Genomic DNA, 57671 nt, shown 5'->3' with positions numbered 1-57671 from the left:
GGAACTGGGGCAGAGCCTGGCAACGCGCCCCGAGCTGGAGGACATTGAGGCCTCGGCGCGTTTCTTCGAAGACGAAGACGGCCTGCACATCCACTCCTTTTTCTTTTTTGAAGATGCTGAAGATCACGCCGGCAACTCCACCGTGGCGTTTACCATCCGCGAAGATCGCCTTTACACACTGCGCGAGCGTGAGCTGCCGGCGTTCCGCCTGTACCGCATGCGCGCGCGCAATCAGCAACTGACCGACGGCAACGCCTACGAGCTGCTGCTCGATCTGTTCGAAACCAAAATCGAGCAGCTGGCGGATGAGATCGAGAACATCTATAGCGCGCTGGAAAAACTCAGCCGCGTGATCATGGAAGGGCAGCAGGGCGAAGAGTACGACGACGCGCTGTCGCGCCTGGCGGAGCTGGAAGATATCGGCTGGAAAGTACGCCTGTGTCTGATGGATACCCAGCGTGCGCTGAACTTCCTGGTGCGAAAAGCGCGGCTGCCGGGCAATCAGCTGGAGCAGGCGCGCGAGATCCTGCGCGACATCGAATCGCTGCTGCCGCACAACGAATCGCTGTTCCAGAAGGTTAACTTCCTGATGCAGGCGGCGATGGGCTTTATTAACATCGAGCAGAACCGCATCATCAAAATCTTCTCGGTAGTGTCCGTGGTGTTCCTGCCGCCGACGCTGGTGGCCTCCAGCTACGGCATGAACTTTGAGTTTATGCCGGAGCTGAAGTGGAGCTTTGGTTATCCCGGTGCGATTGGCCTGATGATTCTCGCCGGGCTGGCGCCGTATCTCTATTTCAAACGGAAGAACTGGCTGTAATCGCCCAGCATTGTATCATCGCACAGAACCGTAGCGGCGCGATTCATCGCGCTTTGTCTAACGGCTGCTCAGCATATTGCGTCGTGGCATTCGCGTTATTAATACGCAAACCTGAGCGCAATAAATTGCGCCGCTACAACAGCGTGCGGTCTTTTGCTGGCGCCTTACCCCTGACGCGCCAGCGCTAATCTGCTAACCTGTTGCCTCAACTCACTTTCTGATTTCCTCCTTATGGCGCGTTTCTCTTTGCGGCAGCAGTGGGCGCTGCTGTTGACGGCTTCGCTGGTGCTGGGCTGCCTGCTCCAGCTATTGCACCTGCCGGCTGCACTGCTGCTCGGTCCGATGATTGTCGGTACCATTATGGGGCTGAGCGGCGCAACCGTGCGCATCGACAAACGGCTGTTCGTGCTGGCACAGGCGGTGCTGGGCTGCATGATCGGCCAGAGCCTGTCGCCTGCGATCCTCTCGCCGCTGCTCGATGACTGGCCGGTGGTGCTGGCGGTGCTGCTGCTGACGCTGGCGGCCAGCGGGCTGTCCGGTTTTCTGCTGGTGCGCTTTAGCTCGCTGCCGGGACCGACCGGCGCGTGGGGATCGTCGCCGGGCGGCGCGTCCGCAATGGTGGCGATGGCGGGCGATTTCGGCGCCGACGTGCGGCTGGTGGCGTTTATGCAATATCTGCGCGTACTGTTTGTTGCTACCGCCGCGGCCGTGGTGGCCCGCATCGGCCTCGGCAGCAGCGGTGCTGCCGCCCACATTGTCTGGCTGCCGCCGCTGCACAGTGGCTTCGTGCTAACGCTGCTGGTGATGGTGGCGGGTGCGTGGCTCGGGCAGAAACTGCGTATCCCGTCCGGCGCGCTGCTGCTGCCGGCACTGATGGGTGCCACGCTGCACGGAACGGGGGTCGCGACGCTGCAGGTGCCGGAGTGGCTGCTGGCACTGGCCTATGCGCTGATCGGCTGGAGCGTTGGCCTGCGCTTTACCCGGCCGATCTTTTTGCTGGCGCTGCGCACGCTGCCGCAAATGATCGCCTCGATTATCGGCCTGATGCTGTTGTGCGGGGGGCTGGCGTGGATGCTGACGCGCGTGCTGCACGTCGATCTGATGACCGCTTATCTGGCAACCAGCCCGGGCGGGCTGGATACGGTGGCGATTATTGCTGCTGGCAGCCGGGTCGATATTGCGTTTGTCATGGCGCTGCAGACGCTGCGTCTGTTTACCATTCTGCTTACCGGCCCGGCGATGGCCCGTTTTATCTCACGCTATGCGCACGCGCGTGCGGGCTGAAAACAGCAGCGCGTCCAGAATGAAGATCGCCAGCGCCAGCCAGATGAAGCCGAAGGTCACCATTTTATCCGGCGTCAGGCTCTCACCGTAAAACAGCACCGCCAGCAGGAACATCAGCGTCGGCCCGAGGTACTGAAAGAAACCGACCGTCGACAGGCGCAGGCGCGCGCAGGCGGCGGCAAACAGCATCAGCGGAATGGTGGTAATGATGCCGGCGGCGATCAGCTTGAGGTTCAGGCTGAGCGGATTGGCGCTGAGGTGGCTGGTGGCGCTGTCAGCAAAGCCAAACAGATAGATGGCCGCCAGCGGGAACAGCCACGCGGTTTCAATCAGCATACCGCTCTGTGCATCTACCTGAATCTTCTTGCGCACCAGTCCGTACAGCGCGAAGCTCAGCGCCAGGCCGAGGCCGATGACCGGCAGCGAACCGAACTGCCACAGCTGCACCAGCACGCCGGTGGCCGCCAGCAGCACCGCCAGCCACTGCAGACGGCGGAAGCGCTCACGCAGAAATAGCATGCCAAACACCACGTTAATCAGTGGGTTGATAAAGTAGCCGAGGCTGGCCTCCAGCATATGCTGATTATTCACCGCCCAGATAAACAGCAGCCAGTTGCCGCCGATGGTCAGTGCGGTCAGCGCCAGCAGCAGCACTTTTTTCGGCTGGGCCAGCACGCTGCGTACCTGACGCCAGCTGCGGCTCAGGGTAATCAGCCCCAGCATAAACAGGGCCGACCAAATCACACGGTGGGTCATAATTTCCGTCGGTGGCACTTCTTTGACCAGCTTGAAGTAGGCCGGCGCGATGCCCCAGATAAAGTAAGCGCCCAGCGCATAAAAAATGCCCTGACGCGTTTGTTGCGTATCCATCATCTATTCCAGAAAAGCGGCGAGTGTCGCAGGCCGCGTGAGATTACCCAATAAGATAGGTCGCAGTCGCAGTGGCGATGTAATCGCCCTGCTGATTGTGCAATTCGACGCGCGCTACCGCGACTTTATTCCCGGCGCGCAGCAGGCTGCTGGTGGCGACAAAGCGCTCGCCGCGGCCCGGGCGCAGGTAGTCGACGCGCATATCAATGGTGCCCATGCGCGACAGGCGCTGACGCAGCTCCTCTTCGCTGATGCTCTGCTGGCGCGACAGCGCATGGCTGACGCACACCAGCCCGGCGGCAACATCCAGCACTGAGGCAATCACGCCACCGTGCAGAATCTGCTGCGCGGCGTTACCCACCAGCATGGTTTTATTGGCAAAGCCGAGTTCGGCGTAATCGGCTTCAAGGCGATCCAGCTCAAGGCCCAGTGCCTGATTAAACGGCATGTGATAGACAAAAATTTCGCCAATCAGCCGGCGCGCTTCCTGCTGTGTCAGCATCGGGGATGACATTTTTCCTGCCTTAAGATGTTAAAGAATTGTGTATATTATGCCGCGTTCGCGCCGCTTTCCAGTTTCAGAAATCCGCGCTAATCAACCACCGGGTTTGCGTGTAGAATGGCGTGCTTTTTGAACCGTCGCCCGACGATAACTTTTGCAGCGCTCTGGAGAATTCTATGCGTAAGCAGTACGCCTTGCTGGCCGCGGCATTTATGGTTCCTGCGCTGGCGCAGGCCGATGAAGCCACCGTGAAAGAGGTTCATGACGCACCAGCAGTGAAGGGCAGTATTATCGCTAACCTGCTGGAAAAACACGATAACCCATTCGTGCTTTATCCCTATGAAAATAACTATCTGCTTTACACCTACACCAGCGACATGAATAAAGAGGCGATTTCCTCTTACAACTGGGCAGACAAAGCGAAAAAGGATGAAGTAAAATTCCAGCTCAGCCTGGCGTTTCCGCTGTGGCGCGGCATTTTGGGTGACAACTCGGTGCTGGCCGCGTCGTATACTCAGCGCTCCTGGTGGCAGCTGTCGAACCGGGGGGCTTCATCACCGTTTCGTGAAACCAACTATGAGCCGCAGATTTTTCTCGGCTGGGCCACCGACTATTCGCTGGGCGGCTGGACATTACGCGACGTCGAGCTGGGTCTGAATCATCAGTCAAATGGCCGCAGCGATCCCACGTCACGCAGCTGGAACCGCGCTTACGCCCGTCTGATGGCGGAGAATGGCAACTTCCTGGCGGAAATCAAACCCTGGTATCGTCTGCCGGAAAGTGCCAGCAACGACGATAACCCGGACATCACCAAATACATGGGCTACTACCGCGCGAAGCTGGGCTATATGCTCGGCGACAGCATTTTCAGCGTGGAAGGCAACTACAACTGGAATAGCGGCTACGGCGGTGCCACCTTCGCGTGGAGCTATCCGATTTCTGAACACGTGCGCTTTTACACGCAGCTGTTCAGCGGTTATGGTGAATCCCTTATTGACTATAACCATCGCCAGACGCGTCTTGGCGTCGGCGTAACGCTTAACGATCTGTTCTAACCAGTCAAAACAGGATTACCGTGGCAACATCGGCAGTGCTTAATCAGGAAATGCTGGCGCAGCAGGTATTACAGGATACCTTCGGCTATCAGCAGTTCCGTCCGGGTCAGCAAACCATCATCGAAACCGCGCTGTCAGGGCGCGACTGCCTGGTGGTGATGCCGACCGGCGGCGGCAAATCGCTGTGCTATCAAATCCCGGCGCTGGTGCGCGAAGGGCTGACGCTGGTGGTTTCGCCGCTGATTTCACTGATGAAAGATCAGGTTGATCAGCTGCTGGCGAACGGCGTGGCGGCGGCGTGCCTTAACTCGACGCAGACGCGTGAGCAGCAGCAGCAGGTGTTTGCGGACTGCCGCAGCGGCAAACTGCGGCTGCTGTACATCGCGCCGGAACGTCTGATGATGGATAACTTCCTCGACACCCTGCAGCACTGGAATCCGGTGATGCTGGCCGTCGATGAAGCGCACTGTATTTCGCAGTGGGGCCACGATTTTCGTCCGGAATATGGCGCGCTCGGTCAGCTGCGCCAGCGCATTCCGCAGCTGCCGGTGATGGCGCTGACCGCCACCGCCGATGAAGCCACGCGTAACGACATCGTGCATCTGCTGCAGATGCACGATCCGCTGATTCAGATCAGCAGTTTTGACCGTCCCAACATTCGCTACACGCTGGTGGAGAAGTTCAAGCCTACCGAGCAGCTGCTGCGCTATGTGCAGGATCAGCGCGGCAAAAGCGGCATCATCTACTGTAACAGCCGCGCCAAAGTGGAAGACACCGCTGCGCGTCTGCAGAGTCGCGGCATCAGCGTTGGCGCTTATCATGCCGGCATTGACAGCGAGCAGCGCGCACGCGTGCAGGAAGCCTTTCAGCGTGACGATTTGCAAATCGTGGTCGCGACCGTGGCGTTCGGCATGGGCATCAACAAGCCCAACGTGCGTTTTGTGGTGCACTTCGACATTCCGCGCAATATCGAATCCTACTATCAGGAGACCGGCCGCGCCGGGCGTGATGGCCTGCCGGCGGAAGCGATGATGCTGTACGACCCGGCTGACATGGCGTGGCTGCGTAAGTGTCTGGAAGAGAAAGCGCCCGGGCCGCTGCAGGATATTGAACGCCACAAACTCAACGCCATGGGCGCGTTTGCCGAGGCGCAAACCTGCCGTCGTCTGGTGCTGCTTAACTACTTTGGTGAAGGTCGCCAGCAGCCGTGCGGCAACTGCGATATCTGCCTCGATCCGCCGCGGCGCTATGACGGCCTGGTCGAAGCGCAAAAAGCGCTGTCGGGCATTTATCGTACCGGGCAGCGTTTTGGGATGAGCTATATTGTTGAAGTTTTGCGCGGCTCAACCAACCAGCGCATCCGCGATAACGGCCACGACAAACTGCCGGTTTACGGCCTCGGGCGCGAGCAGAGTCAGGAGCACTGGGTCAGCGTGCTGCGCCAGCTGATCCATCTGGGCATGGTGACGCAAAACATCGCCATGCACTCGGCGCTGCAGCTCACCGAGGCCGCGCGCCCGGTGCTGCGCGCTGAAGTGCCGCTGATGCTGGCGGTACCGCGCACCGTGACGGTGAAAAGCCGCAGCAGCGCGCCAAAAGTCTACGGCGGCAATTACGATCGCAAGCTATTCGCCAAGCTGCGTAAGCTGCGTAAAGCCATCGCCGACGAAGAGAATATTCCGCCTTACGTGGTGTTTAACGACGCCACGCTGATTGAAATGGCAGAACAAATGCCGGTCAGCGCTTCAGAGATGCTGAGCGTGAACGGGGTCGGTCATCGCAAACTGGAGCGCTTCGGTAAGCCGTTCCTGCTGATGATCAAAGAACATCTTGATGAAGAATAAGGGAAATAAACCATGCTGATGTTATTTGCCACCGTCGCGCTGGTGCATCTGGTTGCGCTGATGAGTCCGGGACCGGACTTCTTTTTTGTCTCACAGACCGCCGCCAGCCGCTCGCGCAAAGAAGCGATGATGGGCGTGCTCGGTATTACGCTGGGGATTGTGATTTGGGCCGGTGTCGCGCTGATGGGCCTGCATCTGATTCTGGAGAAAATGGCGTGGCTGCATGAAATCATCATGGTCGGTGGCGGGCTGTATCTGCTGTGGATGGGCTGGCAGCTGCTGCGCTCAGCGCGTCAGCGTCACAAGCAACCTCATACGGAAGCGCCGGTGGTTGAGCTGCCAAAGCGTGGCATGAGCTTCCTCAAAGGGTTTCTCACCAACCTGTCTAACCCGAAAGCCATCATCTACTTCGGCAGTGTGTTTTCACTGTTCGTGGGTAACGATGTGGGCGCGATTGAGCGCTGGGGCCTGTTCCTGCTGATCGTCGGTGAAACCTTTGCCTGGTTTACCCTGGTGGCGGCGATTTTTGCCCTGCCGTGGATGCGCGATAAGTATCAGCGGATGGCGAAGTGGGTGGACGGTATGGCGGGCGTGCTGTTTGCCGGGTTTGGTATTCACCTCATCATCTCCCGATAAGATCCCGAACCGTAGCGGCGCAATTATTTGCGCGTTTTAACTGGGCGCGATAAAGCGTGCCGCTACGATCAGTGCCAATCGTTACGCCATTTTACGTGCGCTGGCCAGCAGTGCGCCGACCGCCATAAACAAGCCACCAAACACCCGGTTCAGCAGCTTCATCTGCTTCGGACCTTTGATCCAGCCAGCGATGCGCGTCGCCAGCGTGGCGTAACCAATCATCACAATGATGTCGACCACGATGGTGGTCACGCCGAGCACCAGATACTGCATCAGCTGCGGCTGGTGCGGCACGATAAACTGCGGAAACAGCGCGGCGAGAAACACAATGCTCTTCGGATTGGTGAGATTCACCAGCAGCGCGCGCTGAAACAGACGACGACGCGGCATCGCTTTGGCCACCGCATTGAGATCGATTCCGCCCGCTGAGCGCCACTGCTGAATGCCAAGCCACACCAGATAGGCCGCGCCCGCCCATTTCAGTACCTCAAACGCCAGCACCGACTGCGAAAACAGCGCGCCCAGACCGGCGCCCACCAGCACAATATGCACGGCAAGACCCAGCTGTAATCCGGTAATTGAGGCTGCCGCACCGCGATAGCCGTGGCTGATGCCGGTGCTCATGGTGTTGATCGCGCCGGAACCGGGCGAGAGGCTGAGGATGGTCGTGGTTAACAGGTAGGTTAACCACCATTCAATGGTCATGGGTGACATTCCCTGAAGAGAGTGAAGTGTGACACAATACGCCAGAAAATCGCGCTGCGCTATTAAGTGCAGAGCCGCGTTTGACGTTTTTTCAGGGGGACGGATGCAGCAGCATAAACAGAGTTGGCTCGGACGTGAGCACGCTTTTTCAGCCTTTGCTACCGGTCCGCTGCTCGACTTCTGGCGTCAGCGTGAAGAGTGTGAATTCAGCGGCGTGGGCAATCTGACCATTCGCTATGTGCGCTTCACCTCACCGCAACACCGGCGTGTCATCCTGATTGTGCCCGGACGCATTGAAAGCTACATCAAATACCCCGAGCTGGCCTATGACCTGTTCCACTGCGGCTACGATGTGGTGATTATCGACCATCGCGGTCAGGGGCGTTCAGACCGGCTGCTGGCCGATTCGCATCGCGGTCACGTGGTGGAGTTCAGCGATTATGTCGACGATCTGGAAACGCTGTATCTGAAAGAGATGGTCAGCCATCACTATCAGCAGCGCTACGTGCTGGCGCACTCGATGGGCGGCGCAATTGTGGCGCTGTTTCTGGCGCGTCAGCCGCAGGCCTTCCACGCGGCGGTGTTTTGTGCGCCGATGTTTGGTATCGTGCTGCCGCTGCCGCCGTTTCTGGCGCACCGTATTCTCGACTGGGCGGAAAAGCTGCCCGCGCTGCGCGACGGCTACGCGCTGGGCACCGGACGCTGGCGCGCCAGCCCGTTTGGCATTAACCGGCTGACGCACAGTCGCGAACGTTATCGTCGCAATCTGCGTTTTTATGCCGACGATCCGGCGATTCGCGTCGGCGGCCCTACCTATCACTGGGTGCGGGAAGGGATTCAGGCCGGACGCCATATCCTTAATCAGGTGGCGCAGATTACGACACCGATTCTGCTGTTGCAGGCCAGTGAAGACGACGTGGTGGATAACCGCGCGCAGGATCTATTCTGTGAAGCCATGGCGGCAGCGGGACATGCGGTGGAAGGCTCCACGCCTTACATCATTCAGGGCGCGCGTCACGAGATCCTGTTTGAAACAGACGCCATGCGCGCCGAAGCGCTCAATGCGGTGGTCGACTTTTATCAGCGCCACCGTGACTAATATATTCTTAGACATCAATACCAGAGGCCTACATGTACCACATCGTTGCATCCGACCTGGATGGCACGCTGCTTTCTCCGCAACATCGTCTGACGCCGTTTGCCCGCACCACGCTACAGGAACTGGTGGCGCGCGATGTGCATTTTATTTTTGCCACCGGACGCCACTACATCGACGTCGGTCAGATGCGCGATAAGCTCGGCATTCCGGCGTATATGATCACCTCAAACGGCGCGCGCGTGCACAACGCCGACGGCGAACTGGTGTTCAGCCACAATCTGGACAGCGATATCGCCAGCGAGCTGTATGGCCTGAAGTATCACGATGAGAAAATCCTGACGCACGTTTACCGCGACGATGAGTGGCACATCAGCCGCCATAATCCGCAGGAAGCGGAGTTTTTCCAGGAATCGGTGTTCACCTATCAGGTGTATCAGCCCGGCATGCTGGCCACCGATGGCATCAGCAAAGTGTTCTTCACCTGCGACGATCCGGAGCATCTGGTTCCGCTGGAACAGGCGATTGAAGCGCGCTGGGGTGACCGGGTTAACGTCAGTTTCTCGCTGCCCACCTGTCTGGAAGTGATGGCTGGCGGCGTCTCGAAAGGGCACGCGCTGGAAGCGGTGGCGAAACAGCTTGGCTATTCGCTGAAAGAGTGCATCGCGTTTGGCGACGGCATGAATGATGTCGAGATGCTGAGTATGGCGGGCAAAGGCTGCATCATGCGTAACGCCCATCAGCGCCTGAAAGATACCCTGCCGACGCTGGAAGTGATTGGCAGCAACGCCGACGACGCGGTGCCGCAGACGCTGCGTAAATTATTCCTCGCCTGAATAAAACGGGCCGGTATGCACCGGCCCGCTCAGATTATGCCTGCTGCTGCTTGTGGCGATGCTCGCTGACCATGGTCAGCAGCAGTAACACCACCGCCAGCACCGATCCGACAATCATCACTAAGAAACCGCCGTCCCAGCCGAAGAAATCCACGGTGTAACCGACAATCGCACTGGCTGCCACCGATCCGCCGAGATAGCCGAACAGACCGGTAAAGCCTGCCGCAGTGCCGGCCGCTTTTTTCGGTGCCAGCTCCAGCGCGTGCAGACCAATCAGCATCACCGGACCGTAGATCAGGAAGCCAATGACGATCATGCAGATCATATCTATGCCCGGATTGCCCGGCGGGTTCAGCCAGTAAATGATGGTGGCGATGGTCACCAGCGTCATGAAAAATACCCCGGTGGCGCCGCGATTGCCGCGGAATACCTTGTCCGACATCCAGCCGCACAGCAGCGTGCCCGGAATCCCGGCGTATTCGTACAGGAAATAGGCCCACGAGGATTTATCCAGCGTGAAGTGCTTCACCTCTTTCAGATAGGTTGGTGACCAGTCGAGGATGCCGTAGCGCAGCAGATAAACGAACACGTTGGCCAGCGCGATGTACCACAGCAGCTTATTCGGCAGCACGTACTGCATGAAAATCTGCTTCGCCGTCAGCTCCTGTTCGTGGTTCTCGCTATAATCCGGCGGATAGTCATTCTTCCATGCCTCAATCGGCGGCAGACCGCACGACTGCGGCGTATCGCGCATCAGCGCAAAAGCGATGATGGCGACGAGGATGGCACCAAACGCCGGCATATAGAGCGCGGCTTTCCAGTCGTTAAACCACGCCATGCCGAGCAGGAACAGCAGCGGAGGAATGCCGCCACCCACGTTGTGCGCGCAGTTCCATACCGACACAATGCCGCCGCGCTCTTTCTGCGACCACCAGTGCACCATGGTGCGTCCGCACGGTGGCCAGCCCATGCCCTGGAACCAGCCACACAGAAACAGCAGCACGAACATCACCATGATGCTCGAGGTTGCCCACGGCACGAAGCCCATCACCAGCATCACGGCGGCGGCGAGAATCAGGCCGGCGGGCAAAAATACCCGCGGGTTGGAGCGATCTGAGACCGATCCCATGATGAATTTGGAAAAACCGTAGGCGATGGAGATGCCGGAGAGGGCAAAGCCAAGGTCGCCGCGGGAAAAGCCCTGTTCGACCAGGTAAGGCATCGCCAGCGCAAAGTTTTTGCGCACCAGATAATAGGCGGCGTAGCCAAAGAAAATGCCGAAGAAGATCTGCCAGCGCAGACGACGATAGAGCGGATCGACGCGATCGTCCGCCACCTGGGGCTGGTGTGGTGCAGGTTTAAAAATACTCAACATCAGAATGGCCCTCCAGGGCGCAATATAGTTATCGATTCCCAGCAGGTTGGGGCAAAAACAAAGTACGACAGCGAACAGAAAGCAACCTTTCCATTTCGCGCACAGAATAGTGATGGTTACGCGCAGTTACTGTGACGTGTGACACATATGTTACAGTTTTATGACAATAAAGAGCGATATAAACCAGTAAATGTTGGATTTCGCGCATTTGTGCCAGAGAAAACGGCGCGCCGCCTCATAAAAATCGCCGCCCGCCGGTTAACCCGCCATGCGGACGCGTGCCTGCTGACCGGGCAGCGAAGATGCGATCGTGTTTAATTTCATCACATGTCAACCAGATTGTCCCGCCAGCGCGCTGTAGTTTGTTTACACTAGCGCCAGTGTTGAACTTTAGGATGCATAACCGTGCTGTTGCTGATCGTTACCACCATTCTGTGGGCTTTTTCTTTTAGTTTAATCGGGGAGTATCTGGCGGGGCAGGTGGATACCTGGTTCTCGGTGCTGATGCGTTTAGGCCTGGCGGCGCTGGTCTTTCTGCCGTTTCTGCGCTGGCGCGGTTACCGCGCCTCAACGTTGCTGCTCTATATGCTGGTGGGCATGCTGCAATTAGGCATCATGTATCTGATCAGCTTCGAGGCTTATCTCTATCTCAGCGTGCCGGAATTCCTGCTGTTTACGGTGATGACGCCGCTGTATGTCACACTGATTTATGACCTGCTCAGCAAGCGCCCGCTGCGCATTGGCTATGCCTTTAGCGCGCTGCTGGCGGTGCTCGGTGCGGCCATTATCCGCTACGACAAAGTCAGCGATGATTTCTGGTTCGGACTGCTGCTGGTGCAGGCGGCCAACATCTGCTTTGCGATTGGCATGGTGGGCTATAAGCGCCTGCAGGAAGTCCGTCCGATGCCGCAGCACACCGCGTTCTCGTGGTTCTATCTCGGCGCAGTGCTGATCGCGGTGATCGCCTGGTGCATCTGGGGCAATCCGCACAAGCTGCCGACCACCACGCTGCAGTGGAGCGTGCTGGTGTGGCTGGGCGTGGTCGCATCCGGACTGGGTTACTTCATGTGGAACTACGGCGCGACCCAGGTCGATGCCGGGACGCTGGGCATTATGAACAACATGCACGTGCCGGCAGGATTACTGGTGAACCTGGCGATCTGGCAGGAGAAGCCGCACTGGCCAAGCTTTATCGCCGGGGCGATAGTGATTTTTGCGTCCCTGTACGTGCATAAACGCTGGGTACTGGGACACACGGCCAAAAGCGGCAGTTCAGGCGCTTAGCTTTTTTTCGCGGGTGTCGATGGCCGCTGAATCAGCGTTAAACCTTTCAGGAAGTTACGCAGAATCTGGTCACCGCACTCGCGATAATTTTTATGATCCGGGTTGCGGAAAATCGCGCCGATTTCAGCCTGTGACACCTTGAAGTTAGCCTTCAATAAGATATCCGGGATATCGGTGGTTTTCAGCGCGAAGGCGATGCGTAACTTCTTGAGAAAGATATTATTGTTCATGCGGCGCTCAACCGACGGGGCCGGCGCGTCTTCGCTTTTGCCGCGACGGTAGAAAATCAGACCGTTGAGGAAGTAACCCATCAGCACATCCGGCAGTTTACGAAACGCCTCATCGTCATCTTTCTTCAGCCACGCCTGCACATCTTCACGCGGTACTTCACTGCCCGCCAGCGCAAAAATCTCCACCACTTTGCTGTCGCTCAAATCCAGCATATAGCGCACGCTGCGCAGCACATCGTTATTGGTCATGGTGAAACTCTCCGGTAGCGGTTAAGGCGGCGCATTATAGAGCAGGCAGGGCGGGGATAACAGCACGGGCGACATTGGCCGCCCGCGGCATCAGGACGAGACCGGCTGCAGGGAACCGGGGCGCGAGGCATCGCGCACGTAAGGCAGGTGCTCGCAGGCGTGCTGACGGGCAAAGCGCACAAAGGCCTCCAGCACCGGCTGCCGCTGCTCGCCGTCGCGCATCGCCGCGTATAAACGGCTCCACAATCCGTCGCCCAGCGTGCGCGTCACCACCAGCCCCTGGTGCTCAAAGCTCTCTACCACCCAGTGCGGCAGCGCGGCAATGCCCATGCCGGCCGACACCATCTGGATCAGCAGCAGCGTATTATCCACGCTCTTCAGCGCCGGGCTGACGCCGGCTGGCTGTAAGAAGTTACGCCACACGTCCAGCCGCTGACGCTGTACCGGATAGATCATCAGCACCTCATCGGCCAAATCTTCCGGCGTGATGTGAGCCAGTTGCGCCAGACGGTGATCCGGCGCCAGCACCAGCCGCACCTCAAAATCAAACATCGGCGCATAGAACAAACCGCTGCGCGGCAGAATATCGGACGTCAGCACCACGTCCAGTTCGCCCTGCTGCAGCGCCGGCTGCGGATCAAAGGTCACGCCGGATTTGAAGTCCATCACTACCTGCGGCCAGCTCTGACGGAAATTGTTCAGGGCCGGCGTCAGCCACTGGATGCAGCTGTGGCATTCGATAGCGATGCGCAACGTGGTCTGATGCGGCTCATGACAGGCCTGCAGCGCCTGCTGGATCTGCGGCAGAATCTGCTCCGCCAGCTGCAACAGAATCTCTCCCTGCGGCGTAAAACGGAGCGGCTGGCTCTTACGCACGAACAGCCGAAAGCCCAGCCGCTGTTCCAGGTCGCTGAACTGGTGAGACAACGCCGATTGCGTCTGATGAAGCTGGGCGGCGGCGGCAGCCAGCGAGCCGGTGTGCCGTAACGCCTGCAGCGTCCGCAGGTGTTTGAGTTCGATCATGAGAGTCCTTCACATCGAGATTGAACAAATTGCGCTTGAGACACATACAGTACCCGCAGATTATAGCGGTGTAAACATCTGGACGGCTAAACATCTCAGTCAGACGCGACGGCCACTTTACCTTTGTCCAGCTAACACGCTCAGCGCACGGCAGGATTGCCCGCTGGATGAACGTAAATCGGTTGCTGCGACTGTCGCACAGCGAACAACTTCTGGAGAATCTCACATGACCATTCTGAACCATACTCTCGGTTTCCCTCGCGTCGGACTGCGCCGCGAACTGAAAAAAGCGCAGGAAAGCTACTGGGCCGGGAACAGCTCACAGGACGAACTGCTGGCGGTGGGTCGTGAACTGCGCGCCCGTCACTGGCAGCAGCAGAAAGACGCCGGTGTTGATCTGCTGCCGGTCGGCGATTTTGCCTGGTACGATCACGTGCTGACCACCAGTCTGCTGCTCGGTAACGTACCGGCACGGCACCAGAATAAAGACGGCTCGATTGACCTCGACACCCTGTTCCGTATCGGTCGCGGTCGGGCGCCCAGCGGCGAGCCCGCGGCGGCGGCGGAGATGACCAAATGGTTTAACACCAACTATCACTACATCGTGCCGGAATTTACCCAGGGTCAGCAGTTCCGTCTCAGCTGGACGCAACTGCTGGACGAGGTGGATGAAGCGCTGGCGCTCGGCCACACCATCAAACCGGTGCTACTGGGGCCGGTGACCTATTTGTGGCTGGGTAAGGTGAAAGGTGACGCCTTTGACCGCCTGTCGCTGCTGCAGGCCATTCTGCCGGTGTACCGTCAGGTGCTGGCTGAACTGCATCAGCGCGGCATCGAATGGGTGCAGATTGATGAGCCGGCGCTGGCGCTGGAACTGCCGCAGGCGTGGCGCGAGGCGTTTAAACCGGCGTACGATGCGCTACAGGGCGAAGTGAAACTGCTGCTGACCACCTACTTTGACAGCATTGGTCAGAATCTTGATGTCATCAAAACGCTGCCGGTGCAGGGCCTGCACGTGGACCTGGTGCACGGCAAAGACGATCTTCAGCAGCTCAACCAGCAGATCCCGGCGGACTGGCTGCTGTCGCTGGGGGTGATCAATGGCCGTAACGTCTGGCGCGCCGATCTCACCCGCTGGTTTGAGCGCCTGCAGCCGCTGACCGGCCAGCGTCAGCAGCTGTGGATCGGTTCCTCCTGTTCGCTGCTGCACAGCCCCATTGATCTGAGCGTGGAAACCCGCCTCGACGACGAGGTCAAAAGCTGGTTCGCCTTTGCGTTACAGAAGTGCACGGAGCTGTCGCTGCTGAGTCAGGCGCTGAACCAGCACGATGCCGCTGCGCTGCACGCCTGGAGCGCGCCGATTCGCGCTCGGGCAAATTCTGCTCGCGTGCACAACCCCGCCGTGGCGCAGCGTCTGGCGCAAATCCAGGCCAGAGACACTGAGCGCAACAGCAGCTACACCGTGCGTGCTCAGGCGCAGCGTCAGCGCTTTAACCTGCCAGCGTGGCCCACCACCACCATCGGTTCTTTCCCGCAGACCACCGAGATTCGCGGCCTGCGCCTCGACTTCAAAAAAGGCAACATTGACGGCGGCCACTACCGCACCGGTATCGCGGAACACATCCGGCAGGCGATTGCGGAGCAGGAGCGTCTGGGGCTCGACGTGCTGGTGCATGGCGAAGCCGAGCGTAACGACATGGTGGAGTACTTCGGCGAAAACCTCGACGGCTTTGTTTTCACGCAGAACGGCTGGGTACAGAGCTACGGCTCGCGCTGTGTTAAGCCGCCGGTGATCATCGGGGACGTCAGCCGCCCGCAGCCGATCACCGTCGAGTGGGCAAAGTATGCGCAGTCGCTGACCGACAAACCGGTGAAGGGCATGCTGACCGGACCGGTCACCATCCTGTGCTGGTCGTTCCCGCGGGAAGACGTGACGCGCGAAACCATCGCAAAACAGATTGCGCTGGCGCTGCGCGACGAAGTGCAGGACCTGGAAAAAGCCGGTATCGGCATCATTCAGATTGACGAACCGGCGCTGCGTGAAGGCTTGCCGCTGCATCAGTCTGACTGGGCAGCCTACCTGCGCTGGGCGGTGGACGCGTTCCGCCTCAACGCTGCAGTGGCGCAGGACGAGACGCAGATTCACACCCACATGTGTTATTGCGAGTTCAACGACATCATGGATTCGATCGCCGCGCTGGACGCCGACGTGATCACTATCGAAACCTCACGTTCTGATATGGATCTGCTGGATGCGTTTAAAGCGTTTGAATATCCCAATGAAATCGGGCCGGGCGTGTATGACATCCACTCTCCCAACGTACCGAGCGTGGAGTGGATGGAAGATCTGCTGCGCAAAGCGGCGCAGAGTATTCCGCAGCAGCGCCTGTGGGTGAACCCGGACTGTGGCCTGAAAACGCGCGGCTGGAGTGAAACGCGTCAGGCGCTGGCCAACATGGTGAAAGCGGCGCAGAAGCTGCGCGCCGAAACCGTTTGATGGCAGGATAATACGTTGTGTTGTTGAGTTGGGGCGCGCTGGCGCCCCTTTTTTATTCCGCGTTCGGCGCGACGCCATACTGCTTAAACCACGCCAGCATGCGCTGCCAGCCATCCTGTGCGGAATCGGCGTGGTAGCTCGGACGATAGTCGGCGTTGAAGGCGTGGCCAGCTTCCGGATACACCACAATCTCGGCTTTGGCATTGGCCGCGTGCAGGGCCTGGCGCATCTTATCGATACTCTCCAGTGGAATGCTTTCATCCTGGCCGCCGTACAGGCCCAGCACCGGTGCATTCAAATCCACTGCAATATCAATAGGATGTTTCTGCTGCTTCAGCGTTTTCTCGCCCTCCAGACGACCGTACCAGGCGGCGGCGGCGCGCACCTGCGGATTATGAGCGGCAAACAACCAGCTGATGCGACCGCCCCAGCAGAAACCGGTGATCGCCAGACGACGGATATCGCCGCCGTGGCGCGCCGCCCAGTTGGCCACGTGGTCGAGATCCGACAGTACCTGCGAATCCGGCACTTTGCTCACCAGCTCTTTGAACAGGGTGGGGATATCGTTGTAATCGTTGGGATCGCCTTCGCGGAAATAGAGCTCCGGCGCCACGGCGAGATAGCCTTCCAGTGCCAGACGGCGGCACAGATCGCGGATGTGCTCGTGCACGCCGAAAATTTCCTGCACCACCAGCACGACCGGCAGCGTGCCGCTAAACTGTTGCGGACGAGCATAATAAGCCGGCAGGTTCTCACCCTGGCTCGGCACGGACGTCTCGCCCGCGTGAATGGCATCGCTGGCGGTAATGATGGTGCTGGCTGCGGTGGGCTGCACCGCTAGCGCAAAGCCGTCGGTGGCGGATTTTTGTGCCATATTGTCTTCGGTTTTCATGGTTCTCTCCGTGCTAGCAAGTGCGCAATCACGTAACTATAGCCTGGCCTTACGGCAAGGCTGGCGTAGGGTACGAGGGATGGTTAACCTGATCTGCTTCTCTATTAACACTGCCTTTTACGGTTACACAGCACCGCTTGTAGCAATTCAGCGCAGCAGACCGCTAATATGTGATTAGAGTCACACAATATTTTTAGTTCAATGTAACTTTCATTATTGATAGTGAATTCAGTCACATATTTATCCGGGCCGCTGACGTAAAGTGGCGCGCTTATTCCCCCTTATCTTCCAGGAGTCTGATATGGCCCAGTCTGACGTTTTCCACCTTGGCATCACCAAAGCCGATTTGAAAGGAGCCACGCTGGCGATTGTTCCTGGCGATCCGGAGCGCGTGAAGAAAATCGCGGCGCTGATGGAGAATCCTCAGCACCTCGCGTCGCACCGTGAATTCACCACCTGGCTGGCGGAGATCGACGGCAAACCGGTGGTTGTCTGTTCCACCGGTATTGGCGGTCCGTCCACCTCTATCGCCGTTGAAGAGCTGGCGCAGCTGGGCGTGCGTACCTTCCTGCGTGTGGGTACCACCGGCGCGATTCAGCCACACATCAACGTGGGTGATGTGCTGGTGACCACCGCCTCGGTCCGTCTGGACGGTGCCAGCCTGCACTTTGCGCCGATGGAATTCCCGGCGGTGGCTGACTTCGCCTGTACCACCGCGCTGGTGGCCGCGGCAGAAGCCTGCGGTGCGACCACGCATATTGGTGTCACCGCCTCGTCAGACACCTTCTATCCTGGCCAGGAGCGCTACGACACCTTCTCCGGACGCGTGGTGAGCCGCTTCCAGGGCTCGATGAAAGAGTGGCAGCAAATGGGCGTGCTTAACTATGAGATGGAATCCGCTACACTGTTAACCATGTGCGCCAGTCAGGGACTGCGTGCCGGCATGGTGGCTGGCGTCATCGTGAATCGCACGCAAAAAGAGATCCCGGATGCGGCCACTATGAAGCAGACAGAAAGCGATGCGGTGAAAATTGTGGTGGATGCCGCGCGTCGTTTACTTTAGCGCGCCAGTCAGGGAATGATTTCGAGACCAGGCTTATAGGGAGCTCAGCAATTGCCTGATTAGAATGCGCGCAATTTCAGTCGATTCTGAGAAATTTCCTATGCGCAAAACGATCTCTGTCCCACGTCCGGGTTTTACCAGCCGCCCTGCTGCAATGCAGGCCCGCGTTGAGAGTGCCGCCGCGCGCTTTCGTCAGGCAATGGCCGCGTCAGATTATCCTCTGGCGCGCCAGTGCTGCGAAGAAGTGCTGCGCGTCATGCCTAACCAGATGCAGGTGCTCAGCGACTACGCGCTGACGCTGATGCGCGTCGGCGAACATAAAAAATCCTACAAGATTTACCAGAAAATCTATCAGGCACCGGCGGCGCAGCGCGCGCAGGCGTCGGAAACCTGGCTGGATGGCCTGACGGAAGTGTGTGGCTGGCTGGATAAGACAGATGAAGTGGCGCGTTATGGCCTCGAATCGCTCACCCAATCTGACATGCGTTTCAGTCAGGGCGCGAAAGCGACTTTTCCCGCACCGGCGCCTGCGCCGATTAACCGCAGCAATCCGGCAGAAAATATCATCTCCTTCAGCCTGTACGGCGGTCAGCCGCGCTACTGCGAAACCCTGATTAAAAACGTTGAGGTGGCGCGCGAGCTCTATCCGGACTGGATGTGCCGCATCTATCTCGACGATAGCGTGCCGCAGCACGTGTGGCAGCGCCTGACCCAGCCAAACACCCAGCTGGTGGATATGTCGCAGGAGAAAACCATTTTCCCTACGCTGTGGCGCTTTCTGGTGATGGACGATGCCAGCGTAAAACGCTACATCGTGCGGGATGCGGATTCGCTGCTGTCAGAGCGCGAAGTGGCAGCCGTCGACGCCTGGCTGGCTTCGCCATTCTGGTTCCACCACATGCGCGATTATTACTCGCACACCGAGCTGTTACTGGCCGGCATGTGGGGCGGCTGTCACGGCGTGTTTCACAACTTGGAACAGCAGATGCGCGACTTTATCGCGCAGTATGACGGCAGCGAGCGCTTTACCGACCAGTACTTCCTCAAGGTAGCGCTGTGGCCTACGGTACGCGACAGCATCCTCAATCACGACGATATCTTTCACTTCCACCACGCGCAGCCGTGGCCGGCGCATGCGCCGATTCGCTGGCAGACCGACAGCTTCCACGTCGGCAGCAACGCCGGTTTCGCCAGCATGGCCGGCAAAGTGACCAACGCCGAAAATGGCCAGCAGCAGGTGGAGCTGACTTACGGCGGCAACAGCTGGTGCTATCCGGCGAAGGTGAAAAGCGACAGTGAATGGGTGCTGCCGATGCCGTTTTTCCTGATTGACGCCTGGAAAGCGGGCGACCTGACCGTGCGCGCCCTGTAGTTGCCCGGACGGTGCCCATCGCGCCCGCGATAAAATCCGCGGGTTGCCATGAATGTTCTGGACATTCATACAGTGGCGCTCTACCTTCTCCTCAGCGAGACGATCCGCGGGGGGATTATGGATCAGCAACTTATCATCAGCGGCGCGCTGGCGCTGGCCGGTTTGGGCATTGGCTGGATTATTGCCCAGCTGCGCGCCGGCCATCAGCACGCCAGCTTCACCACCGAACGCCGCCTGCTGGAACAGGCGCAGCAGCGTCAGCAGCAGCAGCTGGAACAGCTGCAACAGCAACTGCAGCAGCGCGAACAGGAGTTGCGCCAGCTACACGGCACGCTAAGCGGCGCGCAGGAGCGCCTGCAGCAGCTGGATTACTGGCGGGCCGAGAGTGAACAGCTCAGCCGCGAGCTGCGTAATCAGCTGGAAGTTAACAGCGCGCAGGAAGCCGAACTTCGGGAAGTCACCATTCGATTAGAAGAGACGCGTTTCGCCGCTGAGGAGAAGCAGCGTCTGCTGACCAACAGCGAACAGCGCCTGAGTGCGCAGTTTGAAAACCTCGCCAACCGAATCTTCGAAAACAGCGGAAAACGCGTCGACGAGCAGAACCGGCAGAGCCTCAACAGCCTGATCGGCCCGCTGCGCGAACAGCTGGATGGCTTCCGCCGCCAGGTCAACGATAGCTTCGGCCAGGAAGCGCGTGAACGCCACACACTGGCGCATGAGATTCGTCAGCTGCAGCAGCTCAACGCGCAGATGGCGCAGGAAGCGATCAACCTCACCAAAGCGCTGAAGGGCGACAATAAAATTCAGGGCAACTGGGGCGAAGTGGTGCTCAGCCGGGTGCTGGAGGCGTCGGGCCTGCGCGAAGGCTACGAGTTCCAGACCCAGGTCAGTGTGCAGCTGGAGCAGCAGGGCCGTATGCAACCGGATGTGATTGTGCGTCTGCCGCAGGGTAAAGATGTGGTAATTGACGCCAAAATGACGCTGATTGCCTATGAGCGCTACTTCAACGCCGACGATGAGCTGACGCGCGAGCAGGCGATTCAGGAGCACATCAACGCGGTGCGCGGCCATATCCGGCTGCTGGGGCGTAAAGATTATCAACAATTGCCCGGTTTACGCTCGCTGGATTATGTGCTGATGTTTATTCCGGTCGAACCGGCGTTTCTGCTGGCGATCGACCGCCAGCCGGAGCTGATCAGCGAAGCGCTGCAGCAAAACATTATGCTGGTCAGCCCGACCACGCTGCTGGTGGCGCTGCGCACCATTAATAATCTGTGGCGCTATGAGCATCAGAGCCGTAATGCCCAGCGCATCGCCGACCGCGCTGCGCGCTTGTACGACAAGATGCGGCTGTTTGTCGATGACATGAGCGGCATCGGGCATAGCCTCGACAAAGCGCAGCAGAGTTATCAGCTGGCGATGAAAAAGCTGGCGCAGGGGCGCGGCAACCTGATCGCCCAGAGCGAGTCGTTTCGTGCGCTTGGCGTAGAGATCAAACGGCCCATCAACCCGCAACTGGCAGAGCAGGCGCAGCCCGACGCGGCGGATGATACATGGGCCGATGACAGCGAGCCCGCTGAAAATGCGGCAGATTCTTCCGCCGCATCCCTGCGCCGCATCAACGAATAACACGCCGGTGGCGTGCTCGGATCGCCCGACTCTGATACACTTCGGGAAGTATTGTTTGTGGAACAGGTAAAACCGATGGCAGATGAATCACAGCAGGAAACTACCCATTTTGGCTTTCAGACCGTCGCCAAAAGTGAAAAGGCCGATAAAGTCGCGGACGTGTTTCACTCCGTCGCGGCGAAATATGACCTGATGAACGATCTGATGTCGTTCGGCATCCATCGCGTCTGGAAGCGTTTTACCATCGACAGCAGCGGCGTGCGCCGCGGTCAGCGTGTCCTGGATCTGGCCGGCGGTACCGGCGATCTGACGGCAAAATTCTCGCGCCTGGTCGGTGAAACCGGTCAGGTGGTGCTGGCGGACATCAACAGCTCAATGCTGAAGATGGGACGCGAAAAGCTGCGCAATCTCGGCGTAACCGGCAACGTCAGCTACGTGCAGGCTAACGCAGAAGCGCTGCCGTTCCCGGATAACTATTTCGACTGCATCACCATCTCCTTCGGCCTGCGTAACGTGACCGAAAAAGAGAAGGCGCTGGCGTCGATGTTCCGCGTGCTCAAGCCGGGCGGCCGTCTGCTGGTGCTGGAGTTCTCTAAACCGGTTTTCGATCCGCTGAGCAAAGCCTACGACACTTACTCTTTCCACATTCTGCCGCGCATCGGCCAGCTGGTGGCAAAAGACGCGGAGAGCTATCGCTACCTGGCGGAGTCGATTCGTATGCATCCGGATCAGGAAACCCTGAAGGCGATGATGAACGACGCTGGCTTTGAAAATACCAGCTACTACAACATGACCGGCGGCATTGTGGCGCTGCATCGTGGCTTTAAGTTCTGATTAATCATGACTTTTACCCCTCTCATCACCGGCGGTCTTGAGACCGCCCTGAACCGTGTGTTGTACCGCGATCGCAGCCTGAAAACCGCACGCCAGCGTCTGGCCGGCAAAGTCCTGCTGCTGCGCCTGCAGGAGCTGGATTTTCCGCTGGTGCTGGTGTTCAGTGAAAACCAGCTGGATGTGCTGAGTGACTGGCAGGACCGCAGCGACTGCAGCGTCAGCCTGCGTTTCAGCACGCTGCCTAAGCTGCGCGATCGTCAGCAGCTGACCAGCCTGATTCGCAGCGGTGAGCTGGACGTGGAAGGCGATCTGCAGGTGGTACAGCAATTCTCCGCGCTGATGGATCTGGCTGAACTCGACCCGGCGGAATATCTCGCGCCGTGGGTGGGCGACATCGCGGCACAGGGCATCAGCCAGGCCGCTCAGCGTGCGCTGGCCCAGCTCAGACAGCAGGTCACCCGCCGTCAGGATTATCTGGGGCAGGTGCTGACCGAAGAGTGGCGCGTGGCACCGGGGGCGCTGGAGCAGGCGTGGTTTTGTGAGGAGGTAGAAGCGATGGAACGTGCGCTTAATGCGTTTGAGGCGCGTTTGGCACAGCTGGAGGCGAAATGACGCTGGGAGAAATTCGGCGCTTATACTTCATTATCAAAGTTTTTCTGACCTACGGGCTGGATGAACTGATTCCGCATATGCGCATTACGCTGCCGCTGCGGCTGTGGCGACGCTGTGTTTTCTGGATCCCCAACCGGCACAAAGAAGCTGAGATGGGCATCCGTCTGCGTCTGGCCATGGAGCAGCTCGGTCCGGTTTGGATCAAGTTCGGTCAGATGCTCTCGACGCGCCGCGACCTGTTCCCGCCGAAAATTGCCGATGAGCTGGCGATTCTGCAGGACCGCGTGGCACCGTTCGACGGCGTGAAAGCCAAAGCGCAGATTGAGCGTTCGATTGGCGGCCCGGTGGAAACCTGGTTCGACGACTTCGATATCAAACCGCTGGCATCGGCTTCGATCGCCCAGGTGCATACCGCGACGCTGAAATCCAACGGCCGCGAAGTGGTGATCAAAGTGATTCGCCCGGATATCCTGCCGGTGATCAAAGCTGACATGAAGCTGATTTACCGCCTGGCGCGCTGGGTGCCACGTCTGCTACCGGACGGTCGCCGTCTGCGTCCGATGGAAGTGGTGCGCGACTACGAAAAAACGCTGATTGATGAACTCAATCTGCTGCGTGAAGCTGCCAATGCGATTCAGCTGCGTCGCAACTTTGACCAGAGCCGCATGCTGTACGTGCCGGAAGTGTTCTCCGACTACTGCAGTGAGACCATGCTGGTAATGGAGCGCATTTATGGCATTCCTATCTCCGACGTTGCCACGCTGGAGCAGCACGGCGTCAACATGAAGCTGCTGGCCGAACGCGGCGTGCAGGTGTTCTTCACCCAGGTGTTCCGCGACAGCTTCTTCCATGCCGATATGCATCCCGGCAACATCTTCGTCAGCTACGAGCATCCGGAAGATCCGCAGTATATTGGCATTGACTGCGGCATCGTTGGCTCGCTGAACAAAGAAGATAAGCGCTACCTGGCGGAAAACTTCATCGCCTTCTTCAACCGCGACTACCGCAAAGTGGCCGAGCTGCACGTCGACTCGGGCTGGGTACCGCCGGATACCAACGTGGAAGATTTTGAGTTCGCGATTCGCACCGTGTGCGAGCCGATTTTCGAAAAGCCGCTGGCGGAAATCTCCTTTGGTCACGTGCTGCTCAATCTGTTCAACACCGCGCGCCGTTTCAATATGGAAGTGCAGCCGCAGCTGGTGCTGCTGCAGAAAACCCTGCTGTACATCGAGGGCATTGGTCGTCAGCTCTATCCGCAGCTCGATCTGTGGAAAACCGCCAAGCCGTTCCTGGAGGACTGGATTAAGGATCAGATCGGCATTCCGGCCATCCTGCGGGCGGTGAAAGAGAAGGCGCCGTTCTGGGCGGAGAAACTGCCGGAGCTGCCGGAGCTTTTTTACGACAGTATGCGCCAGCACAAGTTATTGCAGCACAGTGTCGATAAACTCGTCACCGATTTGAACGCGCAGCGCACCCGTCATCATCAGGCACGTTATCTGTTTGGCGTCGGGGCTACACTGTTATTAAGTGGCACCGCCGTGCTGTTGAGCCGGCCTGACTGGGACTTCTTCCCGGCGCTGTTAATGGCCGCCGGCATCGTTACCTGGCTCATCGGCTGGCGCAAGACAAACTGATTGTCTGCCTGGTGCAAATCGCGTAATGTCGCAGGCTTAAGTCCGGGTAAAAACGGACTTTCTGTGCGTTACAGTTAACCGTTTTTCACAGAATATTAGAGGCATATCTCATGGGCGGTATCAGTATTTGGCAATTGTTAATCATTGCCGTCATTGTTGTACTTCTGTTCGGTACCAATAAGCTTCGTAACCTGGGTTCGGATTTAGGCTCTTCCATTCGCGGTTTCAAAAAAGCCATGAGCGATGAAGACGAGAAAAAGGATCAACCGAAAGAGCAGGACGCTGACTTCAACGCCAAACTGGCAGACAAACAGCACACCCCGGCGAGCAAAGACGACGCCCGGGACAAGTAAGGTAAAACTGTGTTCGATATTGGTTTTAGTGAACTGGTATTGGTGTTCGTGATCGGGCTGATTGTACTGGGCCCGCAGCGCTTACCGGTTGCGGTGAAAACCGTGGTTGGCTGGATCCGGGCCATTCGCTCGCTGGCTGCTAATGTGCAGAACGAACTGGCCCAGGAGCTGAAACTGCAGGAGCTGCAGGACAGCCTGAAAAAGGTCGAAGAGGCAGGACGCGGCACGCTGTCGCCGGAGCTGAAGCAATCCATGGAAGAGCTGCGTAAAACCGCGGACTCCATGAAGCGCTCGGTGCAGCAGAGCATCGATATCGAAAAAGCGGAAGATGAAGCCAACACCATTCATCAGCCGCCCGCTGCCGCGCCACAGCCCGCTGCCGCACCGCAGCCCGCTGAGCCGCACAGCGTCGTGACACCGGCCAGCGCGGCACATCAGGCCAGCGCCCCGGCGCAGGCGCCGCAGCCTGCACCAGCCACCAGCCACACCGATTCCGTCGCGCCTGCGACCACTCCTCCCGTAAAAGATGAACGATAAACATGGCCGTTGAAGATACCCAACCGCTCATCAGCCATCTGATTGAGCTGCGCAAGCGTCTGCTGAACTGCATCATCGCGGTGTTTGTTATCTTCCTGTGTCTGGTTTACTTCGCCAACGACATCTATCACGCGGTGGCAGCGCCTCTGATTAGCCAGATGCCCGCCGGCGCCAGCATGATCGCCACCGACGTGGCCTCACCGTTCTTTACGCCGATCAAACTGACCATCATTGTGTCGGTGTTTCTTGCGGTGCCGGTGATTCTTTATCAGGTCTGGGCGTTTGTCGCCCCCGCGCTGTATCGCCATGAGCGCCGTCTGGTGATGCCGCTGCTGTTCTCCAGTACGCTGCTGTTTTATGTCGGCGTGGCCTTTGCCTACTTCATTGTGTTCCCGCTGGCATTTGGCTTCTTCGCCAAAACCGCGCCGCAGGGCGTCACCATCGCCACGGACATCACCAACTACCTCGACTTTGTCATGACGCTGTTCATGGCGTTTGGCGTGGCGTTTGAGGTACCGATTGCCATCGTGCTGCTGTGCTGGACCGGCATTACCAGCCCGGACGATCTGAAAAAGAAACGGCCGTATATTCTGGTCGGCGCGTTTGTGGTTGGGATGTTGCTCACACCGCCGGACGTTTTCTCGCAAACTTTGCTCGCTATTCCGATGTACTGCCTGTTTGAAGTCGGCGTATTCTTCTCCCGCTACTATGTGGGTAAAGGACGTCAGGCGGCAGACGATGAGGAACAGAACCCCGACGCCTGATGTCTTTTATGCAGGGCATCCCGCTGATGGGGTGATGATGAATCTTAACCGCCCGCCTGCCGGGCGGTTTTTCTATCCGTCGCTTTAAGACGGAATGGGGAGCAAACATGTTTGATATCGGTGTAAACCTGACCAGCACGCAATTCGCAAAAGATCGCGATCAGGTGGTAAAACGCGCGCGCGAAGCAGGCGTCACCGGCCTGTTAATCACCGGCACCAATGCCCTGGAGAGCCAGCAGGCGCGTCAGCTGGCGACCCGGCACGCGGGCTACTGCTGGTCGACCGCCGGCGTGCACCCGCATCATGCCAGCGAGTGGTCGGCGGAAACTGCCAGTACGCTGCGCCGCCTGGCTGACAGCGAGCAGGTGGTGGCGATTGGTGAATGCGGACTCGACTTCAACCGGAATCTTTCCGCGCACGAGCAGCAGGAGTACGCGTTTGATGCGCAGCTCCAGCTGGCGGCGGAACTGCAGTTGCCGGTGTTTTTACACTGTCGTGAGGCACATGAACGTTTTCTGGCGGTACTGCAGCCGTGGCTGCCGAAACTGGTAGGCGCGGTGGTGCACTGTTTTACCGGCACGCGTGACGAGCTGGAAGCCTGCCTGGCGCTGGGGTTATCGGTGGGCATTACCGGCTGGGTGTGCGATGAACGGCGCGGAATGGCGCTGCGTGACATGCTGCCGCTGATTCCGGCAGATCGTCTGCTGCTGGAGACCGACGCGCCCTATCTGCTGCCGCGCGATATGCGTCCGCGTCCGACCTCGCGCCGTAACGAACCCTGCTTTCTGCCGCATATCGTTCAGCAGGTGGCGCACTGGCGTGGTGAACAGCCAGACGCACTGGCGGCACGCGTCGACCACAATGCACGTCAGCTATTCAGGCTGGCTTAAACCTTACGGAACTGCTTGTTGTCCACGCTGCGCATCACCTGTTTATTCAGCAGGTTAAGCAGCAGGATTGAGCGGGTTTCACCATCGGGCTCGGCAAAAATAGCGCGCAGCCCTTCAAAGGTGCCGTCGGTGATCAGCACTTCATCACCGACCTGCGGCGTTTCCGGATCCAGCAGGATCTGCGGCGCATCAGTTTGCAGCGCTTCGATCACTTCATAAGGCACCGTCGCGGGCATGGCACCAAAGCGCACAAAGTGGCTGACGCCGCGCGTGCTGCTGATGGTGGTGGTGTGAATCGCTTCCGGATCGAATTCGATAAACAGATAGTTGGGAAACAGCGGCTCACTCACGGTGGTGCGTTTGCCGCGCACAATCTTCTCCAGAGCGATCATCGGGCTGAGGCAATTCACCTCCTGCCGCTCAAGATGCTCCTTCGCGCGCAACAGCTGACCACGTTTGCAATAGAGTAAGTACCAGGATTCCATAACTGCTCCCAAATAATGGACGCTAAGAATAACAAACCTGTTGTCAGAGTTATAGCGCATCGGCGGCCGGAAACCCGGTCACACAAGAAAAATCTCTACGAATTTTCCGATTGGTGCGGCGAACTAACGCTTTTCAGCAAGAAAATTGACGTCTGGCGATCATCTGTATCAGACTGCCAACCCATTAGACGAAGAAAAAGGACGGGCTGATGGAACTGTTTTTACTGAGCAATGGCAAAGTGGCCGACGATGCGCCGCTGCTGAGCTATGCGCATCCGCAGCTGCACGCGATGATTGCCCAGCGCGGTATCACCTCGGCGGTGCTGGTGCCCTACGCCATTATTCGTGACGATCACGCCCAGCGTGCGCAGGCGTTGTCTCAGTCACTGGGCATTCCGGTGCGCACGGTACATGAGTTCGAGACACCGGTTGCGGCCATTGAGCAGGCGGAGCTGATTCTGGTGAGCGGCGGCAATACCTGGCTGCTGAACCAGATGCTGCACGAGCAGGGGCTGATCGTGGCGATTCAAAGCGCAGTGCGCGAGCGCGATGTCCCTTACGTTGGCTGGAGCGCGGGCTGCAACGTGGCGACACCGTCGATTCGCACCACCAATGATATGCCGGTACGCAGCAGCGTGGTGCTGCCTGCGCTGGGGCTGTTCCCGGTGCAAATCAATCCTCACTATCTTGATGCGCACGTCAGCGGCCATATGGGCGAAACCCGTGATGAGCGTCTGGCCGAATTCTGCGCGGTGAATCCGCAGGAGTCGGTGATTGCGCTGCGGGAAGCCAGCTTCCTGCACGTCAGTGAGAACCGTCTGCGCTACTACAGCGCGCGCGGTGAAGATTTCAAAGTGTTCCGTCACGGTGAAGCGATTGCCGCTTATCACGATGTGCTGGCCCTGCAGTCGCTGGTGCCGTTTTCCTGTCAGCCCGCCTGACGCAGAAACTCAAACACGCTGGCGTGAACAAACTTATAATGACGCTTCACTCTGGCCGGAAGACTAACGCCGCATGAAATATCAGGATTTACGAGACTTTCTCGCGCTGCTGGAACAGCGCGGCGAGTTAAAGCGCATCACTCAGGAGATCGATCCTGTCCTCGAGATGACCGAAATCGCCGACCGCACGCTGCGGGCCGGTGGTCCGGCGCTGCTGTTCGAAAACCCGAAGGGCTACAGCATGCCGGTGCTGTGCAACCTGTTTGGCACGCCGAAGCGCGTAGCAATGGGTATGGGCCAGGAAGAGGTCAGCGCGCTGCGCGAAGTGGGTAAGCTGCTGGCGTTTCTGAAAGAGCCGGAGCCGCCGAAAGGGTTCCGCGATCTGTTCGATAAGATGCCGCAGTTCAAACAGGTGCTGAACATGCCGACCAAACGGCTGCGTAATGCGCCGTGTCAGGAAGAGATTTTCAGCGGTGACGAGGTCGACCTGGCGCGCATCCCGGTCATGAAATGCTGGCCGGGCGATGCGGCGCCGCTGATTACCTGGGGATTAACCGTCTCGCGTGGACCGCATAAAGAGCGGCAGAACCTCGGCATTTATCGTCAGCAGGTGATTGGTAAAAATCGGGTGATCATGCGCTGGCTGTCGCATCGCGGTGGCGCGCTGGATTTCCAGGAGTGGTGCAAAGCGCATCCCGGTGAACGCTTCCCGGTGGCGGTGGCGCTGGGCGCCGATCCGGCCACCATTCTTGGCGCGGTCACGCCGGTGCCGGATACGCTATCGGAATATGCGTTTGCCGGTCTGCTGCGCGGCAACAAAACCGAGGTGGTGAAGTGCGTCTCGAACGATCTGGAAGTGCCGGCCAGCGCCGAAATCGTGCTGGAAGGCTACATCGAACCGGGCGACATGGCGCCGGAAGGGCCGTACGGCGATCACACCGGCTACTACAATGAAGTAGACAGCTTCCCGGTGTTTACCGTGACGCACGTGACCCAGCGGCGCAACCCGATTTATCACTCCACCTACACCGGCCGTCCGCCGGATGAGCCCGCGGTACTGGGCGTGGCGCTGAACGAAGTGCTGGTGCCGATTCTGATCAAACAGTTCCCGGAGATTGTGGATTTCTATCTGCCGCCGGAAGGCTGCTCTTATCGCCTCGCGGTAGTGACGATTAAAAAACAGTATGCCGGTCACGCCAAGCGCGTGATGTTCGGCGTGTGGTCGTTCCTGCGCCAGTTTATGTACACCAAGTTTGTGATTGTGTGTGACGATGACGTCAACGCGCGTGACTGGAACGACGTGATTTGGGCCATCACCACGCGGATGGATCCGGCGCGTGATACGGTACTGGTAGAAAACACGCCAATTGACTATCTCGACTTCGCTTCGCCGGTTTCCGGACTTGGCTCGAAGATGGGACTGGATGCCACCAACAAGTGGCCGGGTGAAACCCAGCGTGAATGGGGGACGCCGATTGTGAAAGATCCTGCGGTTACGGCGCGTATTGATGCAATCTGGGATGAGTTAGCGATCTTTGCCGAGCCGCCGCAGCGCTGATGGCGGCTGAGAACCATAAAAAAGGGCACCTATGACGACGTTAAGCTGCAAAGTGACTTCGGTTGAAGCAATTACGGACACGGTTTACCGCGTGCGGTTAATTCCGGCGGCGGATTTTAGCTTCCGCGCCGGCCAGTATCTGATGGTGGTGATGGATGAGCGCGACAAGCGCCCGTTTTCGCTGGCATCGACGCCAATGGAAAAGGACATCATTGAGCTGCACATTGGTGCCTCAGAGCTGAACCTGTACGCCATGGCGGTGATGGATCGCATCAAAAATGATCGGCAGATCACCGTAGATATGCCGCACGGCGACGCCTGGCTGCGTGAAGACAGCGCGCGGCCGATTGTGCTGATTGCCGGCGGCACCGGCTTCTCCTATGCGCGTTCGATTCTGCTGACCGCGCTGGCGCAGCAGCCGGATCGCGATATCGCTATCTACTGGGGCGGCCGCGAGCTGAGACATCTGTACGATCTGGATGAACTCAATGCGCTGGCGGTGAAGCATCCGAACCTGAAAGTGATTCCGGTGGTGGAGCAGCCGGCGGAGGACTGGCAGGGGCGCAGCGGCACGGTGCTGACCGCGGTAATGCAGGATTATGCCAGCCTGAGTGGACACGATATCTACATTGCCGGCCGGTTTGAGATGGCAAAAATTGCCCGCGAGCGCTTCTGTGCCGAACGTGGTGCGTTAGAAGCGCAGATGTATGGCGATGCGTTTGCCTTTATCTGATGCGTGACACGGTGCGCATGCACGTGCCGCTGCAAAAAAAAGCCCGCCCGGTTGGGCGGGAACACGTGCAAGTGTAGTGGTCAACGTATTAAACCCGTTCGAATACCGTCGCGATGCCCTGGCCTAAGCCAATGCACATGGTTGCCAGACCAAACTGTGCATCGCGACGCTCCATCAGATTCAGCAACGTCGTGCTGATACGCGCGCCGGAACATCCCAGCGGATGCCCGAGTGCGATTGCGCCGCCGTTAAGGTTCACTTTCTCATCCAGCTGCTCCAGCAGCCCTAAATCTTTCAGGCACGGCAGCGTCTGCGCGGCGAAGGCTTCGTTGAGTTCGAACAGATCGATATCCTGCACGCTCAGCCCGGCGCGCTTCAGCGCCAGCTTACTGGCCGGTACCGGACCGTAACCCATGATCGACGGATCGCAGCCAACCACCGCCATGCTGCGGATGCGTGCGCGCGGCGACAGCCCCAGTTCGCGCGCGCGGCTTTCGCTCATGATCAGCATGGCGGCCGCGCCGTCGGACAGCGCCGACGAACTGCCGGCGGTAACCGTGCCGTTGACCGGATCGAACGCCGGACGCAGCGCGGCTAAGCCTTCAAGGCTGGTGTCTTCGCGAATCACTTCATCGCTGTCATAGCGTTTCAGCACGCCATCGGCATCGTGGCCGTAGGTCGGCACGATTTCGCGTTTGAAATCACCGCGCTGAGTGGCGGCCGCAGCGCGCTGGTGTGAACGCAGCGCGAAGGCATCCTGCTGTTCACGGCTGATGTGGTGCATGCGCGCCAGCATCTCGGCGGTCAGCCCCATCATGCCCGCCGCTTTCGCCACGGTGCGCCCCAGGCCGGGATGAAAATCCACGCCGTGGTTCATCGGTACGTGGCCCATATGTTCCACGCCGCCAATCAGACAGCTGTGGGCATCGCCGACCATAATCGCGCGCGCCGCATCGTGCAGCGCCTGCATGGACGAGCCGCACAGGCGATTGACGGTGCTGGCCGGCACGCGATGCGGGATCTCCGCCAGCAGCGCGGCGTTGCGGGCGATATTAAAGCCCTGTTCCAGCGTCTGCTGCACGCAGCCCCAGATAATGTCATCCAGCGCGGCGGCATCGACGGCCGGATTGCGGCTGAGGAGTTCGCGCATCAGATGGGCGGAGAGATCCTCGGCGCGCACCTGGCGAAAGGCGCCGCCTTTGGAACGGCCCATCGGCGTGCGCACGGCATCAACAATCACTACGTTTTCCATGTTCATTACCTCAGGCAGTTTGCAGCGCCGCTGCGTCAATCGGTTGAGCGACGGGATACCAGCTCTGATGCTGGTGGGCTTTCTGAACCAGCAGCTCAGGCAGCGCGTACAGTGGGCCGAGCGCGAGGTAGCGTTTAGCCTGATCGACGACATTGCTGATGCCCAGCGTGTCCATATAGCGGAACGCGCCACCGCGGAACGGCGGGAAGCCTAAGCCATACACCAGCGCCATATCCGCCTCGGCGGGGGAAGCGATGATGTTTTCTTCGAGGCAGCGCACCACTTCGTTGAGCATCGGCAGCATCATGCGGTTGGCGATCTCTTCATCGCTGAATACCCGCTTCGGTTCACATACCGGCTCCAGCAGCGCATCGACATCTGCATCGGCGCGCTTCTGCGCTTTGCCTTTTTTATCCTGTTCCCAGCGGTAAAAGCCCTGGCCATTTTTCTGGCCGTAGCGTTTGGCTTCGAACAGCACATCAATGGCATCGCGGTAATCTTTCTGCATCCGCGACGGGAAGCCCTGCGCCATCACCTGTTGTGCATGATGCGCGGTATCAATGCCCACCACGTCCAGCAGCCACGCCGGCCCCATTGGCCAGCCAAAATGCTTCTCCATCACTTTATCGATCTGGCGGAAGTCCGCGCCGTCGCGCAGTAGCAGGCTGAAGGCGGCAAAGTAGGGGAACAGTACGCGGTTCACAAAGAAGCCGGGGCAGTCATTCACCACAATCGGCGTTTTGCCCATCTTGCTGGCCCACGCCACCACTTTACTGATGGTGGCTTCAGAAGTTTGCGCACCGCGAATCACTTCGACCAGCGGCATACGCGGCACCGGATTGAAGAAGTGCATGCCGCAGAAATTTTGCGGACGCTGCAGCGCCTGCGCCAGCTGGCTGATTGGAATGGTGGAGGTATTCGAGGCCAGCACGGCATCATCCCGCAGCTGCTGCTCGGTTTCAGCCAGCACTTTGGCTTTGATTTGCGGGTTCTCGACCACCGCTTCGACCACCACATCGGCGCGATCAAAGCCGCTGTAATCCAGCGTCGGCTGAATGCTCGCCAGCACGCTCGCCAGCCTGGTACCGTCGATTTTGCCGCGCTCCAGCTGCTTATTAAGCAGCTTGCTGGCTTCATTCATGCCCAGCGTCAGCGCCTGCGGATTAATATCTTTCATCTTCACCGGCACGCCTTTCCAGGCCGACTGCCAGGCGATCCCGCCGCCCATGATGCCTGCGCCCAGTACCGCCGCCTGCTCTGGCGTGCCGGCCGCGCTGCTGTGTTTCTTCGCCAGGCCTTTTACGTACTGGTCATTGAGGAATATGCCGACCAGCGCGCGTGCCACATCACTCTGCGCCAGCGGCACAAAAGCAGCGGTTTCCAGCTTCAGCGCATCATCACGACCTAAGCCCGCTGCCGCTTCGATGGTTCGCACCGCGGCGATCGGCGCTGGATAGTGTTTACCGGCGGTTTGCTGCACCATGCTTTTGGCGAGGGTAAAACTCATCGCAGCTTCAATCGGGCTGAGCTTAAGCGGTGCCAGCTTCGGCGCACGACGCGCCTGCCAGCTGCCCTGGGCTATGGCGTCCTGCAGCATGGTCAGCGCCGCGCTGCGCAGCTTCTCGCTGCTGACCACCGCATCCACCAGACCGAGCTTCAGCGCGCCCGGGCCATCAATATCTTTACCGGCGGCGATGATCTCCAGCGCGCTGTCGGCACCGAGCAGGCGCGGCAGACGCACGCTGCCGCCGAAGCCCGGCATAATGCCGAGTTTGGTTTCCGGCAGGCCAATGCGCGCGGTGGGCGTGGCCACGCGGAAGTCGGTCGCCAGCACACACTCGCAGCCTCCGCCCAGTGCGTAGCCGTCAATGGCGGCGATGGTTGGCACCGGCAAATCTTCCAGACGATTAAAGATGCTGTTGGCAAATGTCAGCCACTGGCTGAGCTGCTCAGCGGGCGCATCAAACAGCGACAGGAATTCTGTGATATCCGCCCCGACAATAAACGCCGGTTTGGCGGAAGAGAGCAGCAGGCCGCGCAGCGTGCTTTGCTGCTCCAGTACGCTCAGCGCCTCGCCTAAGGCGGCGACGGTTTTGGTATCAAGTTTGTTCACCGAACCGGGCGCATCAAAAACCAGCTCGGCGATGCCATCGTCAAGCCAGTGCACTGAAAGGGTATCGCCTTGGTAGAGCATGTCCGTCTCCTGAAACGCGAAAGGTGATCTGGTCATACCAGATGATCAGGAGTGTGGGTGTCATGTTAATTTTTTGCAAACGAGAGTTTGCTTATTTGATACGGCGATCACAGCGCGCGCAGCACGGCATCCCCCGCGCGGCTGTGCTACACTGCCGCCACTTTCGCGACATCGGAGACAAGTCCATGGATTCACTGAAAACCCTGTATCACGCGCATATTTCAACGCTGCAGCAGCGTGCGCAACAGGTGCTGGCGCGCTTTAAGCTGGACGCCATGCTGATTCATTCAGGCGAGTTGCTGACCGTATTTCTTGACGATCATGACTATCCGTTTAAGGTGAATCCCCAGTTTAAAGCCTGGGTGCCAGTGACCCAGGTGCCCAACTGCTGGCTGTGGATCGATGGCGTGAATAAACCCAAACTGTGGTTCTACTCGCCGGTCGATTACTGGCACAACGTCGAGCCACTGCCGGACAGCTTCTGGACCCAGGATGTCGAGGTCATCGGCCTGAAAAACGCTGACGATATCGCTCAGCTGTTGCCGGCACAGCGCGACAATGTGGCCTATATCGGGCCGGTACCGTCCCGCGCCACCCAACTGGGCATCCGCAGCGAGGGGATCAATCCTCAGGGCGTCATCGACTTCCTGCATTATCATCGCAGCATCAAAACCGATTACGAGCTGGCCTGTATGCGCGAAGCGCAGAAGCTGGCGGTGGCAGGCCATCGCGCAGCGAAAGAGGCGTTCTTCTCCGGCATGAGCGAGTTTGATATCAATCTTGCCTATCTGACCGCCACCGGCCACCGTGACATTGATGTACCGTATGGCAATATCATCGCGCTGAATGAACATGCTGCGGTACTGCACTACACCCGGCTTGATCACCAGCCGCCGGCGAAACGTCACAGCTTCCTGATTGATGCCGGCGCAGAGTATCTTGGCTATGCGGCCGATTTGACGCGGAGCTACGCGGCGCAGAGCAAAACGCGCTACGCGGAAATGGTTGCTGCGATGAATAAAGAAGAGCTGGCGCTGATCGCCACGCTGAAAGCCGGCGTGCGCTATACCGATTACCATCTGCAAATGCATCAGCGCATCGCGCGTCTGCTGCTGAAGTTTGAACTGGTGCAGGGGCTGAGCGAAGAGACGCTGGTGGCGGAAAACCTCACCGGTCCCTTTATGCCGCACGGCCTCGGCCATCCGCTGGGCCTGCAGGTGCACGACGTTGCCGGGTTTATGCAGGACGACAGCGGCACGCATCTGGCAGCGCCATCGCAATATCCTTATCTGCGCTGTACGCGGGTGCTGCAGCCGGGCATGGTGCTGACCATTGAACCGGGCTTCTATATTATCGATTCACTGCTGGCGCCGCTGCGCAGCGGTAAGTTCAGTCAGCACTTTGACTGGCAGGCAATTGATGCCCTGAAGCCGTACGGGGGCATTCGTATCGAGGATAATGTGGTGATTCACGCCAGCCGCATCGAAAACATGACGCGTGACTTGCATCTGGCCTGATGGACGCTTACGACATTCCCGCTGAGGCCGTCAGTCTCAGCGAGGAGACCATCAAAAAGAGCCGCTTTATTACCCTGCTGGCGCATACCGATGGGGTGGCCGCTGCGCGCGCCTTTGTGCAGCAGGTAAAGCACGAACACCCGACCGCGCGGCATCACTGCTGGGCCTGGGTGGCGGGCGCGCCCGATGATTCACAACAGCTGGGGTTTTCTGACGATGGCGAACCCTCCGGCACGGCCGGTAAGCCGATGCTGGCGCAGCTGATGGGCAGCGGCGTGGGCGAGATCACCGCCGTGGTGGTGCGCTATTATGGCGGTATCATGCTGGGCACCGGCGGGCTGGTGAAAGCCTACGGTGGCGGCGTGCAGCAGGGGCTGAAGCTGCTGGCGCGCCAGCGCAAAGTGCCGATGCAACGTTTTACCCTGCAGTGTGACTATGCGCAGCTGAGCGATATAGAGCGTCTGCTGCAGCGTTTTGACGGCAGTATTGAACAGAGCCATTATCAGGATCGCATTACGCTACGTCTGGCGTTGCCCCATCCGCAGATTGATGGCTTCAGGCAAAACCTTTCTGATTACAGCCGGGGCGCTTTGGCGCTGATCCCGCTGGACAACTAACCGCATCTGTTTAAAGGAAACGGCTGAATGCATTTTCGCGCCATTACCCGCATCGTGGGCCTGCTGGTGATTCTGTTCTCGGTAACCATGATCCTGCCTGGCTTAGTGGCCCTGATTTATCGCGACGGTGCCGGGCGCGCGTTCAGTCAGACGTTTATGATGGCGATCGTCATCGGTTCGCTGCTGTGGTGGCCCAACCGCAAACAAAAAAGTGAGCTGAAACCGCGTGAAGGCTTTCTGATTGTGGTGCTGTTCTGGACCGTGCTGGGCAGCGTGGGGGCAATGCCGTTTATCTTCGCAGAGCAGCCACATCTGTCGGTGACCGACGCCTTCTTCGAATCGTTCTCTGGCTTAACCACCACCGGTGCCACCACGCTGGTGGGGCTAGACTCGCTGCCGAAAGCCATTCTGTTCTATCGCCAGATGCTGCAGTGGCTCGGCGGTATGGGGATCATCGTGCTGGCGGTCGCTATTCTGCCGATTCTTGGCGTCGGCGGTATGCAGCTGTATCGCGCCGAAATGCCGGGGCCGCTGAAAGATAACAAAATGCGCCCGCGGATTGCCGAAACCGCGAAAACCCTGTGGCTGATTTATGTGCTGCTGACGGTGGCCTGTGCATTGGCGCTGTGGCTGGCGGGCATGCCGATGTTTGATGCTATCGGCCACAGCTTCTCGACCATCGCCATCGGCGGTTTTTCTACCCATGATGCCAGCATCGGCTACTTCAATAGCCCGACCATTAATACCATCGTGGCGATTTTCCTGCTGATCTCCGGCTGTAACTACGGCCTGCACTTCTCGTTGCTCAGCGGGCGAAACCTGAAAGTCTACTGGCGCGATCCGGAATTCCGCATGTTCATTGGCGTGCAGCTGACGCTGGTGCTGATTTGTACCCTGGTGCTGTGGTTCCATAATGTCTATTCCAGCGGCTGGCAAACCCTCAATCAGGCGTTCTTCCAGGTGGTATCGATGGCGACGACGGCGGGCTTTACCACCGACAGTATTGCGCGCTGGCCGCTGTTCCTGCCGGTACTGCTGCTGTGTTCAGCCTTTATCGGCGGTATGGCGGGTTCGACTGGCGGTGGCCTGAAGGTGATTCGTATTCTGCTGCTGTGCAAGCAGGGGTCGCGCGAACTGAAACGCCTGGTGCATCCCAATGCGGTCTATACCATTAAATTGGGGAACCGTGCGCTGCCGGAACGTATTCTCGAAGCAGTGTGGGGCTTTTTCTCGGCTTACGCGCTGGTGTTTCTGGTCAGCATGCTGGCGATTATCGCCACCGGCGTGGATGACTTCTCGGCCTTCGCCGCGGTGGCGGCGACGCTGAATAACCTTGGCCCGGGTCTGGGTGTGGTGGCAGATAACTTCACGTCGATGAATGATGTCGCCAAGTGGATTTTAATCTCCACCATGCTGTTTGGACGCCTTGAAGTGTTCACGCTGCTGGTGCTGTTCACGCCCACCTTCTGGCGCGAATAATAAAACAGGAATGAGTGATGAAAGCGTTAATTCTTTATTCCAGCCGTGACGGGCAAACCCGTGAAATCGCGGCGCGTATTGCCCGCACGCTGACACCGCAGCAGCTGTGCGATGTGCTGGATCTGGCGCAGGCACCGCAGGTGGAGTGGGCACAGTATGATCGCGTGCTGATTGGCGCCTCGATCCGCTATGGTCATTTCCAGCCCGAGCTGATGAAATTCGTCACGCAACATAAGGCGGAACTGCAGCAGCGCGTCAGCGGCTTTTTCAGCGTCAACCTTACTGCGCGCAAAGCCGATAAGTGCACGCCGGAAACCAATGCCTATACGCGTAAGTTCCTGGCGCAGTCACCGTGGCAACCGGATCGCTGTGCGGTGTTTGCCGGTGCGCTGCGCTATCCACGCTATCGCTGGTTCGATCGCATCATGATTCAGTTCATTATGCGTATGACCGGCGGCGAAACGGATACCACCAAAGAAGTTGAATACACTGACTGGGAGAAAGTCACGCGTTTTGCCCAGGATTTCGCACAGTTACCAGGCAAATTGCCGCAAAATAACGCGTAGTGGTGAAATTTAGGCCGAACGATCATTTTTTTGCAATAAACCCTTGTCAGCCAGAATTAACTCCCTATAATGCGCCACCACTGAGACGGCAAAGCGGCAACGCAGACGGCTCACAGGGCGTGAAGTGATTCACCCCGCCGGAGAAAAGCGCTGAAAAAAGTGTTTGACTCTGAAGGAGGAAAGCGTAATATACGCCACCTCGCGACAGCAGGCCGAACGCCGCGTCGCACCGCTCTTTAACAATTTATCAGACAATCTGTGTGGGCACTCGCAGGATTGATATCAGCGTCTCCGGACGTAAAAAATATCAAGTCTTTGCTGAGTGAACACGTAATTCATTACGAAGTTTAATTCACAGAGCATCGCTGCACTGGTTGCAGCAAATCAAACTTTAAATTGAAGAGTTTGATCATGGCTCAGATTGAACGCTGGCGGCAGGCCTAACACATGCAAGTCGAACGGCAGCACAGAAGAGCTTGCTCTTTGGGTGGCGAGTGGCGGACGGGTGAGTAATGTCTGGGAAACTGCCCGATGGAGGGGGATAACTACTGGAAACGGTAGCTAATACCGCATAACGTCGCAAGACCAAAGTGGGGGACCTTCGGGCCTCACACCATCGGATGTGCCCAGATGGGATTAGCTAGTAGGTGGGGTAATGGCTCACCTAGGCGACGATCCCTAGCTGGTCTGAGAGGATGACCAGCCACACTGGAACTGAGACACGGTCCAGACTCCTACGGGAGGCAGCAGTGGGGAATATTGCACAATGGGCGCAAGCCTGATGCAGCCATGCCGCGTGTATGAAGAAGGCCTTCGGGTTGTAAAGTACTTTCAGCGGGGAGGAAGGCGGTGAGGTTAATAACCTCACCGATTGACGTTACCCGCAGAAGAAGCACCGGCTAACTCCGTGCCAGCAGCCGCGGTAATACGGAGGGTGCAAGCGTTAATCGGAATTACTGGGCGTAAAGCGCACGCAGGCGGTCTGTTAAGTCAGATGTGAAATCCCCGGGCTTAACCTGGGAACTGCATTTGAAACTGGCAGGCTTGAGTCTCGTAGAGGGGGGTAGAATTCCAGGTGTAGCGGTGAAATGCGTAGAGATCTGGAGGAATACCGGTGGCGAAGGCGGCCCCCTGGACGAAGACTGACGCTCAGGTGCGAAAGCGTGGGGAGCAAACAGGATTAGATACCCTGGTAGTCCACGCCGTAAACGATGTCGACTTGGAGGTTGTGCCCTTGAGGCGTGGCTTCCGGAGCTAACGCGTTAAGTCGACCGCCTGGGGAGTACGGCCGCAAGGTTAAAACTCAAATGAATTGACGGGGGCCCGCACAAGCGGTGGAGCATGTGGTTTAATTCGATGCAACGCGAAGAACCTTACCTGGCCTTGACATCCAGAGAACTTAGCAGAGATGCTTTGGTGCCTTCGGGAACTCTGAGACAGGTGCTGCATGGCTGTCGTCAGCTCGTGTTGTGAAATGTTGGGTTAAGTCCCGCAACGAGCGCAACCCTTATCCTTTGTTGCCAGCGATTCGGTCGGGAACTCAAAGGAGACTGCCGGTGATAAACCGGAGGAAGGTGGGGATGACGTCAAGTCATCATGGCCCTTACGGCCAGGGCTACACACGTGCTACAATGGCGCATACAAAGAGAAGCGACCTCGCGAGAGCAAGCGGACCTCATAAAGTGCGTCGTAGTCCGGATTGGAGTCTGCAACTCGACTCCATGAAGTCGGAATCGCTAGTAATCGTAGATCAGAATGCTACGGTGAATACGTTCCCGGGCCTTGTACACACCGCCCGTCACACCATGGGAGTGGGTTGCAAAAGAAGTAGGTAGCTTAACCTTCGGGAGGGCGCTTACCACTTTGTGATTCATGACTGGGGTGAAGTCGTAACAAGGTAACCGTAGGGGAACCTGCGGTTGGATCACCTCCTTACCTGAAGATACTTTCCCGCGAAGTGCTCACACAGATTGTCTGATAGAAAAGTAACGAGCAGGACGGCTGCGAAGTCGTGACACTTTGTGTCCCCTTCGTCTAGCGGTTAGGACTCCGCCCTTTCACGGCGGCAACAGGGGTTCGAATCCCCTAGGGGACGCCACTGCTTGGTGACAGGTGAAAGGTGTCTCCACAGAATATCTCAAAACTGACGGTAACGTCGTGTTTGAGATATTGCTCTTTAACAATCCGGAACAAGCTGAAAATTTGAAACGACGCGTCGTGTTCATTCTCCGTAATAAGAATGAAATGGCGATGCGTTCGGGTCTCTCAAATGCTTGCAGTCCGCAGCGTTGCAAAACGCCTGTGGGTTGTGAGGTTAAGCGACTAAGCGTACACGGTGGATGCCCTGGCAGTCAGAGGCGATGAAGGACGTGCTAATCTGCGAAAAGCGACGGTAAGGTGATATGAACCGCTACAGCCGTCGATGTCCGAATGGGGAAACCCAGTGCACTTGTGCATTATCGTTAACTGAATACATAGGTTAACGAGGCGAACCGGGGGAACTGAAACATCTAAGTACCCCGAGGAAAAGAAATCAACCGAGATTCCCCCAGTAGCGGCGAGCGAACGGGGAGCAGCCCAGGACCTGAATCAGCTTGTGCATCAGTGGAAGCGTCTGGAAAGTCGCGCGATACCGGGTGACAGCCCCGTACACGAAGATGCATGAGTTGTGAGTCCGACGAGTAGGGCGGGACACGTGGTATCCTGTCTGAACATGGGGGGACCATCCTCCAAGGCTAAATACTCCTGACTGACCGATAGTGAACCAGTACCGTGAGGGAAAGGCGAAAAGAACCCCGGCGAGGGGAGTGAAACAGAACCTGAAACCGTGTACGTACAAGCAGTGGGAGCACCTTCGGGTGTGACTGCGTACCTTTTGTATAATGGGTCAGCGACTTATATTCTGTAGCAAGGTTAACCGCATAGGGGAGCCGAAGGGAAACCGAGTCTTAATTGGGCGTTAAGTTGCAGGGTATAGACCCGAAACCCGGTGATCTAGCCATGGGCAGGTTGAAGGTTGGGTAACACTAACTGGAGGACCGAACCGACTAATGTTGAAAAATTAGCGGATGACTTGTGGCTGGGGGTGAAAGGCCAATCAAACCGGGAGATAGCTGGTTCTCCCCGAAAGCTATTTAGGTAGCGCCTCGTGAACTCATCTCCGGGGGTAGAGCACTGTTTCGGCTAGGGGGCCATCCCGGCTTACCAACCCGATGCAAACTGCGAATACCGGAGAATGTTATCACGGGAGACACACGGCGGGTGCTAACGTCCGTCGTGAAGAGGGAAACAACCCAGACCGCCAGCTAAGGTCCCAAAGTCATGGTTAAGTGGGAAACGATGTGGGAAGGCACAGACAGCCAGGATGTTGGCTTAGAAGCAGCCATCATTTAAAGAAAGCGTAATAGCTCACTGGTCGAGTCGGCCTGCGCGGAAGATGTAACGGGGCTAAACCATGCACCGAAGCTGCGGCAGCGACGCTTAGGCGTTGTTGGGTAGGGGAGCGTTCTGTAAGCCGCTGAAGGTGTGCTGTGAGGCACGCTGGAGGTATCAGAAGTGCGAATGCTGACATAAGTAACGATAAAGCGGGTGAAAAGCCCGCTCGCCGGAAGACCAAGGGTTCCTGTCCAACGTTAATCGGGGCAGGGTGAGTCGACCCCTAAGGCGAGGCTGAAAAGCGTAGTCGATGGGAAACAGGTTAATATTCCTGTACTTGGTGTTACTGCGAAGGGGGGACGGAGAAGGCTAGGTTATCCGGGCGACGGTTGTCCCGGTTTAAGCGTGCAGGTGTGAAGACCAGGCAAATCCGGTCTTCTTTAACACTGAGGCGTGATGACGAGCCGCTACGGCGGTGAAGTAACTGATGCCCTGCTTCCAGGAAAAGCCTCTAAGCTCCAGGTAACACGAAATCGTACCCCAAACCGACACAGGTGGTCAGGTAGAGAATACCAAGGCGCTTGAGAGAACTCGGGTGAAGGAACTAGGCAAAATGGTGCCGTAACTTCGGGAGAAGGCACGCTGGCGCGTAGGTGAAGGGACTTGCTCCCGGAGCCGAGGCCAGTCGAAGATACCAGCTGGCTGCAACTGTTTATTAAAAACACAGCACTGTGCAAACACGAAAGTGGACGTATACGGTGTGACGCCTGCCCGGTGCCGGAAGGTTAATTGATGGGGTTATCCGCAAGGAGAAGCTCTTGATCGAAGCCCCGGTAAACGGCGGCCGTAACTATAACGGTCCTAAGGTAGCGAAATTCCTTGTCGGGTAAGTTCCGACCTGCACGAATGGCGTAATGATGGCCAGGCTGTCTCCACCCGAGACTCAGTGAAATTGAAATCGCTGTGAAGATGCAGTGTACCCGCGGCAAGACGGAAAGACCCCGTGAACCTTTACTATAGCTTGACACTGAACATTGAGCCTTGATGTGTAGGATAGGTGGGAGGCTTTGAAGCGCGGACGCCAGTCTGCGTGGAGCCAACCTTGAAATACCACCCTTTAATGTTTGATGTTCTAACGTAGGCCCGTGATCCGGGCTGCGGACAGTGTCTGGTGGGTAGTTTGACTGGGGCGGTCTCCTCCCAAAGCGTAACGGAGGAGCACGAAGGTTGGCTAATCCTGGTCGGACATCAGGAGGTTAGTGCAATGGCATAAGCCAGCTTGACTGCGAGAGTGACGGCTCGAGCAGGTGCGAAAGCAGGTCATAGTGATCCGGTGGTTCTGAATGGAAGGGCCATCGCTCAACGGATAAAAGGTACTCCGGGGATAACAGGCTGATACCGCCCAAGAGTTCATATCGACGGCGGTGTTTGGCACCTCGATGTCGGCTCATCACATCCTGGGGCTGAAGTAGGTCCCAAGGGTACGGCTGTTCGCCGTTTAAAGTGGTACGCGAGCTGGGTTTAGAACGTCGTGAGACAGTTCGGTCCCTATCTGCCGTGGGCGCTGGAGAATTGAGGGGGGTTGCTCCTAGTACGAGAGGACCGGAGTGAACGCACCGCTGGTGTTCGGGTTGTCATGCCAATGGCACTGCCCGGTAGCTAAGTGCGGAAGAGATAAGTGCTGAAAGCATCTAAGCACGAAACTTGCCCCGAGATGAGTTCTCCCTGACCCTTTAAGGGTCCTGAAGGGACGTTGAAGACGACGACGTTGATAGGCCGGGTGTGTAAGCGCAGCGATGCGTTGAGCTAACCGGTACTAATGACCCGTGAGGCTTAACCTTACAACGCCAGAGGCGTTTTGGTCTGAGAGACAGAAAGAATTTTCAGCTTGTGACGGATAAAGAATCAGCTTTGTTCTGCGGACGCGAGTCCGGAGGATTTTGCGCTGAGGCGAGGCGGCAAGCGAAGGAAAGGAAGGAGCATACACGAGTATGTGACTGACTTTGCGAGCGCGGCCAACGCGGCATCAGTGCGAAAGACGCGGGACAGGGCACAAAGAATTTGCCTGGCGGCAACAGCGCGGTGGTCCCACCTGACCCCATGCCGAACTCAGAAGTGAAACGCCGTAGCGCCGATGGTAGTGTGGGGCCTCCCCATGCGAGAGTAGGGAACTGCCAGGCATCAAACCAGTGAAGAAGCCCCGGACGAGAGTCCGGGGCTTTTTTACGTCCGTACTTCGGCAAATTTTCCGCTAAAAACGCGAAAACTCCCCACTGTAAAACCGTGCAATCGGGTAAACTACGGCCAGATTAATCAGTAAAGGCCGTAACATGTCCAGCCCTCAGACTTCCCTGAAAGCGTTCAACACACTGGGTCTTGCAATCGCGGCTGAAAAGCTCGTCGTTGCGGATAGTGCAGAAGCCATTTCCTCTGCCTGGCACGCCAGCCAGCAAAATAATCAGCCGTTTATGGTGCTTGGCGAGGGCAGTAACGTCCTGTTCCTCGAAGATTTTGCCGGCTGCGTGGTGATTAACGCGATTAAAGGCATCACCCTGGAAGAGCACGACGAAGCCTGGCATCTGCACGTTGGTGCTGGCGAAAACTGGCATCAGTTGGTTGAGCACACTCTAAAGAAAGGCCTCACCGGGCTGGAAAATCTGGCGCTGATTCCAGGCGTGACGGGATCGGCACCCATCCAGAATATTGGCGCTTACGGTGTTGAATTTAAAGATATTTGCCAGTACGTCGAGGTGTTACACCTGCCGGATAGCACAGTCACGCGTCTGCACCGTGATGAGTGCCAGTTTGGCTATCGCGACAGCATCTTCAAACACGCGATGAAGCATGACTATGTGATTGTGGCCGTCGGGCTGCGTCTGGCGAAGCAGTGGAAACCGGTGCTGAGCTATGGCGATCTGGCGAAGCTCAATCCCGCCACCGTATGCGCGTGGGACGTATTCAATGCGGTGTGCCATATGCGGCAAAGTAAGCTGCCCGATCCGCGCGTAACAGGCAATGTAGGCAGTTTCTTTAAAAACCCCCTGATTTCCGCTCAGCAGGCAGAGGTATTGCTCACGCACTATCCTGCTATGCCGCACTATCCACAGCACAGTGGTGAGGTCAAGCTGGCCGCGGGCTGGCTGATCGATCAGTGTGCGTTGAAAGGCTACCGTTTTGGCGGCGCTGCGGTGCATCGTCAGCAGGCACTGGTACTGATCAATGAAGACAATGCCACACCGCAGGATATTGTCGCCCTGGCACATCATGTGCGTCAGGAGGTGGGGAAAAAATTTGCCGTGTGGCTGGAGCCAGAAGTACGTTTCATTGGCGCGCAGGGCGAGCGTAACGCCGTCGAGGTGATTTCATGAAAGATCATAGCGTTCCATTAAAACTGGTCGCCCTGCTGGCCGATGGCGAATTTCACTCTGGTGAACAACTGGGTGAAGCGCTCGGTATGAGCCGCGCTGCCGTGAATAAACATATTCAGACGCTGAAAAGCTGGGGCCTGGATGTCTACACCGTGACAGGGAAAGGCTACAGCCTGCCAGCGCCCATTCAGCTGCTGAATGAAGAGGCGATCCTGGCGCATCTGCATCAGGCAGATCTGGCGGTGATTCCGGTTATTGACTCCACGAATCAGTATTTACTCGATCGCATGGACCAGCTGAACTCCGGCTATGCATGCATCGCGGAATATCAACAGGCCGGGCGCGGCCGGCGCGGACGGAAATGGTTCTCGCCGTTTGGCGCCAATCTCTACATGTCCATGTACTGGCGACTGGAGCAGGGGCCAGCTGCGGCAATGGGCCTGAGTCTGGTGATTGGTATCGTGATGGCAGAGGTTATCCAGTCGCTGGGCGCGGCAGACGTTCGCGTTAAGTGGCCAAATGACCTCTATCTGCAGGATCGTAAACTGGCGGGTATTCTGGTTGAGCTCACCGGTAAAACCGGCGATGCGGCGCAAATTGTGATGGGCGCGGGGATCAACCTGGTGATGCGGGGCGAAGGCACGGCGGAAATCAATCAGGGTTGGATCAATCTGCAGGAAGCGGGCATCGAGATCAATCGTAACGAACTCGCCGCCAGGCTGATAAACCGTCTGCGTGAAGCTTTACCGCTGTTTGAACGGGATGGGCTGGCGCCGTTTGTCGGCCGCTGGGAAGCGCTGGATAACTTTATCCATCGCCCGGTAAAACTGCTGATTGGCGATCGTGAAGTGCATGGCATTGCGCGCGGAATTGATAAGCAGGGCGGTTTATTGCTGGAACAGGATGGTGAGATTAAATCCTGGGTCGGTGGCGAGATCTCATTACGTCCCGCTAATTAACACAGTAAACAGTAATGCATTAAACGCCCTGATAAAGCAGGGCGTTTTTAATACTATTTTCGTAACCGCACGCTTTGCACGGCATGATCCGCAGACTTGGTCATGATTAGGCTGGCCCGCTCACGCGTAGGTAAGATGTTTTCTTTCAAATTCAGCCAGTTAATCTCTTTCCATAATCCACGTGCAATACTTTCTGCTTCCTCTTCAGGCAGCTGAGAATAGTGGTGGAAATAAGAGTCCGGATCGCTGAAGGCACCTTCGCGGAATTTAAGAAAGCGATTAACGTACCAGCGCTCTAATAAGTTTTCTGGCGCATCGACATATATTGAAAAGTCGACGAAATCTGAGACAAATACATGATGCGGATCGTGCGGATAATCCATACCGCTCTGCAGGACGTTCAGCCCTTCCAGAATCAGGATGTCCGGCTGCTGCACCACCTTATCGCCATCCGGGATAACATCGTAAATCAGGTGTGAATACACCGGTGCGGTGACCTGACTGGCGCCCGATTTCAAATCCGATACGAACTTCACCAGTCGATGCATATCATACGACTGCGGGAAGCCTTTCTTTTTCATCAGGCCGCGCTCTTTCAGCACCGCATTAGGGTGCAAAAAGCCATCGGTGGTGATGAGTTCCACCTTGCGGTGCTCGGGCCAGCGGCTAAGCAGCGCCTGTAACACGCGCGCGGTGGTGCTTTTACCGACGGCGACACTGCCGGCAATACTGATAATGTACGGGATCTTCTGGCCATTGGTGCCAAGGAACTGCTCCAGCACCGCCTGACGGCGCAGATTTGAACTGATATAGAAGTTCAGCAGACGTGATAGCGGCAGATAGATCTCGGCAACTTCTTCCAGCGAAAGATCTTCATTGATACCGCGCAGCCGTTCAATTTCGCTGGCGGCCAGCGTCATCGGTACGGAATCTCGCAGCGCAGCCCATTGCTGGCGATCAAACTGCAGGTAGGGCGTCGTCAGTGGCGTCGTTTTTTTACTCATAAGCATGCATCTGACCGCAAATTCTGGCTCATCAACACCTTGCAGCAACAGGCATACAGCGATGTGTCGAACTCAGTTGCACGTCACAGGGGTAATTTAACGAGAACAATGGGCAGGAGGGTAACACCAGTGTGACTTTAAAAAGAAGTAAAATGATAAACCTGAGCACGCTTTCGTAAGCAGGCCCGCATTTTTATGATCACAGTATGAGGCTAACGCGGTATCAAAGAATAATCAGGCTGTGGGCTGGCGGAAAAACACACCATGTTTGCTGCTTTTTGCTGCGCTGGCGGGGCGTTTTGCGAGGATTTGCACAAATAGTAAGCGGTAGTGCAAATTTAGCAATTTTTTTGTTGCATCCTGAACCCGGTCTTCCTAGAATGCGCGTCACTTGATGCCGGCTTAGCTCAGTTGGTAGAGCAACTGACTTGTAATCAGTAGGTCACCAGTTCGATTCCGGTAGCCGGCACCATCAAGTAGGTGGGATTCCCGAGCGGCCAAAGGGAGCAGACTGTAAATCTGCCGTCACAGACTTCGAAGGTTCGAATCCTTCTCCCACCACCATCTCAACCTCTCGGTTGAGCGTCAGATAAAGGCTTATCTGATGGGTGAGTTCAACTCTCTCACCTTCGAATTCAGATTGCGCAGTAGCGTGATCACCGTCAGTCGGAAGCTCTGACTGGCTCGAATAATAGAAGGTCTTCTTTTATTATTCATAAGCTACAGAAAGAACAGGTAGCCGAGTTCCAGGATGCGGGCATCGTATAATGGCTATTACCTCAGCCTTCCAAGCTGATGATGCGGGTTCGATTCCCGCTGCCCGCTCCAGATGTGCTGATATGGCTCAGTTGGTAGAGCGCACCCTTGGTAAGGGTGAGGTCCCCAGTTCGACTCTGGGTATCAGCACCACTTCCTTTATCTCTCTCCTGATTCTCTCTCTGTAAAACTAACATCAGGTTTTGCCTGGTTAATGTGACGATATCTTTGATATATCCGTGTCTTAGAGGGACAAGCGATGGCTAAAGAGCAATTTCAACGTAACAAACTGCACGTAAACGTGGGCACCATCGGTCACGTCGACCACGGTAAAACCACCCTGACTGCGGCAATCACCACCGTTCTGGCTAAAACCTACGGCGGCCAGGCACGTGCATTCGATCAGATCGATAACGCGCCAGAAGAGAAGGCTCGTGGTATCACCATCAACACCTCTCACGTTGAATATGAAACCCCGACCCGTCACTACGCACACGTTGACTGCCCAGGCCACGCCGACTATGTGAAAAACATGATCACCGGTGCTGCGCAGATGGACGGCGCGATCCTGGTTGTTGCTGCGACTGATGGCCCAATGCCTCAGACCCGTGAGCACATCCTGCTGGGTCGTCAGGTTGGCGTTCCTTACATCATCGTGTTCCTGAACAAGTGCGACATGGTTGATGACGAAGAGCTGCTGGAACTGGTTGAGATGGAAGTGCGTGACCTGCTGTCTGCTTACGACTTCCCTGGCGACGATACCCCAATCGTACGCGGTTCTGCGCTGAAAGCGCTGGAAGGCGATGCTGAGTGGGAAGCGAAAATCGTTGAGCTGGCTGAGCACCTGGATAACTACATCCCGGATCCAGTCCGTGCTATCGACCTGCCGTTCCTGCTGCCAATCGAAGACGTATTCTCAATCTCTGGCCGTGGTACCGTTGTTACCGGTCGTGTTGAGCGCGGCATCGTGAAAGTGGGCGACGAAGTTGAAATCGTGGGTATCAAAGCGACTGCCAAGTCTACCTGTACCGGTGTTGAAATGTTCCGCAAATTGCTGGACCAGGGTCAGGCAGGCGAGAACTGTGGTGTTCTGCTGCGCGGTATCAAGCGTGAAGAGATCCAGCGTGGTCAGGTTCTGGCTAAGCCAGGCACCATCAAGCCACACACCCAGTTCGAGTCAGAAGTTTACGTTCTGTCTAAAGACGAAGGCGGCCGTCATACTCCGTTCTTCAAAGGCTACCGTCCACAGTTCTACTTCCGTACCACTGACGTAACCGGTTCAGTAGAGCTGCCAGAAGGCGTTGAGATGGTAATGCCAGGCGACAACATCAAAATGGTTGTTACCCTGATCCATCCAATCGCAATGGACGAAGGTCTGCGCTTCGCAATCCGCGAAGGCGGCCGTACCGTTGGCGCGGGCGTTGTTGCTAAAGTTATCGCGTAATAGCGATAATATTTGACGCAATGCACACGGAAAGGGCATCATTTGATGCCCTTTTTGTACGCTGTTAACCAGAACCTGGCTCATCAGTGATTTTCGATCATAATCATTGCTGAGACAGGCTCTGTATTACGGCGCTGGATACCGAGTTATGCCCAAAAGCGCATTCGGTTTGGATGCCTCGCTCTGCGGGGCAGAATAGTTTCTGAATTATTGTGGCAGGTTGGTTTATGAGTGCGAATACCGAAGCTCAAGGGAGCGGGCGCGGCCTGGAAGCGGTAAAGTGGGTAGTTGTGATCGCATTGCTGCTGGTAGCAATCGTCGGTAACTACCTGTATCGCGATGTGACACTGCCTTTACGCGCGCTGGCTGTCGTGGTGTTGATCGCTGCGGCGGGCGGCATTGCGTTGCTGACCACCAAAGGCAAAGCAACCGTGGCTTTTGCACGTGAAGCAAGAACCGAAATGCGTAAGGTCATCTGGCCAACTCGCCAGGAAACATTGCACACCACGTTAATCGTTGCCGCGGTCACTGCCGTGATGTCACTGATTTTGTGGGGGCTGGATGGTATTCTGGTCCGTCTGGTATCGTTTATCACTGGCCTGAGGTTCTGAGATGTCTGAAGCTCCAAAAAAACGCTGGTACGTCGTTCAGGCGTTTTCCGGTTTTGAAGCCCGCGTAGCCAAGTCGCTGCAAGAGCATATCAAACTGCACAACATGGAAGAACTGTTTGGCGAAGTCATGGTGCCGACTGAAGAAGTCGTGGAAATCCGTGGCGGCCAGCGTCGCAAAAGCGAACGCAAATTCTTCCCTGGTTACGTACTGGTCCAGATGGTGATGAATGACGCCAGCTGGCACTTAGTGCGCAGTGTACCGCGTGTAATGGGCTTCATTGGTGGTACCTCTGACCGTCCGGCACCGATCAGTGATAAAGAAGTGGATGCGATCATGAACCGCCTGCAGCAGGTGGGTGATAAGCCGCGTCCGAAAACGCTGTTCGAGCCAGGCGAGATGGTGCGTGTCAACGACGGCCCGTTTGCCGACTTCAACGGTGTGGTCGAAGAAGTGGATTACGAGAAGAGCCGCCTGAAGGTTTCTGTTTCTATCTTCGGCCGTGCAACGCCGGTTGAACTCGACTTTGCTCAGGTGGAGAAAGGCTAAGCCTTTTGTTCACTTTTTAGCTCTTGCGGAAGGCGCGAAATTTACCTATAATTTCGCGCCTTTTGTTTTTATGCGCTGGCAACAGCGTATAAATCGTTATCACGGGGAGCCTGTTCGCCAGGCGCTATACCCAATAGAGGAAATATCATGGCCAAGAAAGTACAAGCCTACGTCAAGCTGCAGGTTGCAGCTGGTATGGCTAACCCGAGCCCACCAGTTGGTCCGGCTCTGGGTCAGCAGGGTGTTAACATCATGGAATTCTGTAAAGCGTTCAACGCCAAAACAGAATCACTGGAAAAGGGTCTGCCGACTCCAGTAGTTATCACCGTATACAGCGACCGTTCTTTCACCTTCGTTACCAAAACGCCTCCGGCTGCCGTTCTGCTGAAAAAAGCAGCAGGCATCAAGTCTGGTTCTGGTAAGCCGAACAAAGATAAAGTCGGTAAAGTAACTCGTGCTCAGGTACGTGAAATCGCAGAAACCAAAGCTGCGGACATGACTGGTGCTGACGTAGAAGCGATGACTCGCTCTATCGAAGGTACTGCTCGTTCCATGGGCCTGGTAGTGGAGGACTAAGAAATGGCTAAGCTGACCAAGCGCATGCGCGTGATCCGTGACAAAGTTGATGCGACTAAACAGTATGACATCAACGAAGCTGTTGCTCTGCTGAAAGAACTGGCTACCGCTAAATTCGTAGAGAGCGTGGACGTTGCTGTTAACCTCGGCATCGATGCACGTAAATCTGACCAGAACGTGCGCGGCGCGACCGTTCTGCCACACGGTACTGGTCGTTCAGTACGTGTTGCCGTCTTTACCCAGGGCGCAAACGCTGAAGCTGCTAAAGCAGCTGGCGCTGAGCTGGTAGGTATGGAAGACCTGGCTGATCAGATCAAGAAAGGCGAAATGAACTTTGACGTTGTTATTGCTTCTCCGGATGCAATGCGCGTTGTTGGCCAGCTGGGCCAGGTTCTGGGCCCACGTGGTCTGATGCCAAACCCGAAAGTTGGTACCGTAACTCCTAACGTTGCTGAAGCTGTGAAAAACGCTAAAGCGGGTCAGGTTCGTTACCGTAACGACAAAAACGGCATCATCCACACCACCATCGGTAAAGTGGACTTCGATGCTGACAAACTGAAAGAAAACCTGGAATCTCTGCTGGTTGCGCTGAAAAAAGCTAAACCTGCTCAGGCGAAAGGCGTGTACATCAAGAAAGTCAGCATCTCTACCACCATGGGCGCCGGCGTTGCCGTTGACCAGGCTGGTCTGAACGCAGCAGCAAACTAATTGCTGCTTGTAACGGGCGAAAAATTCATCTAGAATCTTACGCCCGTTGTTCTGGTTGATCCGTCAATTCAGAACCCAAATTCATAGTCGCGGAGTGCACAGGTCTAAACACCTTGTCATTCAGCGACTAAGGTTGGAGCCAGGCCTGATCCTGGCCTCCGTCCAAGACCGCAGGAGCAGAACCTCTTTGGAAGTGATGCTTAATATCCTGCGTAGACGGTGACAGAACCAAAAAGAATTTTTTCTTCACTGGATTCTGCTCACCGTGTAACGCGCTTACGGCCTTCGGGTGTGTAAGTGAAGTGAGTTCCGGGAAATTTTCCCGGTCAAATCCAGGAGCAAAGCTAATGGCATTAAATCTTCAAGGCAAACAAGCAATTGTTGCTGAAGTTAGCGAAGTAGCCAAAGGCGCGCTTTCAGCGGTTGTTGCGGATTCCCGTGGCGTTACCGTTGATAAAATGACTGAACTGCGTAAAGCAGGTCGTGAAGCTGGCGTCTACATGCGTGTTGTTCGTAACACCCTGCTGCGCCGCGTCGTTGAAGGTACTCCATTCGAGTGCCTGAAAGACACGTTTGTTGGTCCGACCCTGATTGCATACTCTATGGAACACCCGGGCGCTGCTGCTCGTCTGTTCAAAGAGTTCGCGAAAGCGAATGCAAACTTTGAGGTCAAAGCTGCAGCCTTTGAAGGTGAGCTGATCCCGGCGGCACAAATTGACCGTCTGGCAACGCTGCCGACTTACGAAGAAGCACTGGCACGTCTGATGTCGACCATGAAAGAAGCTGCTGCTGGCAAGCTGGTCCGCACTCTGGCTGCTGTTCGCGACGCGAAAGAAGCGGCTTAAGGCCAGATTCTTTTTCTTCGTACTTGCTAACGTATAAACTTTTACTGATTCTTAGGAACAATTGTCATGTCTATCACTAAAGATCAAATCCTGGAAGCCGTTGCAGCTATGTCCGTAATGGAAGTAGTTGAGCTGGTTTCTGCTATGGAAGAAAAATTCGGCGTTTCTGCTGCTGCTGCTGTAGCTGTTGCTGCTGGCCCGGCTGAAGCTGTTGAAGAGAAAACTGAATTCGACGTTATCCTGAAAGCTGCTGGCGCGAACAAAGTTGCTGTAATCAAAGCCGTTCGTGGCGCAACTGGTCTGGGCCTGAAAGAAGCTAAAGACCTGGTTGAAGCTGCTCCAGCTGCAATCAAAGAAGGCATCAGCAAAGACGACGCAGCTGCACTTGAAGCTGCTCTGAAAGAAGCTGGCGCTGAAGTTGAAGTTAAGTAAGACAACCCTCGGGTTGCAGTCTGCGTAAACAGACTGATGGCTGGTGACTTTTTGGTCACCAGCCTTTTTGCGCTACAGGGGAATGATGGCGTTTCGCACTGTTTGTCCATTGTTCCTCTTCAATATCTTTTTCTATCGACGACTTAATATACCGCTTTCCTGTGAGGGTTCCCTGCCTGCGCAACGGCGATGAAATGATTTAAGAGTGATAGAAAGATGTATTGCATGGGGTGCCGCGCATCGCATGAAAAACAAAATAGTGTTGCATGAACTGTCCCTTCAGGACGGACAGCGTGGGTCGACTTGTCAGCTAGCTGAGGAACCCTATGGTTTACTCCTATACCGAGAAAAAACGTATTCGTAAGGATTTTGGTAAACGTCCACAAGTACTGGATGTGCCTTATCTCCTTTCTATCCAGCTTGACTCGTTCCAGAAGTTTATCGAGCAAGATCCAGAAGGCCAGTACGGTCTGGAAGCAGCCTTCCGTTCCGTGTTCCCAATCGCGAGCTACAGCGGCAACTCTGAGTTGCAGTATGTCAGCTACCGTCTGGGTGAGCCGGTGTTTGACGTGACAGAATGTCAGATCCGTGGCGTGACGTATTCCGCACCGCTGCGCGTTAAACTGCGTCTGGTGATCTACGAGCGCGAAGCGCCGGAAGGCACCGTCAAAGACATCAAAGAACAAGAAGTGTACATGGGCGAAATTCCGCTCATGACCGACAACGGTACCTTTGTCATCAACGGTACTGAGCGTGTTATCGTTTCTCAGCTGCATCGTAGTCCTGGCGTATTCTTTGACAGCGATAAGGGTAAAACGCACTCTTCCGGTAAAGTGCTGTATAACGCACGTATTATCCCTTACCGCGGTTCATGGCTCGACTTTGAGTTTGACCCGAAAGACAACCTGTTCGTCCGTATTGACCGTCGTCGTAAGCTGCCGGCCAGTATCATCCTGCGCGCGCTGGATTACACCACTGAGCAGATTCTCGATCTGTTCTTCGAAAAAGTGGTGTTTGAAATCCGCGACAACAAGCTGCAGATGGAACTGGTGCCTGAGCGCCTGCGTGGTGAAACCGCCTCCTTCGATATCGAAGCCAACGGCACGGTCTACGTTGAGAAAGGTCGTCGCATTACTGCGCGCCACATCCGTCAGCTGGAAAAAGACAACATTCAGCACATTGAAGTGCCGGTCGAGTACATCGCGGGCAAAGTGGTCGCGAAAGATTACATCGATCTGAACACCGGTGAGCTGATCGTGCCGGCGAACATGGAGCTGTCACTGGATCTGCTGGCGAAACTGAGCCAGTCCGGTCACAAACGCATCGAAACCCTGTTCACCAACGACCTGGATCACGGCCCGTACATTTCTGAGACACTGCGTGTTGACCCAACCAACGACCGCCTGAGCGCGCTGGTTGAGATCTACCGCATGATGCGTCCTGGCGAGCCGCCAACGCGTGAAGCCGCAGAAAACCTGTTCGAGAACCTGTTCTTCTCCGAAGATCGTTACGATCTGTCGGCCGTTGGCCGCATGAAGTTCAACCGTTCTCTGCTGCGTGACGAGATCGAAGGTTCCGGTATCCTGAGCAAAGACGACATCATTGAAGTGATGAAGAAGCTCATCGGTATCCGTAACGGTATTGGCGAAGTGGATGATATCGACCACCTCGGCAACCGTCGTATCCGTTCGGTCGGCGAAATGGCGGAAAACCAGTTCCGCGTTGGCCTGGTGCGTGTAGAGCGCGCTGTGAAAGAGCGTCTGTCTCTGGGCGACCTCGACACGCTGATGCCACAGGACATGATCAACGCCAAGCCAATTTCGGCCGCGGTGAAAGAGTTCTTTGGTTCCAGCCAGCTGTCCCAGTTTATGGACCAGAACAACCCACTGTCTGAGATTACGCACAAGCGTCGTATCTCTGCTCTGGGCCCAGGCGGTCTGACCCGTGAACGCGCCGGCTTCGAAGTGCGTGACGTACACCCGACTCACTACGGTCGCGTATGTCCAATCGAAACCCCGGAAGGTCCGAACATCGGTCTGATCAACTCACTCTCTGTTTACGCGCAGACTAACGAATACGGCTTCCTCGAAACGCCGTACCGCCGCGTGGTTGACGGTAAAGTGAGTGATGAAATTCATTACCTCTCTGCTATCGAAGAGGGTAACTACGTTATCGCTCAGGCGAACACCAACCTCGCCGATGACGGCAGCTTTGTTGACGATCTCGTCACCTGCCGTAGCAAAGGTGAATCGAGCCTGTTCAGCCGCGATCAGGTTGACTACATGGACGTTTCCACCCAGCAGGTGGTTTCTGTCGGTGCGTCACTGATCCCGTTCCTGGAGCACGATGATGCTAACCGCGCCCTGATGGGTGCGAACATGCAACGTCAGGCTGTACCTACCCTGCGTGCTGATAAGCCGCTGGTTGGTACCGGTATGGAACGTGCTGTAGCGGTCGACTCCGGTGTAACTGCCGTCGCGAAACGTGGTGGTACCGTGCAGTACGTCGATGCGTCACGTATCGTTATCAAAGTTAACGAAGACGAGATGTATCCGGGCGAAGCAGGTATCGACATCTACAACCTGACCAAGTACACCCGTTCTAACCAGAACACCTGCATCAACCAGATGCCGTGTGTTTCTCTGGGTGAACCTATCGAGCGTGGCGACGTGCTGGCTGACGGCCCGTCTACCGACCTCGGTGAGCTGGCGCTGGGTCAGAACATGCGCGTGGCGTTCATGCCATGGAACGGTTACAACTTCGAAGACTCCATCCTCGTTTCTGAGCGTGTAGTACAGGAAGACCGTTTCACCACCATCCACATTCAGGAACTGGCTTGCGTGTCGCGTGACACCAAACTGGGGCCGGAAGAGATCACCGCTGACATCCCGAACGTGGGTGAAGCTGCGCTCTCCAAACTGGATGAATCCGGCATCGTGTATATCGGTGCGGAAGTGACCGGTGGCGACATTCTGGTAGGCAAGGTCACGCCGAAAGGTGAAACCCAGCTGACGCCAGAAGAGAAACTGCTGCGTGCGATCTTCGGTGAAAAAGCCTCTGACGTGAAAGACTCGTCACTGCGCGTGCCGAACGGCGTTTCCGGTACGGTTATCGACGTACAGGTCTTCACCCGCGATGGCGTGGAAAAAGACAAGCGCGCGCTGGAAATCGAAGAGATGCAGCTGAAGCAGGCGAAAAAAGACCTGTCTGAAGAACTGCAGATCCTCGAAGCGGGCCTGTTCAGCCGTATCCAGGCCGTCCTGATTTCAGGTGGCGTGGAAGCGGAGAAACTGGACAAGCTGCCACGCGAGCGCTGGCTGGAACTCGGTCTGACCGACGAAGAGAAGCAGAACGCGCTGGAGCAGCTGGCTGAGCAGTATGACGAGCTGAAGCACGAGTTTGAGAAGAAACTCGAAGCGAAGCGTCGCAAGATCACCCAGGGCGACGATCTGGCACCGGGCGTGCTGAAAATCGTCAAGGTGTATCTGGCCGTTAAGCGTCAGATTCAGCCTGGTGACAAAATGGCGGGTCGTCACGGTAACAAAGGTGTTATCTCGAAGATCAACCCAATCGAAGACATGCCATACGATGAGAACGGTACGCCGGTCGACATCGTACTGAACCCGCTGGGCGTACCATCGCGTATGAACATCGGTCAGATTCTGGAAACCCACCTGGGTATGGCGGCGAAAGGCATTGGTGAGAAGATCAATGCGATGCTGAAGAAGCAGGAAGAAGTCGCCAAACTGCGTGAGTTTATCCAGCGTGCTTACGATCTGGGCACCGATGTGCGTCAGAAAGTTGACCTGAACACCTTCTCGGACGACGAAGTGCTGCGTCTGGCAGAGAACCTGAAAAAAGGTATGCCAATCGCGACGCCAGTGTTCGACGGTGCGAAAGAGAGCGAAATCAAAGAGCTGCTGCAGCTCGGCGGTCTGCCTTCTTCCGGTCAGATCACCCTGTTCGACGGCCGTACCGGTGAGCAGTTTGAGCGTCAGGTAACCGTAGGTTACATGTACATGCTGAAACTGAACCACCTGGTCGACGACAAGATGCACGCCCGTTCTACCGGCTCTTACAGCCTGGTTACGCAGCAGCCGCTGGGTGGTAAGGCGCAGTTCGGTGGTCAGCGCTTCGGTGAGATGGAAGTGTGGGCACTGGAAGCATACGGTGCCGCGTATACCCTGCAGGAAATGCTTACCGTTAAGTCTGATGACGTCAACGGCCGTACCAAGATGTATAAAAACATCGTTGACGGCAACCATCAGATGGAACCGGGCATGCCGGAATCCTTCAACGTACTGTTGAAAGAGATTCGCTCGCTGGGTATCAACATCGAGCTGGAAGACGAGTAAGCACTCGCAAGTACTGGTTATGGGACGCGCCTGGCGCGTCCCTGAGAGTTCCACTCCGACGGGAGCTAATCCGTGAAAGACTTACTTAAGTTTCTGAAAGCGCAAACTAAAACCGAAGAGTTTGATGCGATCAAAATTGCGCTGGCCTCGCCAGACATGATCCGTTCCTGGTCTTTCGGTGAAGTTAAAAAGCCGGAAACCATTAACTACCGTACCTTCAAGCCGGAGCGTGACGGTCTTTTCTGTGCCCGTATTTTCGGACCGGTAAAAGATTACGAATGCCTGTGCGGTAAGTACAAGCGTCTGAAACACCGTGGCGTGATCTGTGAGAAGTGTGGCGTTGAAGTCACGCAGACCAAAGTGCGTCGTGAGCGTATGGGCCACATCGAGCTGGCTTCGCCGACCGCGCACATCTGGTTCCTGAAATCACTGCCATCCCGCATCGGTTTGCTGCTGGATATGC

At 56.9% G+C, this 57671-nt stretch carries 48 protein-coding genes, 5 tRNA genes and 3 rRNA genes (2 of these 56 running past the window's edge); 45 read left to right on the top strand and 11 right to left on the bottom strand.

What is annotated here, in order from left to right:
* Together corA and C1N56_RS18180 are read left to right on the top strand one after the other, a co-directional pair.
* Positions 1-820, top strand: partial view of a magnesium/cobalt transporter CorA gene (corA, locus tag C1N56_RS18185; RefSeq protein ID WP_010617090.1) — the 3' portion only. It extends 134 nt beyond the left edge of the window; the window shows 820 of its 954 coding nt (coding positions 135-954); the start codon falls outside the window, past its left edge; the stop codon is at positions 818-820.
* A 231-nt stretch (positions 821-1051) separates the two neighbouring features.
* A complete protein-coding gene (locus C1N56_RS18180; protein ID WP_058775517.1) occupies positions 1052-2104 on the top strand; it encodes an AbrB family transcriptional regulator in 1053 nt (350 codons plus the stop codon).
* Here C1N56_RS18180 and rarD read toward each other — a convergent pair.
* Complete coding sequence (gene rarD, locus C1N56_RS18175; protein WP_021506967.1) at positions 2075-2974, bottom strand: EamA family transporter RarD; 900 nt, start codon at positions 2972-2974, stop codon at positions 2075-2077. The two genes, C1N56_RS18180 and rarD, sit on opposite strands and share 30 nt — an antisense overlap.
* A 43-nt stretch (positions 2975-3017) precedes the next feature.
* Positions 3018-3488 (bottom strand): thioesterase family protein, encoded by a 471-nt coding sequence (locus C1N56_RS18170; RefSeq protein WP_031279610.1) that lies wholly within the window; start codon positions 3486-3488, stop codon positions 3018-3020.
* Between the two features lie 164 nt (positions 3489-3652).
* Here C1N56_RS18170 and pldA point away from each other — a divergent pair, with 164 nt between their 5' ends.
* From pldA to rhtC, 3 genes are read left to right on the top strand one after another with little or no spacing between them, the layout of a single operon-like run.
* Entirely contained in the window at positions 3653-4531 is an 879-nt protein-coding gene (gene pldA, locus C1N56_RS18165; protein WP_021506965.1) for a phospholipase A, read from the top strand.
* A gap of 20 nt (positions 4532-4551) precedes the next feature.
* The gene (recQ, locus tag C1N56_RS18160; RefSeq protein ID WP_058758115.1) at positions 4552-6375 is read left to right on the top strand and encodes an ATP-dependent DNA helicase RecQ; all 1824 of its coding nucleotides are present in this window, start codon (positions 4552-4554) and stop codon (positions 6373-6375) included.
* A gap of 12 nt (positions 6376-6387) precedes the next feature.
* Complete coding sequence (gene rhtC, locus C1N56_RS18155) at positions 6388-7011, top strand: threonine export protein RhtC (RefSeq protein ID WP_021506963.1); 624 nt, start codon at positions 6388-6390, stop codon at positions 7009-7011.
* A gap of 81 nt (positions 7012-7092) precedes the next feature.
* Here rhtC and rhtB read toward each other — a convergent pair whose 3' ends face one another.
* Positions 7093-7716, bottom strand: a complete 624-nt coding sequence (rhtB, locus tag C1N56_RS18150; RefSeq protein WP_021506962.1) for a homoserine/homoserine lactone efflux protein — start codon at positions 7714-7716, stop codon at positions 7093-7095.
* Positions 7717-7819: 103 nt separating this feature from the next.
* On the opposite strand from rhtB, the gene pldB reads away from it, so the two are divergent.
* Positions 7820-8815: a lysophospholipase L2 gene (gene pldB, locus C1N56_RS18145; protein WP_166712315.1), complete on the top strand. Its 996-nt coding sequence runs from the start codon at positions 7820-7822 to the stop codon at positions 8813-8815.
* Positions 8816-8847: 32 nt separating this feature from the next.
* Positions 8848-9648 (top strand): sugar/pyridoxal phosphate phosphatase YigL, encoded by an 801-nt coding sequence (gene yigL / locus C1N56_RS18140; RefSeq protein ID WP_058758117.1) that lies wholly within the window; start codon positions 8848-8850, stop codon positions 9646-9648.
* Between the two features lie 34 nt (positions 9649-9682).
* Here the strand turns inward: yigL and glpT are convergent, their stop codons facing one another.
* Complete coding sequence (gene glpT, locus C1N56_RS18135; protein WP_021506959.1) at positions 9683-11023, bottom strand: glycerol-3-phosphate transporter; 1341 nt, start codon at positions 11021-11023, stop codon at positions 9683-9685.
* Between the two features lie 405 nt (positions 11024-11428).
* On the opposite strand from glpT, the gene C1N56_RS18130 reads away from it, so the two are divergent.
* Positions 11429-12307 carry a carboxylate/amino acid/amine transporter gene (locus tag C1N56_RS18130; RefSeq protein ID WP_394516941.1) on the top strand — a complete coding sequence of 293 codons (879 nt, stop codon included), beginning with the start codon at positions 11429-11431 and terminating at the stop codon, positions 12305-12307.
* Here the strand turns inward: C1N56_RS18130 and C1N56_RS18125 are convergent.
* Together C1N56_RS18125 and metR are read right to left on the bottom strand one after the other, a co-directional pair.
* Positions 12304-12786, bottom strand: a complete 483-nt coding sequence (locus C1N56_RS18125; RefSeq protein ID WP_021506956.1) for a YehS family protein — start codon at positions 12784-12786, stop codon at positions 12304-12306. The genes C1N56_RS18130 and C1N56_RS18125 overlap by 4 nt on opposite strands.
* A gap of 90 nt (positions 12787-12876) precedes the next feature.
* The gene (metR, locus tag C1N56_RS18120) at positions 12877-13809 is read right to left on the bottom strand and encodes an HTH-type transcriptional regulator MetR (protein WP_021506955.1); all 933 of its coding nucleotides are present in this window, start codon (positions 13807-13809) and stop codon (positions 12877-12879) included.
* A 226-nt stretch (positions 13810-14035) separates the two neighbouring features.
* On the opposite strand from metR, the gene metE reads away from it, so the two are divergent.
* A complete protein-coding gene (gene metE / locus C1N56_RS18115; RefSeq protein WP_104094217.1) occupies positions 14036-16306 on the top strand; it encodes a 5-methyltetrahydropteroyltriglutamate--homocysteine S-methyltransferase in 2271 nt (756 codons plus the stop codon).
* Between the two features lie 52 nt (positions 16307-16358).
* Here metE and C1N56_RS18110 read toward each other — a convergent pair whose 3' ends face one another.
* Entirely contained in the window at positions 16359-17198 is an 840-nt protein-coding gene (locus tag C1N56_RS18110; protein WP_394516940.1) for a dienelactone hydrolase family protein, read from the bottom strand.
* Positions 17199-17499: 301 nt separating this feature from the next.
* Between C1N56_RS18110 and udp the strand changes: the two genes are divergently transcribed.
* From udp to tatD, 10 genes are all read left to right on the top strand, one after another.
* A complete protein-coding gene (udp, locus tag C1N56_RS18105; protein WP_021506952.1) occupies positions 17500-18261 on the top strand; it encodes a uridine phosphorylase in 762 nt (253 codons plus the stop codon).
* Between the two features lie 100 nt (positions 18262-18361).
* The gene (locus tag C1N56_RS18100; RefSeq protein WP_260641718.1) at positions 18362-19633 is read left to right on the top strand and encodes a tetratricopeptide repeat protein; all 1272 of its coding nucleotides are present in this window, start codon (positions 18362-18364) and stop codon (positions 19631-19633) included.
* Positions 19634-19750: 117 nt separating this feature from the next.
* Positions 19751-21262 carry a DNA recombination protein RmuC gene (gene rmuC, locus C1N56_RS18095; RefSeq protein WP_394516939.1) on the top strand — a complete coding sequence of 504 codons (1512 nt, stop codon included), beginning with the start codon at positions 19751-19753 and terminating at the stop codon, positions 21260-21262.
* 75 nt (positions 21263-21337) lie between these two features.
* On the top strand, positions 21338-22096 hold the full coding sequence (ubiE, locus tag C1N56_RS18090) for a bifunctional demethylmenaquinone methyltransferase/2-methoxy-6-polyprenyl-1,4-benzoquinol methylase UbiE (RefSeq protein WP_021506949.1): 759 nt from the start codon (positions 21338-21340) through the stop codon (positions 22094-22096).
* 6 nt (positions 22097-22102) lie between these two features.
* Complete coding sequence (locus C1N56_RS18085) at positions 22103-22708, top strand: ubiquinone biosynthesis protein UbiJ (RefSeq protein ID WP_058758122.1); 606 nt, start codon at positions 22103-22105, stop codon at positions 22706-22708.
* Positions 22705-24342, top strand: coding sequence for a ubiquinone biosynthesis regulatory protein kinase UbiB (gene ubiB, locus C1N56_RS18080; protein ID WP_021506947.1), 1638 nt, complete (start codon positions 22705-22707; stop codon positions 24340-24342). Before C1N56_RS18085 ends, ubiB begins: the two co-directional genes overlap by 4 nt.
* 110 nt (positions 24343-24452) lie before the next feature.
* Complete coding sequence (gene tatA, locus C1N56_RS18075; RefSeq protein ID WP_010618194.1) at positions 24453-24695, top strand: Sec-independent protein translocase subunit TatA; 243 nt, start codon at positions 24453-24455, stop codon at positions 24693-24695.
* 9 nt (positions 24696-24704) lie between these two features.
* Complete coding sequence (gene tatB / locus C1N56_RS18070; protein WP_021506946.1) at positions 24705-25232, top strand: Sec-independent protein translocase protein TatB; 528 nt, start codon at positions 24705-24707, stop codon at positions 25230-25232.
* Positions 25233-25234: 2 nt separating this feature from the next.
* Positions 25235-25996, top strand: coding sequence for a Sec-independent protein translocase subunit TatC (gene tatC, locus C1N56_RS18065; protein WP_021506945.1), 762 nt, complete (start codon positions 25235-25237; stop codon positions 25994-25996).
* Positions 25997-26103: 107 nt separating this feature from the next.
* Entirely contained in the window at positions 26104-26886 is a 783-nt protein-coding gene (gene tatD, locus C1N56_RS18060) for a 3'-5' ssDNA/RNA exonuclease TatD (RefSeq protein WP_058758125.1), read from the top strand.
* Here the strand turns inward: tatD and rfaH are convergent.
* Positions 26883-27371, bottom strand: a complete 489-nt coding sequence (gene rfaH / locus C1N56_RS18055) for a transcription/translation regulatory transformer protein RfaH (protein ID WP_031279607.1) — start codon at positions 27369-27371, stop codon at positions 26883-26885. The genes tatD and rfaH overlap by 4 nt on opposite strands.
* Positions 27372-27580: 209 nt before the next feature.
* On the opposite strand from rfaH, the gene pepE reads away from it, so the two are divergent.
* From pepE to fre, 3 genes are all read left to right on the top strand, one after another.
* Positions 27581-28312 (top strand): dipeptidase PepE, encoded by a 732-nt coding sequence (gene pepE, locus C1N56_RS18050; RefSeq protein ID WP_394516938.1) that lies wholly within the window; start codon positions 27581-27583, stop codon positions 28310-28312.
* A 73-nt stretch (positions 28313-28385) separates the two neighbouring features.
* Positions 28386-29870 carry a 4-hydroxy-3-polyprenylbenzoate decarboxylase gene (ubiD, locus tag C1N56_RS18045; RefSeq protein ID WP_021506941.1) on the top strand — a complete coding sequence of 495 codons (1485 nt, stop codon included), beginning with the start codon at positions 28386-28388 and terminating at the stop codon, positions 29868-29870.
* Positions 29871-29901: 31 nt separating this feature from the next.
* Entirely contained in the window at positions 29902-30603 is a 702-nt protein-coding gene (gene fre / locus C1N56_RS18040; protein WP_021506940.1) for an NAD(P)H-flavin reductase, read from the top strand.
* An 88-nt stretch (positions 30604-30691) separates the two neighbouring features.
* Here the strand turns inward: fre and fadA are convergent, their stop codons facing one another.
* Both fadA and fadB read right to left on the bottom strand, forming a co-directional pair.
* Positions 30692-31855 (bottom strand): acetyl-CoA C-acyltransferase FadA, encoded by a 1164-nt coding sequence (fadA, locus tag C1N56_RS18035; RefSeq protein WP_031279606.1) that lies wholly within the window; start codon positions 31853-31855, stop codon positions 30692-30694.
* Between the two features lie 10 nt (positions 31856-31865).
* On the bottom strand, positions 31866-34049 hold the full coding sequence (gene fadB, locus C1N56_RS18030) for a fatty acid oxidation complex subunit alpha FadB (RefSeq protein ID WP_394516937.1): 2184 nt from the start codon (positions 34047-34049) through the stop codon (positions 31866-31868).
* 185 nt (positions 34050-34234) lie between these two features.
* Here fadB and pepQ point away from each other — a divergent pair, with 185 nt between their 5' ends.
* The 10 genes from pepQ (at position 34235) to birA (ending at position 45930) form a co-directional block, all read left to right on the top strand.
* On the top strand, positions 34235-35566 hold the full coding sequence (gene pepQ, locus C1N56_RS18025; RefSeq protein WP_058758128.1) for a Xaa-Pro dipeptidase: 1332 nt from the start codon (positions 34235-34237) through the stop codon (positions 35564-35566).
* Positions 35566-36183 (top strand): IMPACT family protein, encoded by a 618-nt coding sequence (locus C1N56_RS18020; protein WP_021506936.1) that lies wholly within the window; start codon positions 35566-35568, stop codon positions 36181-36183. Before pepQ ends, C1N56_RS18020 begins: the two co-directional genes overlap by 1 nt.
* A gap of 27 nt (positions 36184-36210) precedes the next feature.
* Entirely contained in the window at positions 36211-37662 is a 1452-nt protein-coding gene (gene trkH, locus C1N56_RS18015) for a Trk system potassium transporter TrkH (protein WP_021506935.1), read from the top strand.
* Positions 37663-37679: 17 nt separating this feature from the next.
* A complete protein-coding gene (gene hemG / locus C1N56_RS18010; protein ID WP_088516583.1) occupies positions 37680-38228 on the top strand; it encodes a menaquinone-dependent protoporphyrinogen IX dehydrogenase in 549 nt (182 codons plus the stop codon).
* Positions 38229-38621: 393 nt separating this feature from the next.
* A 16S ribosomal RNA gene (locus tag C1N56_RS18005) occupies positions 38622-40163 on the top strand.
* A gap of 88 nt (positions 40164-40251) precedes the next feature.
* Positions 40252-40326: transfer RNA gene (locus C1N56_RS18000), tRNA-Glu, on the top strand.
* 214 nt (positions 40327-40540) lie between these two features.
* Positions 40541-43444 (top strand): 23S ribosomal RNA (locus tag C1N56_RS17995).
* A gap of 223 nt (positions 43445-43667) precedes the next feature.
* Positions 43668-43783, top strand: a 5S ribosomal RNA gene (gene rrf, locus C1N56_RS17990).
* Together the 16S, 23S and 5S rRNA genes with 1 tRNA gene alongside form the textbook arrangement of a ribosomal RNA operon.
* A 150-nt stretch (positions 43784-43933) precedes the next feature.
* Positions 43934-44971 (top strand): UDP-N-acetylmuramate dehydrogenase, encoded by a 1038-nt coding sequence (gene murB / locus C1N56_RS17985; protein WP_059012006.1) that lies wholly within the window; start codon positions 43934-43936, stop codon positions 44969-44971.
* A complete protein-coding gene (birA, locus tag C1N56_RS17980; RefSeq protein ID WP_058759910.1) occupies positions 44968-45930 on the top strand; it encodes a bifunctional biotin--[acetyl-CoA-carboxylase] ligase/biotin operon repressor BirA in 963 nt (320 codons plus the stop codon). Before murB ends, birA begins: the two co-directional genes overlap by 4 nt.
* Before the next feature lie 53 nt (positions 45931-45983).
* On the opposite strand, the gene coaA is transcribed toward birA, so the two are convergent.
* Positions 45984-46934: a type I pantothenate kinase gene (gene coaA / locus C1N56_RS17975; RefSeq protein ID WP_058759911.1), complete on the bottom strand. Its 951-nt coding sequence runs from the start codon at positions 46932-46934 to the stop codon at positions 45984-45986.
* 396 nt (positions 46935-47330) lie between these two features.
* Here coaA and C1N56_RS17970 point away from each other — a divergent pair.
* The 13 genes from C1N56_RS17970 to rpoC form a co-directional block, all read left to right on the top strand.
* Positions 47331-47406, top strand: a tRNA-Thr gene (locus C1N56_RS17970).
* Between the two features lie 7 nt (positions 47407-47413).
* Positions 47414-47498 (top strand) — tRNA-Tyr (locus C1N56_RS17965).
* 189 nt (positions 47499-47687) lie between these two features.
* Positions 47688-47762, top strand: a tRNA-Gly gene (locus C1N56_RS17960).
* Between the two features lie 5 nt (positions 47763-47767).
* Positions 47768-47843, top strand: a tRNA-Thr gene (locus tag C1N56_RS17955).
* Positions 47844-47949: 106 nt separating this feature from the next.
* Positions 47950-49134: an elongation factor Tu gene (gene tuf / locus C1N56_RS17950; RefSeq protein ID WP_022547082.1), complete on the top strand. Its 1185-nt coding sequence runs from the start codon at positions 47950-47952 to the stop codon at positions 49132-49134.
* 227 nt (positions 49135-49361) lie between these two features.
* Positions 49362-49745 (top strand): preprotein translocase subunit SecE, encoded by a 384-nt coding sequence (gene secE / locus C1N56_RS17945; RefSeq protein ID WP_021508209.1) that lies wholly within the window; start codon positions 49362-49364, stop codon positions 49743-49745.
* 1 nt (position 49746) lies between these two features.
* On the top strand, positions 49747-50292 hold the full coding sequence (nusG, locus tag C1N56_RS17940; protein WP_010616908.1) for a transcription termination/antitermination protein NusG: 546 nt from the start codon (positions 49747-49749) through the stop codon (positions 50290-50292).
* A gap of 147 nt (positions 50293-50439) precedes the next feature.
* Positions 50440-50868 (top strand): 50S ribosomal protein L11, encoded by a 429-nt coding sequence (gene rplK, locus C1N56_RS17935; RefSeq protein ID WP_013507401.1) that lies wholly within the window; start codon positions 50440-50442, stop codon positions 50866-50868.
* Positions 50869-50871: 3 nt separating this feature from the next.
* Positions 50872-51576 carry a 50S ribosomal protein L1 gene (gene rplA / locus C1N56_RS17930; RefSeq protein ID WP_021508208.1) on the top strand — a complete coding sequence of 235 codons (705 nt, stop codon included), beginning with the start codon at positions 50872-50874 and terminating at the stop codon, positions 51574-51576.
* Positions 51577-51923: 347 nt separating this feature from the next.
* Complete coding sequence (gene rplJ / locus C1N56_RS17925) at positions 51924-52421, top strand: 50S ribosomal protein L10 (protein WP_021508207.1); 498 nt, start codon at positions 51924-51926, stop codon at positions 52419-52421.
* A gap of 66 nt (positions 52422-52487) precedes the next feature.
* Positions 52488-52853 (top strand): 50S ribosomal protein L7/L12, encoded by a 366-nt coding sequence (rplL, locus tag C1N56_RS17920; RefSeq protein WP_021508206.1) that lies wholly within the window; start codon positions 52488-52490, stop codon positions 52851-52853.
* A gap of 326 nt (positions 52854-53179) precedes the next feature.
* Entirely contained in the window at positions 53180-57208 is a 4029-nt protein-coding gene (gene rpoB, locus C1N56_RS17915; protein ID WP_021508205.1) for a DNA-directed RNA polymerase subunit beta, read from the top strand.
* A gap of 72 nt (positions 57209-57280) precedes the next feature.
* On the top strand, positions 57281-57671 hold the 5' portion of the coding sequence (rpoC, locus tag C1N56_RS17910; RefSeq protein WP_021508204.1) for a DNA-directed RNA polymerase subunit beta'. Its footprint extends 3833 nt past the window's final position; the window shows 391 of its 4224 coding nt (coding positions 1-391); the start codon lies at positions 57281-57283; the stop codon falls past the right edge of the window.

The sequence above is a fragment of the Pantoea sp. SGAir0175 genome (genome assembly GCF_043547855.1).
Note: the sequence above shows the minus strand (reverse complement) of the source record. Positions and strands in the feature narration are given on the sequence as shown.

Coding starts and splice junctions, on each gene's coding strand:
- C1N56_RS18180 (WP_058775517.1), top strand. CDS start 1,052: ATGGCGCGTTTCTCTTTGCGGCAGCAGTGGGCGCTGCTGTTGACGGCT.
- rarD (WP_021506967.1), bottom strand. CDS start 2,974: ATGGATACGCAACAAACGCGTCAGGGCATTTTTTATGCGCTGGGCGCT.
- C1N56_RS18170 (WP_031279610.1), bottom strand. CDS start 3,488: ATGTCATCCCCGATGCTGACACAGCAGGAAGCGCGCCGGCTGATTGGC.
- pldA (WP_021506965.1), top strand. CDS start 3,653: ATGCGTAAGCAGTACGCCTTGCTGGCCGCGGCATTTATGGTTCCTGCG.
- rhtC (WP_021506963.1), top strand. CDS start 6,388: ATGCTGATGTTATTTGCCACCGTCGCGCTGGTGCATCTGGTTGCGCTG.
- rhtB (WP_021506962.1), bottom strand. CDS start 7,716: ATGACCATTGAATGGTGGTTAACCTACCTGTTAACCACGACCATCCTC.
- pldB (WP_166712315.1), top strand. CDS start 7,820: ATGCAGCAGCATAAACAGAGTTGGCTCGGACGTGAGCACGCTTTTTCA.
- yigL (WP_058758117.1), top strand. CDS start 8,848: ATGTACCACATCGTTGCATCCGACCTGGATGGCACGCTGCTTTCTCCG.
- glpT (WP_021506959.1), bottom strand. CDS start 11,023: ATGTTGAGTATTTTTAAACCTGCACCACACCAGCCCCAGGTGGCGGAC.
- C1N56_RS18125 (WP_021506956.1), bottom strand. CDS start 12,786: ATGACCAATAACGATGTGCTGCGCAGCGTGCGCTATATGCTGGATTTG.
- metR (WP_021506955.1), bottom strand. CDS start 13,809: ATGATCGAACTCAAACACCTGCGGACGCTGCAGGCGTTACGGCACACC.
- metE (WP_104094217.1), top strand. CDS start 14,036: ATGACCATTCTGAACCATACTCTCGGTTTCCCTCGCGTCGGACTGCGC.
- C1N56_RS18110 (WP_394516940.1), bottom strand. CDS start 17,198: ATGAAAACCGAAGACAATATGGCACAAAAATCCGCCACCGACGGCTTT.
- udp (WP_021506952.1), top strand. CDS start 17,500: ATGGCCCAGTCTGACGTTTTCCACCTTGGCATCACCAAAGCCGATTTG.
- C1N56_RS18100 (WP_260641718.1), top strand. CDS start 18,362: ATGCGCAAAACGATCTCTGTCCCACGTCCGGGTTTTACCAGCCGCCCT.
- rmuC (WP_394516939.1), top strand. CDS start 19,751: ATGGATCAGCAACTTATCATCAGCGGCGCGCTGGCGCTGGCCGGTTTG.
- ubiE (WP_021506949.1), top strand. CDS start 21,338: ATGGCAGATGAATCACAGCAGGAAACTACCCATTTTGGCTTTCAGACC.
- C1N56_RS18085 (WP_058758122.1), top strand. CDS start 22,103: ATGACTTTTACCCCTCTCATCACCGGCGGTCTTGAGACCGCCCTGAAC.
- ubiB (WP_021506947.1), top strand. CDS start 22,705: ATGACGCTGGGAGAAATTCGGCGCTTATACTTCATTATCAAAGTTTTT.
- tatA (WP_010618194.1), top strand. CDS start 24,453: ATGGGCGGTATCAGTATTTGGCAATTGTTAATCATTGCCGTCATTGTT.
- tatC (WP_021506945.1), top strand. CDS start 25,235: ATGGCCGTTGAAGATACCCAACCGCTCATCAGCCATCTGATTGAGCTG.
- tatD (WP_058758125.1), top strand. CDS start 26,104: ATGTTTGATATCGGTGTAAACCTGACCAGCACGCAATTCGCAAAAGAT.
- rfaH (WP_031279607.1), bottom strand. CDS start 27,371: ATGGAATCCTGGTACTTACTCTATTGCAAACGTGGTCAGCTGTTGCGC.
- pepE (WP_394516938.1), top strand. CDS start 27,581: ATGGAACTGTTTTTACTGAGCAATGGCAAAGTGGCCGACGATGCGCCG.
- ubiD (WP_021506941.1), top strand. CDS start 28,386: ATGAAATATCAGGATTTACGAGACTTTCTCGCGCTGCTGGAACAGCGC.
- fre (WP_021506940.1), top strand. CDS start 29,902: ATGACGACGTTAAGCTGCAAAGTGACTTCGGTTGAAGCAATTACGGAC.
- fadA (WP_031279606.1), bottom strand. CDS start 31,855: ATGGAAAACGTAGTGATTGTTGATGCCGTGCGCACGCCGATGGGCCGT.
- fadB (WP_394516937.1), bottom strand. CDS start 34,049: ATGCTCTACCAAGGCGATACCCTTTCAGTGCACTGGCTTGACGATGGC.
- pepQ (WP_058758128.1), top strand. CDS start 34,235: ATGGATTCACTGAAAACCCTGTATCACGCGCATATTTCAACGCTGCAG.
- C1N56_RS18020 (WP_021506936.1), top strand. CDS start 35,566: ATGGACGCTTACGACATTCCCGCTGAGGCCGTCAGTCTCAGCGAGGAG.
- trkH (WP_021506935.1), top strand. CDS start 36,211: ATGCATTTTCGCGCCATTACCCGCATCGTGGGCCTGCTGGTGATTCTG.
- hemG (WP_088516583.1), top strand. CDS start 37,680: ATGAAAGCGTTAATTCTTTATTCCAGCCGTGACGGGCAAACCCGTGAA.
- murB (WP_059012006.1), top strand. CDS start 43,934: ATGTCCAGCCCTCAGACTTCCCTGAAAGCGTTCAACACACTGGGTCTT.
- birA (WP_058759910.1), top strand. CDS start 44,968: ATGAAAGATCATAGCGTTCCATTAAAACTGGTCGCCCTGCTGGCCGAT.
- coaA (WP_058759911.1), bottom strand. CDS start 46,934: ATGAGTAAAAAAACGACGCCACTGACGACGCCCTACCTGCAGTTTGAT.
- tuf (WP_022547082.1), top strand. CDS start 47,950: ATGGCTAAAGAGCAATTTCAACGTAACAAACTGCACGTAAACGTGGGC.
- secE (WP_021508209.1), top strand. CDS start 49,362: ATGAGTGCGAATACCGAAGCTCAAGGGAGCGGGCGCGGCCTGGAAGCG.
- nusG (WP_010616908.1), top strand. CDS start 49,747: ATGTCTGAAGCTCCAAAAAAACGCTGGTACGTCGTTCAGGCGTTTTCC.
- rplK (WP_013507401.1), top strand. CDS start 50,440: ATGGCCAAGAAAGTACAAGCCTACGTCAAGCTGCAGGTTGCAGCTGGT.
- rplA (WP_021508208.1), top strand. CDS start 50,872: ATGGCTAAGCTGACCAAGCGCATGCGCGTGATCCGTGACAAAGTTGAT.
- rplJ (WP_021508207.1), top strand. CDS start 51,924: ATGGCATTAAATCTTCAAGGCAAACAAGCAATTGTTGCTGAAGTTAGC.
- rplL (WP_021508206.1), top strand. CDS start 52,488: ATGTCTATCACTAAAGATCAAATCCTGGAAGCCGTTGCAGCTATGTCC.
- rpoB (WP_021508205.1), top strand. CDS start 53,180: ATGGTTTACTCCTATACCGAGAAAAAACGTATTCGTAAGGATTTTGGT.